The organism is Chitinophaga sp. CC14, assembly GCF_048957795.1.
GTDB lineage: Bacteria > Bacteroidota > Bacteroidia > Chitinophagales > Chitinophagaceae > Chitinophaga > Chitinophaga ginsengisegetis.
On record NZ_JARBFY010000001.1, the window covers coordinates 57,672 to 115,342 of the forward strand.

Below are 57,671 nucleotides of genomic sequence, written 5' to 3' on the forward strand. Positions count from 1 at the left end.
CTGATTCTCTTCTCTATTGTAAAAACAAAGATTGTACATTATTCTTCGCTGTGTTATTTCCCGCTGTCTTTTCTTGCAGCCTGGCAGGTGTACCTCCTCTCTGAAGGGAAGCAGCGGCTACGGGGCTGGAATATTGCCCTCATACTTTTTATAGGTATTGTGCTGGGACTGGCGATTGCGGTATTACCACTGGTAGGTGTTTATAAAGACATGCTGATTCCTTACATCGGTGATAAATTTGCCGTTGCCAACCTGCAGGCAGATGTACCCTGGTCGATAGCGGAAGCCGGGTATGGTGCAGGCTATATAATACTGGTAATTGTGAGCAGTGTATTACTGATACGCCGCAAAATCAGCAAAGGGTTGTTGTGTTTGTTTATCAGCTCCATCCTGGTGATACAGGTAACAGTAGTACACTTTGTACCCAAGATAGAAGCTTATTCACAGCGTGCTGCAATAGATTACTTCATTTCCCTGCAGGGTAAAGACGTATATGTGAAGGCGTTAGCCTACCATAGTTATGCACAGCATTATTATTCCAGGGAGTTGCCGCATTCCAATAAAAACTATTACAATGAAGACTGGCTGCTGAATGGCCGGATAGATAAACCCGCCTATTTCATTTGCCGTATTACGGACAGTGAACCTTACCGGCATCATCCTAACCTGGAGGTGATTGGTGAGAAGAACGGGTTTGTGTTCCTGAAACGGAAGTAGTCGTAAATTATATTTTATAAAGAAGAAAGCCCTTCCTAACCGGAAGGGCTTTCTTCTTTATAAAATATATCCGTTAAGTTATACGGCTGCCTTATATCTTTTCTCTACTTCATCCCAGTTTACAGCGTTCCAGAAAGCATCGATATATTCCGGGCGTTTGTTCTGATGTTTCAGATAGTAGGCATGTTCCCATACGTCGAGTGCCAGGATGGGTGTGCCTTTATCTTTCACGATATTATGCATCAGCGGATTGTCCTGGTTAGGGGTATTGATGATGGCCAGTTTTTTCTCCGGGGTAACGATGAGCCATGCCCAACCGGAACCGAAAACAGTTTTTGCAGCATCATTGAATTTTGTCTGGAATGTTTCCCAGCTGCCGAAAGCACTGGTGATGGCTGATTTCAGCTTATCAGAAGGTGTTTTCTTTGTGGGAGATAATAACGTCCAGAAGAGGGAGTGATTATAATGTCCGCCGCCATTATTGCGAACGGCTTTATCTTTATCCGTTACTTTGTTCAGGATTTCTTCCAGCGACAGTGTTGCAAAGGCTGTACCGGCGAGGTTATCGTTCAGATTTTTCACATAGGCAGCATGGTGCTTATCGTGGTGAATTTCCATAGTGAGCTTGTCGATATGAGGCTCCAGGGCATCATATGCATAAGGCAACGCAGGTAGAACAAAGGGTGCTTTAGGATCGGCAAAGGCCGGCTGTCCGGATACAGAAGAAGTGGCCAGGCTGCTCAATGGCCCGCTCAGGATGGCGGCGCCGGCAAGACTGGTAAGCTTGAGAAATTCTCTCTTATCCATGTTTTATTATTTAAATATATTATTGAGTAATAAAGATCGAGTCAGGCGGGGAAAGCCGCAAATATTAAACCAAATCTCTTTGGTGGGGAGAGATGAAAAGTAATATTAAAACTAAGGTAAAAGTATAAAAATGAGGATTTAATATCAAAATAAAGGGAAACTTTTACTTTGTTTTCATATTAAATTACTATTTTACCATACATTCATATCATGATTGCAATGATGAATTGTAGTTAATTGTATGATTGCCAGATATATTTATCCCGGGCCTGGCAGGCAAACAAAGAAACCTGTTCATTAACCCGCCAATACGCCAACGTAATAACCGATCATATATAATTAATATTTTAAGCGAATACTAAAGAGCAACAGGAATTGCTTTACACACGATAATATAGCGTAATCCAGTGCAAGCAATCCTGGCCCAACCTCGATAAAGCAGGAAACATGATACAAGAGTACCTCAGGAAACAACAGGTTGAAAACAATGACTATAAGCCTGTTTTTTATGATTTGAAGAAGGCACAAGACCTTCAGTCCTTCGAAACCCTTCTGAAAACCCGTCCGCACCTACGAATAAACGACCATATCGACTCTCAGTTAAAGGAGCTGATGAAAATCAGGAATCCTACTAAACGCTTGACTGCCGCGGAGTACGAGGAAAAAGTACAGGCACATCTTGCTGGAGTTTCCCCGGAAAAATATGGGGTATGGGTATATTATCCCTGGAGTGATCACGTAGTGCACCTGGTAAATGAAGCGGAGTTTATTGAGTTACGTACCAGCAGGAACCAGCATAAAATTACGGCGGAAGAAATTGCGGTATTATCCAAAAAGAAAATCGGCATTGTGGGCCTGTCGGTTGGTCAATCCATCGCATTAACCCTGGTGATGGAGCGAATCTGTGGCGAATTACGGCTGGCGGACTTCGACCGGCTGGAGCTGACCAACATGAACCGGATCCGTTGCGGGGTACATAATATCCAGTTGCCGAAAGTGGTAATAGCGGCCCGTGAAATTGCGGAGCTGGACCCTTTCATCAAAGTGAGCATTTACCAGGACGGCATGACTGAAGCCAACATGGACGACTTCTTTACCAACGGCGGTGTGCTGGACATTTTCGTGGAAGAGTGTGATGGTGTGGATATTAAGATATTAAGCAGAATAAAGGCAAAGGCACTGAAGATACCGGTTGTTATGGAAATGAACGACAGGGGTATGATAGATATTGAACGGTTTGATCTTGAACCGGACAGGCCCCTTATGCACGGCCTGATACCGGAGGTGGATATTGACACCTTAAAGGGTTTGACGGATGCGGAGAAACTCCCTATTTTCAGCCCCATGCTGGCGCTGGACAAGGCATCCTCCAGGATGAAATTTTCCCTGGGTGAGATTGGTAAAACTATTACCACCTGGCCCCAGCTGGCCTCTTCAGTTGTACTGGGAGGCGCACTGGTAGCCGACACATGCCGTCGCATTGCCCTGGATCAGTTAAAGAGTTCAGGCAGGTATTACATAGATTTCGAGCAGTTGATTGTTTAACATACTTATGCCTTGTATAAGCGCTATTCCGCAATGTCATGATTAATGTAAGGGTATTTAGGGCTCCGGATGATCCTGAGGCTTGCATGAGATTTTATACCGGTCACCTCAAGTTGCTGGAAATCTATTTCGGTATTGCCCAGGTAACATCCGGCAGTGCTGACTGGATGCAACATGAAAATACAATAGTGATCATAGTGGAGGACGATACTCGTACCAAAACATATGGTGGGGCACGCGTGCAGATTGCTGACGGCGTGTTGCCACTGCCCATTGAAACGGCGATAGGCAAATACGATCCAAAAATATATTCATACGTAAAAAAAGGCAGTGCTGAGATCTGTGGAATGTGGAATTCCAAAGAAGTGGCCGGAATGGGAATCGGCAGCCAGGTACTGGCAAGAGTGGGTGTTGTATTGGGTGCACAGCTACCAATAGACACCTATCATGTATTGTGCGCTCCTATCACTACCCGGGTAGGAAAACGCGTAGGTTTTGTAATAGATGAATCACTGGGAAACAATGGTACGTTCTTTTACCCGAAAGACGACTTCCTGGCTACCGCTATGGTGATCAACGATTGCTACGACCTGCCACATGCCGATCCAAAGGAGAAATTACTGATTTCAGACCTGCGTGAAAATCCAATGCAGTCTAAAATAGAAGTGGGTCCAAAGGGTTCCTACGAGGTAAACTATAGCCTCCGGATCCCTACACACGCACATTTTACCCCATAAACAATTAATCGGGGCCGGTATTTCTGAAAAAACATATAAATTCAAGCCTGATACTTAATCTATTTCGTGATGCTGTCCAAGATTGTTGGTTTATGGTCAATCTTTACCCTGTTAGTCCTGTTTCATGTAACGGCACAACCTGTTGTGTTCAAAAACAGTAAATCGCTGCTGCAGATAGGTGGATATCTTGAGCTGTATACCGACAAGGCAGACACCCTCACTATCGCCTCCGCTCCCATGCAGGCATTTAAAGTTTCCGGGCAGGAGGTACCCAATCTGCAGATCACACCCTATACGCAATGGGCCAGGTTTTCCATCAACAACCAGTCGAAAGCCGAGAAGTTATTGCTGGAAGTAGAATACCCTATTATTGACGATATCACGCTATACGAACTGTTGCCGGACGGCACTATCAGGCAAACACGCCTGGGGGAGTTTACCGCTTACAAAAACCGGGGATATGATCATCAGAACTATCATTTCCCAATACGGCTGCTGCCCAATGAAACGCGGCAGTTCTATCTGAAAGTAAAGGCAGGAGAACAGTTGCAGCTACCTATTTACCTGGGCACCCCGGAAAGTATCTTTGAAAAGAACAACAAACGCGAGCTGATTTTTGGTATATACGTGGGCGTTATCCTGGCGATGGCCTTTTATAATCTCTTCATTTATATATCCACCCGCGACAACAGTTACCTCATTTACGTGAGTTATATTATTTGCGTGGGTCTTACACAGGTAACGCTGCAGGGGTATTCCTTCCGTTTCCTGTATCCCAACAGTCCGTGGCTGGCCATGCATGCCACGGTACTGGTGCCGGTATTCAATGGTCTTACGGCGCTGGTGTTTATTCAGCAGTTCCTGTCTACCAAAGTTAATTACCCGCTGGGGCATAAGCTGATGAATGCAGTGATTGTACTGTACCTGCTTTGCTTTATACCTACTTTCCTGGACATGTATAATTACGCGCAGATACTGGTGCAGCTGGATGCTTTCCTGGCAGCGGTAATGGCCTTTGTTGTTGCCTACCGTATCAGCCTGAAGGGTGTAAATGCGGCGCGTTTCTTCCTGATAGCCTGGTCGATATTCCTGATCAGTATTTTCGTTTTCGTATTGCGCAATTTCAATGTCCTGCCATATAACAACTTCACCTATTATGCGCTGCAGATCGGTTCCGGTGTGGAAGTACTGTTGCTGTCGTTTGCACTGGCGCATAAGATCAATGTGTTTAAGGCGGAGAAAGAAGCATCACAGCAAATGGCACTGGCTATTTCTCAGGAAAATGAAAGACTGGTAAGGGAACAAAACATCATACTGGAAAGTAAAGTAAAAGACAGAACTGAAGACCTGCAGGCTACCAACCTGGAACTGAACAATGCGTTAACAAACCTGAAAGATGCCCAAACCCGGCTGGTGGAAAAGGAGAAGATGGCATCGCTTGGTCAGCTTACGGCTGGTATTGCCCATGAAATCAATAACCCGATCAACTTTGTTACTTCCAATATCAAACCGCTGAAACTGGATATTGCTGATCTGAGAGAGCTGTTAAACCGCTATGATGAATTACCTGTGAGTACCGATATCTCAAAATCGCTGGCTGATATTGCCCTGTTCAAGAAAGAAATTGATATTGATTATATCCACGAAGAAATTTCTTCGCTTATCAAAGGCATAGAAGATGGTGCAGCGCGCACCGCGGAAATTGTGAAGGGGTTACGCACTTTCAGCCGACTGGATGAAAGCGAGGTAAAATCCATCGACATCCATGAAGGACTGGATTCTACACTGGTATTGCTTCGCAATGCCATACCCCCTTATGTGAACATTATAAAGGATTATGCGGGCTTGCCGAAGATAGAATGTTACGCCGGTAAAATAAACCAGGTGTTCATGAACATTTTCAGCAATGCGCTGAACGCTATCAAAAGCAAGAAGGAACATCACAATGAATTCATCTCCATCACTACCAGGCAGGAGAACAGTTTCATTGTTATTACCATCAAAGATACCGGTATTGGTATGTCGGAAGCCGTGCGGGAAAGGATTTTTGATCCTTTTTTCACCACCAAAGATGTAGGGGAAGGTACCGGGCTGGGATTATCTATCGTATTCAGTATCATTGAGAAGCATAAAGGGAAGATAGTTGTGAATTCGGCGCCCGGTGAAGGAGCGGAATTTATTATATATTTACCTCTCAGTATCGCAAATCATTTATCGTAATTAACCATAAGGGTCTTTTAATGAAAGAAAACCGCATAAGAATATTATACATAGATGATGAGATTCATAATCTGAATGCGTTTAAAGCAAGCTTTCGCAGAAGTTATGAAATTTACACGGCTACTTCAGCACAGGAAGGCAAACTGCTCCTGAAGGAGATCATGGTGCATATTATCATCGCAGATCAGAAAATGCCAGTATCTACAGGTGTGGAATTCTTCAATGAAATTAAAGATACCCTGCCTGACCCGATGCGTATTTTGCTGACCGGTTATACCGATGTGGAAGATATTATCGATGCCATTAACAAAGGGCACATCTACTCCTATATCAAGAAGCCCTGGGATGAGCATGAGCTGCATAAAACCATTAATAACGCCTACGAAATATACCGTACACGGAAGCAGCTCCGGGAAAAGATAGAAGAGCTGGAGAAAACGAACGATGAGCTGAACCGGTTTATTTATTCCACCTCGCATGACCTCCGTTCCCCGCTAATGTCTGTGCTGGGTATTATCAATCTGTCCAGGCTGGATAATTCTGTGGTGGATCCCAACGGTTATATAAACATGGTAGAAACCTGTGTGTTAAAGCTGGATGATTTTATCCAGAAGATCATTGAGTATTACCGTAATTCCCGGTTGGAGATAGAATATGAGAGAATTGATTTCAACACGCTGCTGAACGACTGCATCACTGCGTTTAAACCGCAGAATACCCAGATCCGTTTTCAAACCAACGTGGATCAGGCAGTTGATTTCAGGGGAGATACTTTCCGGATCAGTGTTATTTTAAACAATCTTATTTCAAATGCTGTTAAATACCAGAAGCCGGAGGAAACAAATCCAATGGTCAACCTGGCGGTTAAAGTGGAACCTCACAAAGCAACCATCTGTATACGTGATAACGGGATCGGAATTTTAAGTGAACATCTGAACAATATTTTCAAGATGTTCTTCCGGTCCAAAAATAATAATAAACCGGGCAGTGGTATTGGCTTGTATATTGTTAAGGAAGCGCTGAGTAAGATAGGCGGTACCATCAATGTAGAGTCCAAGTATGGAGAGGGCACCCAATTTGAAATTACCATCCCTAACAGAAATGAATTCGATACCTGACCTGCGAGTCATATTGATTGATGACAATGAGATTGATTTGTTGCTGCATGAGAAGTTGATCGGATTTCAACAAATCAGCAGAACAGTGATTTCCTTTGTAAATGCCAATAAGGCACTGGAATTCCTATCTTCCAATATTGCCCTTCCCAAAATTCCGCCTACGGTGATCCTGCTGGATATCCAGATGCCGGAGATGGATGGCTTTGAATTTCTGCAGGCATTTGATTCCTACCCCAGTAAGATTAAGTCCCAATGTCATATTGTAATGGTGTCTTCCTCCCTGGATTATGGGGACATTACCCGTACCAACGCGAATCCTATGGTAATTAAACTGCTCCGGAAACCCTTATTGTTAAAGGATTTAAAGGAAACGGTGGAAGGAATTTTCAAAGATTTTCTATAAAATGTTGGTGTTTACAGGAAAAAATATATTTTTGCATCCCGAAGAAAGCAATAAACGGGGGATTAGCTCATCTGGTAGAGCGCAAGCATGGCATGTTTGAGGTGAACGGTTCGAGCCCGTTATCCTCCACCCTTAAAGCCTGACACAATGTGTCGGGCTTTTTTTATGTGTGTACCCGGCGATCAGGCAAATGCGTCGCTCAAACTGGTGGCCACCGGCCTGGTTTGTTTCAGAGGTAATACGATGATGAAGGTAGCGCCCTCTCCTTCCCTGCTCCTGGCGGTGATAAGTCCGCCGTGTTTATCAATTACCTTTTTAGCGATAGCCAGCCCGATGCCGGTCCCTTCATAAAGATCGGAAGTGTGGAGACGCTGGAAGATGGTAAATATTTTAGAGAGATATTTTTCATTGAACCCGATTCCGTTGTCGCGGATAACGATGCGGCAGTATTGACCTCCTTCAAAGGCCGCACTGTCGGGGTTTAGATCCGTTACGATATCTGCGGTGATATCTATCTGAGGGGGTATATCTTTCCGCGAAAACTTTAATGCGTTGCTGATGATGTTTTGAAACACCTGGCGTATTTGCCCCGGAACCGCTTCAATCTGAGGCATTTTTTCCACAGTGATGATCGCGTCCCGTTCAACAATCATCAGCTCCAGGTCCACCAGGATCTCCTGGATAATTTTATTGAAGTCGGTAACTTCGTTTATGCTTACCCCGGATAAACGGGAATAGTTCAGCAGGTCGTTGATGAGCCTTGCCATGCGTTCTGACGACCCTACAATCCTTTCCATATAGGAAAGGGCGTTAGGGTCTGTATGCAGAAACTTGTCTCTTAAAATAGCACCGAAAAGCTGAATCTTCCGCAAGGGTTCTTTCAGATCATGAGAAGCAACGGACGCAAACTGTTGCAGGTCGTGGTTACTGGCTTCCAGCGATTTATTAATCTCTCTCAGTTCTTCTGTTCTTTCCCTTACTTTCTGCTCCAGCATTTCATTTACCTGCTGCTGGTGTGCAATCAGTGCTTCCTGCGCGAGCTTTCTTACTTCTACTTCTTCTTTGAGCGACTGATGCATTAGCTTCAGTTCCTGTGATTGCTGATAAAGACGGGAGAATGTTTTTACTTTCATCAGGAGGATGTCAGGATCTACCGGCTTGGTGATATAGTCGATCCCGCCGGAGTCATATCCTTTTACAATAAAGCGTTTGTCTTTATTTACGGCCGACAGGAATATAATCGGAATGTCTTTCGCCTTACTGTGTCCGGAGAGTGCTTCCGCTACTTCAAAGCCATCCATGCTGGGCATCTGCACATCCAGGATGATAAGGGTATAGCTGTGTTTAAGTATTTTTTTCAGCGCTTCCTCACCAGACAGCGCGGTGTCCACTTCGAACTGGTATAGTTCAAGGGTTTTCCTGATAGACAGTATATTTTCCGGCTTATCATCTACAATTAAGATCATATAACATACTCGTTATAACAAGAGGGCGACGGGTGGAAAACGGCCCAATGTATTCTTTTAAACATTGACAGCTCAATAATCATACCTCTGCCATTCGGTTTATGAAGGCAGCCATTTCGGATGGCTGCAGGATAATATCAACGGGAGCGTGCAGGATGGCTTGTCTTGGCATATAATCCGAATCCGCAGTGGCCGGGTCCTGCACGGCGGTGGTGCCGCCGGCATCGTGTACATCTATCAATCCTTCGGTACCATCGGTATTGGCGCCCGAAAGCAGTAAGGCGGTCATCCTGCCGCCATAGGCCAGCGCTGCGGATGTAAAGGTAACATCAATACTCGGCCGGCTGAAATTCACCTTCTCCGAATCATCCAGGGAAAAGGTATGATCTGTTTCTATCAGTAAATGGTAGTCGGCCGGCGCAATGTAAATAGTAGCCGGTAACAATGGTTCTTTTTCTGAAGCCTCTTTAACCGGCAAAGTGGATTTAGCCGACAGCAGGTCCGTTAGTACAGATTCATAATGGCTTTGGCGGTGCAAAACAATTAAAATGGCTGCAGGAAGCGAGGCAACAAGTCCCGGCAATAAAGTCAGGATAGGATGCAATCCCCCGGCGGAACCGCCTATTACAATTAAGTATGGTGCTGTGGTCATATGCCTCTTGTTTTGTTATTACAGCTGCACCTTTCGCCAGATCTTTTCCCGGTTTTCGAGTTGTTTGAATTTGCCGGTTACGCTGGTGAAGTTAAGTGTTTCCTTACTTCCCAGCGCCAGGAAGCCCAGCTGTTCCAAACTGTCACTGAATAGTGTTAATACCCTGTCCTGTAATTTTTTACTAAAGTAGATCAATACATTGCGGCAGATGATTAACTGGAATTCATTAAATGAGCCATCTGTTACCAGGTTATGTGGTGAAAAAATGATCTTCTCCCCGAGGTCTTCCCGGAACTTGGCATATTCATAATTGGCGGTATAATAGGATGAGAAATCTTCGCGGCCGCCGGCCTCCATATAGTTGCGGGAGTATTGCTGCATTTGCGAAAGCCGGAACATTCCTTTGCGGCCCTTTTCCAGTACACCCGCATTGATATCGGTAGCATAGATGACCGCTTTGTGCAGCAGTTTCGCTTCTTTGAGCAGGATGGCAAATGAATATACTTCCTCACCGGTGGAACAGCCGGCATGCCATACCCGGATAAACGGATAGGTGGCCAGCACCGGCAATACCTGGGTACGCAATGCCTGGTAGAAAGAAGGGTCCCTGAACATCTCTGTTACATTTACCGTTATTTCTTCCACAAAACGTAATGCGTATGCCGGATCCGAAATAATACGGTAGCGGTATTCGGCAAAACTGGGAAAGCGGTCTGCCTGGTACAGATGATTTACCCGCCGGTTAATAGAAGCGGGGGCATACTCTGTAAAATCATACCCATATCTCTCCAGTATATCATTCAGCAACAGGGATACTTCCTGTTCGCTTATCAGGTTCCTGCTCACGTTTATTCAGATAAATATTGTTGTAGCTGCAACAGTAACTCATCTACATCAATCGGTTTGGAAATATAGTTGTCGGCGCCTGCTTCCAGGCATTTTTCACGATCGCCTACCATTGCCTTTGCTGTTACTGCAATCAGCGGCAGCCGGGTGTTCCACGGCATGGCACGGATGGCAGAAATAGTTTCATAGCCATCCATATCGGGCATCATGATATCCATCAGCACAGCTCCTATTGCATGCTCTGCTGATAACACCTGCAATGCTTCCGCACCGGTGCTCGCTGATACGCATGGAATATTCCTGGATCGCAACACTGCCTTTAACGCAAAGATGTTGCGTGCATCATCATCTACAATTAATACCTGTTTGTGTTCCATAAAAACTATTTCATGGCTTTATCGTATAACCATACCCGTAGTAATGACAACAACTGATCTACATCCACTGGTTTGGAAATGTAATCCGAAGCGCCCGCCTGCAAACATTTCTCCCGGTCGCCCATCATGGCTTTTGCAGTAACTGCAATCACCGGCAATCCTTTCAGCCCCGGTTGTTTCCGGATAGCGGCAATAGCATCGTATCCGTCCATTTCGGGCATCATCATATCCATCAGCACAATGTCTACCGGATGTTCTTTCAGCTGCTGCAGCGCCTCTTTACCATCAATGGCAGACAGCACCTTCATCTGGTGTTTCTCCAGTGCTTTTGTTAAAGAGAAGATATTGCGCACATCATCATCTGCCACCAACACGGTTTTATCTTTCAATACTTCATTCAATACGCCCATCTTTCCATTTCCACCCTGTGCTGCCGGCGCATTTTCAGATACCAGGTGCAGGAACAGGGATACTTCGTCCAGCATACGCTGATAGGAATGCGCCGTTTTTATCACGATAGAATCAGCATACTGACGGATTCGTTGTTCTTCTGCCTTTGATAAACTTTTACCAGTGAAAATGATAATCGGGAGATTTTCCAGTCCCTTTATTTCCTTCACCATTTCCAGCGCTTCATAAGCCTGCTGATCAGGAATTCCCATATCGAGGATCACACAATCCACATCGTGCTGTTGCAGCAGGGACACCCCCTCTTCCACGTTATTGCTGATTTCGGAACTTACCTGGTAGTTACTGAGGAAATAAGCCAGCGCTTTGGCGTGTTTGGCATTTTCTTCCAGGATCAGTACTTTTTTGGTGGAACGCTGCAATACAAATTCCATTTTTTCAAAGATCAGCTGCATGCTTTCCGGATCTACCGGCTTGCTGATAAAGTCGACGGCGCCTTTCAGGAGGCTTTCTTTTTTTGCTTCCATGGAAGACATGATATGCACGGGTATCGGTCTGGTGGCCGGATCACTTTTCAGTTCTTCCATTACCTGCCAGCCATCTTTTATAGGCAGCTGGATATCCAGCAGGATACCGACCGGCTTGTAGATACGCGCCAGCTCTGCAGCTTCATCACCACGCACGGATACAATCCCTTTGTATCCCCGTGTATGCGTAAAGTCGAGCAATGCCTTTGCAAAATGCGTATCATCTTCCACGATGAGTATTACAGAATCGCCGGTTTCAATAAGGCCGCGGTCATCGTAAACATCTTCCGGAACGGTAAGTGAAAGGAATCTTTTCTTTTGCCCGCCGTTGGTTTCTTCCTCTACCGGTGACGGCAGTACGAAAGATTTATTTACGGATGTTTCTGTTTTGCGGACCACCGGGATGGTAATGATGAATTCACTGCCCTCATTATTGTTGCTGTTCACAGTAATTTGTCCGCCGAGCAGTTTCGCCAGTTCCCGGCTGATAGACAGTCCCAGGCCGGTACCGCCGTATTTCCGCCGGGTAGATCCATCTGCCTGCTGAAACGCTTCAAAGATCACCTGTTGTTTTTCCGCCGGGATACCGATGCCGGTATCTTTTACTGCAAAGCGGATCGTTTGCGGCGCTTCTCCTTCCAGTACTTCCATCCGGACAAATCCCCTCGCAGTAAATTTCAGTGCGTTGGATAACAGGTTTTTGAGGATCTGTTCCAGTCGCAGCTGGTCTGTTTCAATGCTGGCGGGCACAGCAGCGTCCTGATGGATTTGCAGCTGCAGCCCTTTTTCTTTGGCAATCGGTTCAAACAATGCCTGCATATTGGAACAGATATCAGCAATGGACACCTGGTTAAATTCCAGTTCCATTTTGCCGGATTCTATTTTTGAGAGGTCGAGTATTTCATCTATCAGCGTCAGCAGCCCTTTGCCGGAGCTATTGATCACCTGTGCATATTCGACCTGATCGCCATTGAGATTGGCATCGTGATTTTCAGAAAGGAGTCTTGATAACAATAAAATCGAATTCAGCGGTGTACGCAGTTCATGCGACATATTGGCCAGGAACTCTGATTTGTAACGGGTGCTGAGGGCCAGCTCTTCTGCTTTTTTATGTATATCCAGGTTCCGTTCCACGATGATCTGATTTTTTTCTTCAAGGAGACGGCTTCTTTCTTCCAGTTCTACATTCGACTGCATCAGTTCTTCCTGTTGCACTTTCAGTTCTTCTTCTGATACCTGGAGTTTTTGTGTCTGGGCTTCCAGTTCTACGTTCAGGCTTTCCAGTTCACTGTGTTGTGTTTGCAGCTCTTCTGCCTGGGCCTGGGTTTCTTCCAGCAGTTCCTGCAGGCGGGCACGGCTCCGGGTGCTTTGCAGGGCGATGGCGATATTAACGGCGGCCTGTTTCGCAAAGTCGATCACATTATCTTTAAAAGGGAACAGGGAGCCTATTTCTATCACTCCTTCCGTGATCCCTGCATGAATGAGCGGAATGATGAGCACATGGCCGGGTTGTGCGGAAGCCGCAGCACCGGCAATATGCAGGAAATCATCTGGTGCTTCCCGGATGTATAGTGGCTCCTTTTGTAGTACGCTTTGGCCGAGCAGGGTTTTGCCTACTTCAATTACGGGTGGCGCCGGATGGGCCGGCGACAGTGCAAATTCAGCGGATAAGCGCAGTTCACCGGAATACCGGATATACAATACGCCTGTTTGTGCGCCGGTGTATTGTACCATATCTGTTAATGCGTCTTTACTGAGCGAATCCATATCCTTTTCACCGAGCAGCGTTTCGCTGATGCGGTTAAGCCCTGTCTGGATCCATATTTTCTGGTCGGCATGATAACGGAATGTTTTCAGATCTGCGGCCATCTGCACTATTGCGTGGCCAAGTACATCGCCTTCGCTGCGGGGCTTCACATCAATATTAAAATTGCCCTTACCGATACTATCGGCTGCAGTGGCCAGTTCCTGGCTGGTTTCGTCGATAACGGCGAAAGAACGTGCCAGGCTGCCAATAGCATCTTTGGCGTGTACTTCCGGCGCTGATCCGGGTACCCCTTTTGCGATCTTCACTGCCGCAGCCCGCAGCAGTTCCAGGCTATCGGTGATGCCCTTAATAGTATAAGAAATAAATACTACCACCAATACGATGATACCTACCAATATCAGCAGGTAGCGGGTTTTCAGATCATTTTCTTTTTTGGAGATAATTTTTGCATCCCGGCCTACTTTATCCATCACTGAGCGCTGCAGTTGTTTCAGCTGATCTACTGCTAAAGAAGAGTTATCCCACCAGGAGTCTGCATTGAACAGGGTATCAATTTTACGGGAGGTGATAGTGCTTTTAATGAAATCATTTGTGATGGTCATTTCATTGGAGGATTCCATTTTAAGATAATCCTTTGAAACGGCGGGAGAGGCTTTGTCTACCAGCTCTGCGCGCAGGGCAGCATACATGTCGGCATTGTTTTCTATGCGGGCAAAATCTTCCGGCCACACTTCTTTTTTCAGCATGAAATAATAAATATCCATGCGGATCATTCCCTGGTAGGCTGCCATCTGTGCCAGCAGGTATTGTGCATTCATATCCTGCTGAACAGCTTTTAATACCGGGATATCCGGGGTATTGGTATTGGCCAGGTCGTTCAGACGGAAAATAAGGTTGGAATAATAGTCGAGCACTTCCCGTTGCGGCATGCTTTTGTTATCGATGTCCTTTCTTTTTTTGGGAAGTGTATTTAGCAGTGAGTATTGGAAGAAGCGGCTGTCATTGGCCAGCAGTCTGCCTTTTACCGCATCGATGGCGAGATCCGTTTTAGCGCGTTGTGTGAGCAGGTCGTTCAGGCTTCCAGTCAGCATCACATAGTTTACGCTGTTCCTGCGCTCCATATGGATTTCATCGGCTACTCTCATGATAGTGGTGGCAGTGGTAATTTTCTGCACCAGGTTATCGATGGTACTGATATCTTCACTCTGTTTATTGAATACAGCTATACCAAAATATACAAGGCATGCCAATGGTATTACAGCAACTAACATCAGCTTCCTGGGAAGAGGGAGCTGCATAAAGTATTTCTTCATTTGCCTGAGCTTGTTTAATTTTTACGGGGATACTGTCCTGCAATCTATGCTTACAAAGAGTTTGAGCAAATTTTACTTCAAACAGTATCCCTAAAACGAATTATGTGATAATAAAATAACAACAAAATCTTAGATTTGTCTCTATTCCAAAACGATATGCCCGATAGTTGTAAATATACCTCAGTACTTTTAATTGACGATGATATAGATGACAGAATGATATTTGGTGAAGTATTAAAAGAGCTGGCACCGGATATTATTTACCATGAAGCTATAAACGGGGAAGATGCACTATTTAAGCTAAACAACAACCTGGTGCCCGACCTCATCTTCCTTGACCTGAATATGCCGAGAATAGACGGGAAACAGTTTCTTGCAGAAATACGGCAGCAGGATCATTTAAAACATATACCTGTAGTCATCTATACCACTTCTTCACATGAATCTGATAAGAAAGAAACCCGGGAACTGGGAGCCTCTTATTTTCTGACAAAGCCCAACAGTCTTCACGAGCTTACACATATACTGGTAGATCTTTTACAACAAAAGTTGTTTTAATAAAGAAGCCTCACAAAGAATTGTGAGGCAGTTTTTCTACCATTGTTACTATTTTTAAACCCTATATATGCGTGAGCATATGCTTTGTATCTCAAAGATGGGTTTTAAATGATGTTCAAGTGTTAACCGGATCTTAACGACTTCCGCATTAAAATTGCTTCACTATTTCTTCCAGCCATCCGGCCGAATGAAAGTTCACTTTCACCGCAGGTTGAATACCTTTATTATCAATACCCTGCCCTGCGGCCACCCTGCGGGAGCGGGTAACGGGATAGTCTATTGAAAAATCGGGGGCTGTAAACCGCACCCTGGCTACATTGGAGTAATCCAGCGCTCCTGCTGTGGGCGTGCCCATGAGTTTTACTTTCTGGCTTTGTGCGGCTTCCAGTAAAAACTGTTCTGTAGTATTGCTGCATTTACCGTTGATGAGTATCGCTACTTTGGCCGGAGCCGGCAGCGGGGAAGGCAGGATCATGTTTTCATCCGGTCCCATACTCACCAGCCGGCCCTGTAAGCCACTACCCTGTTCGATCGCAGCCCGGATCTGTTCTACGTATTCTTCCGGTAGTTTTCCGGTTTGTTCGTCCAGGACATGTCTCCATGCGGCAATATTATCGGGTGTGGCATAAAAGTCGGCCCCGGTGATCCTCACGGGTTGGGTATACAGTAAAGGCCGCAGGCGTTCAATCAGTTTATCGGCGCCCAGGCCGCTGTTACGTACATCAATTACCAGGTTGGGGTTTCTGCGCAGGTATTCATCGTTTGCATTCAGTACGGAATCTGCCAGTGGATAGAATGCCGCATCAAAGCTGCTTATGCGCAGGTAGCCGGTACTGTCGTTTACCTGCCGGAAAAAGAAGGGCGCGGGCATATCGGCGAAGGCGTGTATTTCTGCCGGTGTGTTGCCGGCTTTCTGTAACGATGCGGCAGCAGGCTTCTGCCACCCCAATGCGGAAAGGCCGTCACGCTGCTTTCCGATGGTGAGTGTATCAAAATTCACCTCCTGCGTTACATAGCTGATCATATCAAATTTATCCGGTCCGGTAGCGGCCAGTTCAAACAACACGTCGCCGGGTTTCCAATCCGGCGATGCCGATTCCATAATCACGGCAGCATAAGTACGCAGCCCCCGCAGGTTCTTTACCAGGGCTACTTTGTAAAGGGAGTCGGCCTGGTAGATTCCGGCTACGCCACTTACCGGCTGTTTTTGCAGCAGGTCCAGCTGCTGGGGAGTGAGGGCAATTTTTTCTTTTAAGGGCGTGTAGCCAATGTGCAGGGCGAGGTGCTGGTCTTTAAAGAAGCGCAGGTAGCGGTTTACCAGCAGCAGGCAATGAGTGGCGCCTTTGATGGTAGCGGCCTGTAACCGGATTTTTGTGAGCATGGCAGTATAAGCCTGCTGCGTAACCGGGGTTACTTTGTCGATAAACCCTACATAATTCTTTTTCAGATACACCTGTACGCTGTCAAATTTCTTCCTGCAATCGCACTCCTGCGCGTTTACAACTGTATTACACAGGAGTAATAACAATACTGCTATTGCTTTCATGGCAAAGGATTTGAATGTTTCTGGCTGATAATAAATGGTCTTTAAATATATATATTCGGGAGGAAACTACCAGAAAATATTTATCATCGTCCACCAATATTAATAAATTACATGTCCTAATAAAGCGCATATGCATTTTGACGAACTGGAAAGGCTGTATAATGAACAGGCATATACTGAAGCAATTACCCAACTGGAAACATACCTGCAGGATAACCCCGGCGAAGCCCGGGGCTGGCAACTACTGGGCTTATCCCAGCTGGAAAACGCCAAAGCCACTGACAACAGGGACCTGGCCACCGCTATGTACAACGAGGCCTACGAGGCATTCAGCCAGGTACTGATCATTGATCCCACGCATGTGCAGGCCCGCGTACACCGCGCCTATATGGGCGCCAATATCATGGCCGACAAAGGAGATGAAACGATCGGCGATTGTGATATCCTCATTGCCGGTGGCGATGAAGAACTGACTACCAAAGCACTACTGTACCGCTTCCAGGTATGGGTGCTAAAAAATGAAACGGAGAAAGCACTGGCAGATATGCAACGCAACCTCGAGGTGTATGGATCACTCTATGCCGATGATCTGCCCCAGCTGAATGTTGCGCGGTTCCAGTGTTTTACCCGCATAGGCGATGTATACTATCATACGGAAAACAGACCCGCTGCACTGGAATACTATAAACAAGCCTTTGAATGTACGGTGTTTAACAACCGCCTGCTGTCTACCACCTGGTTTGCACTGGATATGGCGGATTATGACTTTGCCGCCAGCATGCTGCAGATCATGATCACCGCAGGAGAAAATACAAAAGATGATATGCTGCGTTTGCTGCGGCATATCCAGCAGCTGCTTGCCGACGGCGTGCGGAACGCTGCGCTGGCAAGGGAATTCTGCAAAGGCACTACCGAATTCTGGCAACAGTTTTTTGGAGATGATGATGATGAAGGTACCCTGGAACAGATCTCCACCGGCAAACATTTTATTGCGGAATATCCCGATGAAGCTTATTTCTATCATTATACCGCTACGGCGTTCTTCAACATCGGCAGTTACCAGGAGGCATTGCCGTGGTACGAAAAGTCGCTGGCCATTAAGCCTTATCCATTCAGCGTAGTGAGGTGGTATTTCACGAGCTATAAAGTAAACGGACAATTCCCCGAAAGCTGGCCGGATGTGGAGCATAACATTCCATACGACTGGTACGCAGCGGGTGTTATCTTCAGTGAAATTATTCAACTGGAAAAAGACAACGGCGTAAAACAGGCGTCCACGGCCCTGAAGCGCTTCCTGTATAAAAAAGCATTTGATATTTACCATGCCTATTGGTATGAGAATTCGGGCAACTCTTATGCAGGCCATCCGCATCATTTCGCCATGTGCTGCAACAACTACGGTATTGCTTTGTATGAAGGCGGTATCTTTGTGGAAGCTGCACATGTACACACCATCGGCTACAATATGTCGCCCTTCTGGGAGCAGCTGGAATCCAGGGCAGATGCGTATCACAGCATGGGTAAGCTGGCCGAGGCTATCGCCGACCGGCATACCATCCTGGAAAATTTCACGGAAGTATTGCCGCTGATGTACTATGTGTCTATCCATGAACGCATGATCGACGACCTGTGTACATTAGAGAAACATGCCGAAGCATTGGATCTCTATGAAAAAATACTGGGAGAATATAATACCTGGATTGCAAAGGATATGCAGGAACTGGAAGACTACGACCGGGAAACCATTACGTATAACATTGACCGTATTAAAACCGGCCGGGCTTTTATCCGTACCAATAGCGCTGATGATTTGTCTGAACGTATACTGGCGCTGGAAACACACCTGGTGGAAAAGCCTGACGACAGTGATGCCTATTTCAACCTGATGTACCTGTATTTCGATAATGCACAGTACGAACATTGCATAGGCGCTATCAACAACCGTATTTCCATTGGCGGCATCACCAAACTACCGGTGATTTCACAAATGAAAATCTATTACTTCCGGGGAAAGGCGGCGCTAAAGCTGGGCCGTTATAAAGCGGCCATTACAGATCTGCTGCATACGCTGCAGATTATGTCCAACGGCGACGCGGCAGACAATGCACCCAACTACCGGTTTGGCGTATACGCTTTTCTTGCAGAGGCGTATCTCGGTGAAAAAGAATACGATGAATGCCTTGCATATGCCACACAGTGTTTAAACATTTACGCAAGCAATAACTGGGCGTGGGATACAGAGGCTTCTGCGGTGAGATATACGATGGCACTGGCTTACGAAGCAAAGGAAGATCCTGCCACCTGCAAAAAAATCATTGACCTGATTGTGGCGAATGATCCGGAATTCCGTCCTGCGGCAGAGAAGAAAAACGAATTGAGAGGAGGAGGATTATTTTCTTTTTTCAGGAAGAAGAAATAAATAATTCAGCTGTTTATTTTCTGCATGATATGGAGAAAGTAAACAGCTGAAAAAGATGATTGTCTTTTACATGGGCTTGTTAAAGCTCACCATCCAGAGAAAACCATATTTATCGGTTAACATACCAAAACGGTGTGCCCAGAAGGTTTCAGCCAGTGGCATGGTTACTTTTCCTCCGGCAGATAACGCATTGAATAATTTTTCTGATTCTTCGTTTGATTCCGTACCCAGTGCCAGTGTAATAGTATCCCCATTTTTAGGCGCCGGCCCCATCACGGCATCGGACGCCATAATTTCAAAAGAAGATGTTTTCAAAAAAGCATGCATCACAAGATCTTTCGATGCAGCAGGTACGTTTTCGCTTTCAGGCGCTTCGCCCACTGTCATGATAAACAGTTCTCCTCCGAAGATGCCTTTGTAGAAGTTCATGGCTTCGCGGCAGTTAGTTCCAAACGTGAGATAAGGTGTTAATGTGGTGGACATAACAATCTTTTTTTAGGGTAAGAAGATGGAATTCACGTGAGTAATAAAGTTAGGCAAAAACTAACTTATCAGCACCTTATTTCTTACCAGCAGGCAGGCTCCGATAATACCGGCGCTTTCACCGAGCCGCGACATTTTCAGTTTGGAATCATTACTTACCAGGCTGAGGGAATACTTTTTCATAGCGCTTTTTATGGGCAGGCGGATATGATCCTGTGTAGCGGCCAGTGCGCCGCCGAGTATCACCAGTTCGGGGTTGAAGATGTTCATGAGCAGGGCTACGCCGCGGCCCAGGTTCTCTCCTACTTTAGCAATCAGTTCAATGGCCAGCATATCGTCGTTGTTAGCGGCGTCTATAATATCATGCAGGTGGATATCTTCGGGTGATTGATGGGTGCGGCTGAGCATAGAGGAAGAACCTGCAGCCAGCTTTTGCCGGAACATGTTTACCAGCGCCCATCCGGAGGCTTCCGTTTCCAGGCATCCTTTTTTTCCGCAATGGCAGATGATTTCGTTGTCGAACATCGGGATGTGCCCCACTTCCCCGCTGTAGCCGGATTTACCGTAGTACAGTTCCCCGTTGATGAGTACGCCCATACCTATGCCATAGTCGAGGTTGAGGAACAGCACGTTGCGTTCACCGTTCACCAGGTCGGAGCAAAATTCTCCGTAGGCCATTGCCCGTGAATCATTCTCCAGGAAAACGCGGATACCCACCTTGGCAGCGATGACTTTGCTGAGTGGTTCGTCGTCGAAATAGAAGAGGCTGTAGTTGTAGCCGGTGGCGTAGTTGATGCGTCCCTGGATATTGATACCGATGCCCAGGATCTTTTCTTTTGGAACGGTGAGGCCATCGATAAAGTTGTTGATCAGGAGGCACAGTTGTTCCAGCGAGGCTTTGGTATTGTCCAGTTCGTAGGGCAGTCCTTCTACGGTGGTGACCAGGTTTTTGTGGAGATCCGACAGGCCCAGGTTGAGGTGGTCGTGTTTTACGTCCACCCCAATGAAGAAAGCCGAATCCGGTACCAGTCCGTACAGGTTGGGCTTACGGCCGCCTGTGGACTCTATTTTGCCATAGTCCATCACCAGGCCATCGGCAATGAGGTCGTTCACCAGGTTGGTTACTTTGGGTGTGCTGAGGTTCAGCTCTTTGCAGAGATCAGCGATAGTGGCATTGCCCGAATTGGCAAAGTAGGCCAGTGCGGCCTTTTTCAGGTTGATATTCTTATAGGCTACACCGGTAGCATTTGCGCTGTTTAATTCTTCAAAAAAGGTTTTAGCCATAGCCATCAGATAGACTTTTACAGTAATTGCTCACCAATTTAACAGCTTAATTCTGATTTTTTTAAAATTAGGGCCAGAAACACGCGGAATGTTCTCTATATAAATGATTTTGTTAATTCACAAAAAATAATACCTTTGCAATCCTTTTTGAGCTAAAAAGGGGCTCTTGTCATGTATAGCCGGATGGGGTTTCCGGGGCCGGGACGATACAGGAAGAGTAAGTTCTTTTTATTTATTGCGGATGTGATGAAATTGGTAGACATGCCAGACTTAGGATCTGGTGCCGCGAGGCATGGGGGTTCGAGTCCCTTCATCCGCACATATAATATTATGTGGCAATGCGTCAATATGGCAACGTGATAATGCTATGCTCTCCCTCACTTTCATTGTCACTCCTGTCTTATTCAGACACAGTTTCACCTGATTTTATTCAAAAATAGTTTCCTGCCATTCCTACTTGCCGTTGTGACTTCATGGCAGAAAAATAAACAAGGAATCATTATTGCTTCTTAAAGAACACTTTATACAATTCAATTATGGCAACCGTTACGAGAGAAAACATTGGTTTATTGAACGATAAGATCACTGTGAAAGTGAGCCAGGAAGACTACCTTCCTAATTTTGACAAAGCAGTAAAGCAATTCAGCAAAAATGCGAACATACCAGGCTTCCGTAAAGGAATGGTACCTGCAGGTATGGTTAAGAAGATGCACGGTCAGGCTATCTTTGGCGACGAAATTCTGAAAACTGTTGAAAGAGAATTAATGGGTTATGTGCAGGCAGAGAAACTGGAAATCTTCGGCCAGCCACTGTCCCTGGAAAAACAGGCGAAAGACCTGGATTTCAACAAACCCGCTGATTATGCCTTCGAATTTGAAGTGGGTCTGAAACCCAGCTTCAGCGTTACTCCCCTGGAAGACAACAAAACCACCCTTACAAAATATAAAGTAACCGTTACCGATGAAATGGTGAACGATGAAGTACAGCGTTTACAGCTGAAAGGTGGAAAAACAACAGAACCTGAAACAATTACTTCAGAAGATAACGTGATTAACGTTAAATTCGAAGAGTCTGACAAGAAAGGTAATGTAGTGGAAGGCGGTATCGTAAAAGAAAACGCCTTACTGGTAAAATACTTTGCACCGGCTATCCAGGCTGAGCTGCAGGGTAAAAAGAATGAAGACAGCATTGTATTCCAACTGGCTACTTCCTTTGACGAGCAGCGTTTGGGCTGGATCCTGAAAGATCTGGGCTTTGAAGCTGGCGACAAAGAAGCGGCAAAGAAATATTTCAAACTGACCATCACCAAAGTTGGTTTGATTGAGAAGAGAGAACTGAATGAAGATTTCTTCAAAGAAGTTTATCCGGGAGAAGAAATCACTACTGAAGAAGCTTTCCGCGCTAAACTGAAAGAAGAGATCGGCAAATACTGGGATTCTGAAAGCCGTAACCACCTTCACAACGACCTGTTTGAAGTACTGGTACACGAAACGCCGATTGAATTGCCAAAGGATTTCCTCAAACGCTGGCTGCAGGTAGGCGGTGAAAAGCCAAAAACTGCGGAAGAAGCGGAAAAAGAATTCCCTGGTTTTGACCATCAATTACGTTGGACACTCATCAGCGATAAACTGGTTAAAGAAAATAAACTGGAAGTTTCTTTCGAAGATCTGAAGGAAAATGCCAAACAAAAAGTATTAGGCTACTATGGCGGCGCCGCTGCTGATGGAGCAGAATGGTTAGACAGCTACCTGGATCGCCTGTTACAGGATGAGAAATTTGTAGACCAGACTTACCGTGAAATGATCACTGCCAAGTTATTTGACTGGGCTGAGGCTAAGGTGAACGTGAAAGAAGAGGAAATCAAAGCAGAAGATTTTGTTAATTTACCTCATAAACATCACCATCATGAACATTAATAATGAATTCAGAAAATATGCCATCCAGCATCGGGGAATCAGCAGCCTGGTAGTAGACAGTTACACCAAAAGCCACCAGATCAACAGTCTGACTCCTTATATCCTTGAAGAACGCCAGATGAATATGACCCAGATGGACGTTTTCTCCAGGTTGATGGCTGATCGTATTATTTTCCTGGGAGATCCCGTGAACGACTACGTGGCAAACGTAATTACCGCGCAGCTGTTGTTCCTCGAGTCTTCCGACCGTAACCGTGATATACAGATGTACATCAATAGCCCCGGAGGAAGCGTTTACGCCGGCCTGGGTATTTATGATACTATGCAGATCATTTCTCCCGATGTAGCTACTATCTGTACCGGTATGGCCGCCTCTTTCGGCGCTGTATTGCTGGTAGCAGGTACAAAAGGAAAACGTACCGCGCTGAAACATGCACGTGTAATGATTCACCAGCCTCATGGCGGTGCAGAAGGCCAGACTTCAGACATCGAAATCACTGCGCGTGAGTTCGTGAAACTGAAAAAGGAACTCAACGAAATCATTGCCGGCCACTGCGGACAGCCGGTTAAAAAAGTGGAAAAAGATTCTGACCGTGACTACTGGATGACTGCGGATGAAGCAAAAGAATACGGCATCATTGATGACGTACTCCAGAAAAATCCAAAGAAAAACCTGGAAACACCTCAGTAAAAGCTTAAAGCTCAAGGCATAAATAAGCTATTGTAGCGAAGATTACAGCGATACATATTAAAAAACGCTACTATCTTCACTACAATAGCTTTTATTTTGTGAGATGATAAGCTTTACCGTATTAAGACTTACGCTTTCGGCTATTTAATGTAAATTTGTAACCCTGCAATACCAATGCAGGCAATGATAGTTTCGTAGAAAAATAATCTATTCCGAAATGAAAGAATCTAAAATCCGATGCTCCTTTTGCAGCCGCTCCAAAGAAGAAGTGCAGATACTGATTGCAGGCGCTGAAGGACACATCTGTGAAAACTGTGTAGCCAACGCGCAGGAGATAATTGACCAGGAGTTATTCACCCCCGGCAAGAAAACAGCTGCAGCCGTAGCTCCCAACTTCGCGCCCAAAGTGTCTAAACCAATTGACATGAAGAAATTCCTGGACGAATACGTAATCGGTCAGGATGATGCGAAAAAAATACTGGCAGTAGCTGTATACAACCACTATAAAAGACTCAACCAGCAAATTGGTGATGACGAGGTAGAGATTGAAAAATCCAACATCATCATGGTGGGTGAAACCGGTACGGGTAAAACCCTGCTGGCCAAATCCATTGCCAAACAATTAAACGTTCCCTTCGCTATTGTGGATGCTACCGTATTTACAGAAGCAGGCTATGTGGGTGAAGACGTGGAAAGTATCCTCAGCCGCCTGTTACAGGTTTGTAACTACGATGTGGAAGCTGCCGAACGCGGCATTGTTTATATCGACGAAATCGATAAAATTGCCCGTAAAAATGATAACCCTTCCATCACCCGTGATGTAAGCGGCGAAGGTGTTCAACAAGGTCTGCTGAAATTACTGGAAGGCACCGAAGTACTGGTACCTCCACAGGGTGGCCGTAAACACCCTGAACAGAAACTGATCAAGCTGAACACACAAAATATCCTCTTCATCTGCGGCGGCGCATTTGATGGCGTGGAAAGAATCATCAGCAGAAGAGTACAAACCCACTCTATCGGTTTTACCGTTAACAAGGAAAAAGAAGAAGAAAACAGGAAACAGATCCTGCGTTATATCAACTCACAGGACCTGAAATCCTTTGGTCTGATTCCTGAGTTACTGGGCCGTTTACCGGTGGTTACCTATCTCAACTCGCTCGACAGAGATACCCTGAAACTGATCCTTACCGAGCCTAAAAACGCGCTGGTAAAGCAATACAAGAAACTTTTCAAGGTAGAAAATATCGATTTACAGATAGAAGAAGAAGCAATAGACTATATCGTAGACAAAGCAATGGAATACAAACTGGGTGCGCGTGGATTACGCTCCATCTGTGAGGTAGTGCTGAGTGACGCGATGTACGAACTGCCGTCTGCCAACGAAACACACTTTCATCTTACCAGGGAATATGCACAGGCAAAACTGGAGCAGTCTACCCTCATTAAACTGAAAGTGGCATAACTGTTCCGGTGATCCGTTAACAGCAACACTATCTCTAACCATAAAACGCTATTTATGCAGGAACTCATTCAGCAATTACAGGAAAAAGCCGGACTTACAGCCGAACAGGCCGCACAGTCCATCGATGTGATCAAAGAATATGTGAAGGGCAAATTACCTCCTTTTATTGCCGGTACCGTTGATAACTGGTTTGCAGGCATGTCAGACAAAGCCGAAGGAAAAAAGGCAGGTCTGATGGATCAGGCAGGTGATTTCCTGGATAATGTGAAAGATAAAGCGGAAGATTGGGCAGAAGAAGCAAAGGATAAAGTGTCCGACTTCTTCAACAAGGATAAAAAGTAGTTTTAAATACAGTGAAGAAGGGCTTTCCGGAGATATACTTTCCGGAAAGCCCTTCTTCTTTTTTAGAGGCTTCTGAGATAAAGATACAACGCGGTTAACTCTTCATCCGTGTACTGTGCAGTCATGTTCCACGGCATATCTTTTACCTGCAACTGCTTTCCTTCCGGTGTTTTACCGGTACGCAGCGTAGTAATAAAATCGTGCTGGCTCCATTTTCCCACATGCCCGGTAGAGGTGATGTTGGCTACCGGTACAGCGCCCGGCACCGGGTTATCCCCGCCGGTCAATGCAGGCTTGTGGCAACCGGTACAGGATACCGCCAGGTATTGGCCGTATTCTTTTGTAGCCGCCTTTGCTACCTGGTTGGGCTGCTCTTTGTGATGATCAATTTTCTCTGCGGGAAACAGGGGTATTTTGCCCATTACAGACAGGATTTTTCCCATTGGTCCCATCTCTATGGGAATGGAAGGCGCATCTATTTTTGGCTGTGCCCTGCAAAACGCAATTATAGCCGCAATATCGTGATCATCCATCCGGGTGAACTCCTCTGAAGGCATGAGTAATAACGGCTTATTTGCGGTATTTAAACCGTGCCGCAATGCCTTTAGCCAGTCGGTGTTGTCATAGTTTTCCGGTAACCCTCCTGTTCCATACGTAATATTGTTGCCGGCAATGCGGCCAATGGCCGGGTCATCCACCACCACTTTCCCGCGCAGGTCTGCTCCGTGGCATTCGCCGCAACCCTTTATTTCATAAAGGTGCCGGCCCTCTGCAATAGTGGCTGAATCGTTGGGGATGGGAATGTTTCTTACGGTAACTGTATATTTTTTGCTGGCATGCTGACGGAAGAGAAAATTAAAAACGCCGTACACCGTCAATACGATCACTACCAGGCCAAGCACAATACGTGCGGCCCATTTTAGAACTTTGGAGAACATAACAATAAGGAATAATTTCAGCTGTAAAAGTAATAGGGATAAATATTACAGGTATCAGTAGAACTACTGAATTAAAGAAGAATCATAACGTGGATTACAGGCTTCACATTTTTACTAAGCATCTTTATACGGGATAAACCAGTTCAGACCCGGTATAGAAAAGCACCCGTATTACAGGGTGCTTTTCATTGCGTAAATGTGTTTCAAATCTTTCTTGATTTTGTGTGTTAAGGTTGATAAACGGTAAAGAGTGATGAATTAACCCAAATTTAACGTTCCTTTTGCAATATTCAATAACACTAAAGGGGTAATATTAAACTATTTTGAAAAAATGATGAGCGGCTTATAAATGCTCTTTTCATAAATTATAAAAATCCTGCTATCTCAATAGAATCAGTATCAATTGCAAAATCGTTATTCTATCTGAGTGCTTCCCGGGCAATTACGATCTTTTGAATCTCGGAAGTTCCCTCCCCGATGGTGCATAATTTTGCATCACGATAAAATTTTTCTACCGGAAAGTCCTTTGTATAGCCATAACCCCCAAAAATCTGTACGGCGTCGTTGGCTACCCTTACCGCTACTTCCGACGCATAATATTTAGCCATAGCGGCCTGCTGGGTCATTTTCACCTTACGGTTTTTCATGTCTGCCGCCTGCATGGTAAGTAATTCCGCGGCGGCTATTTCTGTGGCCATATCTGCCAGCTTGAAGGACACGCCCTGGAAGTTGGAGATGGGCTGATCAAACTGGTGCCGTTCCTTTGAGTACTTCAATGCGGCGTCCATAGCGCCTTTAGCGATACCGAGCGATAGTGCGGCAATGGAAATCCGGCCGCCGTCCAATACTTTCATGGATTGGATAAAGCCGTCGCCTTCCGCGCCAAGCATATTTTCGGCAGGAATGCGGCAATTATCGAATATCATTTCTGCGGTTTCAGAGGCCCGCATACCCAGTTTATTTTCTTTCTTGCCGCCGCTGAAGCCCGGAGTGCCCTTTTCCACGAGGAAGGCGCTCATACCATGACTGTCGCGCACATCCCCGGTGCGGGCTATTACTACCGCCACATCGCAACTTTTACCGTGGGTGATCCAGCATTTGGTGCCGTTCAGTACCCAGTCGTTGCCGTCTTTCTTAGCCACGCATTTCATATTCATGGCGTCGGAACCGGTGTTGGGTTCCGTTAATCCCCAGGCACCGATCCATTCGCCGGTAGCCAGTTTGGGCAGGTAACGCTGCTTTTGCGCTTCATTGGCGAACTGCATCGTATGACCGGTACACAATGAGTTATGGGCCGCCACGCTTAACCCGATTGCCCCGCAAATGCGTGAAATTTCACTCACCACGGTTACATACTCCAGGTATCCCAACCCGCTCCCACCGTACTCCTGGGGCACCAGTACGCCCATCAATCCCAGCTCTCCGAGCTGTTTGAATATATGTACCGGAAACTCCTGCTGCTCGTCCCATTCCATCACGTGAGGCTGAATATGTGTTTTCCCGAAATCCCGGATCATTTGTGCAATCTGTTGTTGCATTTCCGTAGGCGCAAAGTTCATAAACGTGTGGCTTTAATATTTGATCTCAATGTAATGTTCAATTTTACGATAAATAATCTCATCCACCAACGGCAGGCTGCGGAGGTCGGATACTGCCCTGAAACCCGCGTGGCTACTGCGATACTGCACAATGAGACGGGCCAGTTTATAGCGTATGTATGGGTGAGCTGCCAAAGATTTTTCATCTGTGAGGTTGAGGTCTAGTTTTTTTAGAGAACTGCTACCGATCTGTAAGAACGGTTGAATTTTTTGAAATGTGGAGTCAGGTAAGCCATAACATTCTGCCACCTGTTCCACCGCATAAAAACCTCCCAGCCGGTCGCGGAAGGCAATAATCCGTCGCGCGAAGCCTGCTCCGATACCAGGGAGCGACTGCCAGGCGACGCTGTCTGCCGTGTTAATATCGATCGGTGCAGCCGGTGGTTTCTTACGATAACGCGTAAACGAAGCATCGTCGCGGGCGCTGTCCTGGTAATAGGTGTATCCTTTGTTTTTACGTCCCTCATACAGCACATTACTGTCCCCACGATAGTACGCTCCCCTCCCCCAACCACCGCTATAGTCTTTATCTCCAGGTCCATTGCGCGGTTCATATCTCCCGGAAAACCTGTTCCCGCCTTTATCCGCAATACGCACATAAGGTATTAGCTGTGCGCATAACGCGGGAGGCAAACCATATATCTTCCCCAGATCAGCCGGCACCCGGAAATGCCCACCCCGGGCCAGGTATTTACCAATGGTGGCAGCGGTGCGTTCGCTTACCCCCAACTGCTGCCAGCCGCTTGCGGGCAAAGTGTTGGGATCAAAATAAAACAAGACGGCCTTCCCCGGATCTGCGCCGGTAGGCACATAACGCCCACCCGTCAAAGCCGGTTCTTTTTCAGCGGCTACCAGTCCGGCTTCAAAGGCGGTTACCGCCGCTTTCAGGTCATCACTACCGGTAACGGGCCTACGTTGAAAATAAAAGAGCAGGTCGGGCAAATAGCTGGTTAGTATCATGAGTAACGCCAGCATTAATATACCATGCCGTTCTTTCCGGGAAAACCGCAGATATTCGCGGGCAAATGATTTCCACATGGGTCAACAACAATTTTTGCCCCAAGCTAAGTTGATCTGTGCGGTGTTTTGTTAACAGAAATAAAACGCTCCTTAAATTTCGAGAGAGAGGCCGTCGTAGGCCAGGTGGGTACCAGGCGGCAGTTCCGCGGATACCGCCTCATGCAATCCGAGCTGGTGGCTGATATGTGTGAGGTATACTTCCGGCACATCCAGTTCCTTTCCCAGCGCAATGGCTTCTTCCAGGGTAAAATGAGAGATATGCTTTTCGCGGCGTAGTGCGTTCAGTACCAGGATCTTTGAACCACGGATCTTCTCTTTTTCTTCCGGCGCAATATAGTTGGCGTCGGTGATATAGGTAAAGTCGTGGATGCGGAAGCCCAGTACGGGCATCTGATGATGCATAACATGTACCGGCGTAATGGTTAGTCCGTTTACATCAAAAGGATCATCAGCAATAGTTTTCAGATTTATTTCCGGGATGCCGGGGTATTTGAAATCAGAAAAGGCGTAGGCAAACTCGCGTTTGATCACGCTTTGCGAAAACTCGGTGGCATATATATTAATAGCGCTTTTCTGGAAATAGTTAAAGGCGCGGATATCGTCCATGCCGGCAATATGATCTTTATGGGAGTGGGTGATGAGTACGGCTTCCAGGTGCCCAACCTTTTCACGCAGCATCTGGTAACGGAAATCCGGCGTGGTATCCACAACGATATTACCGGCGGGCGCCGAGATCATAATACTGCTGCGTAAGCGTTTATCTTTTTTATCGGCCGAGGAGCAAACTTCGCAACCACAAGCTATAACCGGAACTCCCTGCGACGTGCCTGTACCTAAGAATGTAACTTTCATCCCAACATCATTTGTCTGTTTTTGCCTATTCTGCTGCGTGTTCTTCCGGGGCCCCGCCTTCTTCTTCCCCCGCTTCCGGGATCGGTTTGCTGGCCTGTATCTGTTTATACAGTTTGTGCGACTCTGCCGTCAGCGCTTCCTCGTCCAGCGGCAGGGTCGTTAAAATATCGATCAGCGTATTGATACGCCCTTCGAGGTTCAGGAATTTATTGATCACTACCACCTTCTTATGTTCCAGGATGCAGTAACCGGACAGGAAACTACCTTTTTCGAAGCGCAGCACATATTTGGCCTCATCGAAGATTTTTTCCAGCTTAGTCAGGTTATTAGGTGTGATTTTGATATTCATGTCGCAAAAATAGCAAAAAGCTGTTGTTACTTTGTTACCATCCTGGCAAAAGGTACAATCATTTCTTCCAGGGAAATACCGCCGTGCTGGAAGGTATTCCGGTAATAGTTTACAAAATAGTTATAGTTGTTGGGATAACACAGATACCCGTCTCCTTTTGCAAAGATGTAGGAAGAGTTAACGTTTGGCTTTGGCAGCCCGGCGTCACGGGGATCGCGGAAGGCCAGTACCTCTTTCGGATCATAGTTCAGATTGCGGCCGTGTTTATAGCGCAGATTGGTGGTGGTTTGTTTGTCGCCGATCACTTTCACCGGTGTTTTCACCCTTACACTGCCATGATCCGTGGCGATGATCAGGTTTATTTTTTTATCGCTGATGCGTTTCAATGCCTGATGCAGCGGGCTGTGTTCAAACCAGCTGGCGGTGATAGAGCGGTAAGAGGCTTCATCGCCGGCCAGTTCCTTCAGTACTTCCATTTCCGTGCGGGCATGACTGAGCATATCCACGAAGTTATATACAATTACGCTCAGCGGATAGTCCAGCATATTGTGGATATTATTGAGCATGGTTTGGGCATCGGCATGATTGGTCACCTTGGTGTATGAAAACCGGGGATCCATCTTCATCTGCTTCAGCTGGGCAGCAAAAAAATGTTCTTCATACAGGTTTTTCCCGCCTTCTTCATCATCATTCTTCCATTCCTGGGGAAACCGGTGTTCGATATCTATGGGCAGCATGCCGGCAAAAATGGCATTGCGGCTGTATTGTGTGCTGGTAGGTAATATGCTGTAAAACGACTCTTCCTCCACGAGCCGGAACGATTCCTGGAAAATAGGCTGGATCGCCTTCCACTGGTCGTACCGCAGGTTGTCGATAAGCAGGAATACGTTGGGTACGTTGGGGTCCAGGTTAGGCACTACCTTATCGCGGAACAGGGTATGCGACATAACCGGGGCCTCTTTTGTTTTTGGGTGGAGCCAGTCGCTGTAATTACGGCTGATGAACTTGGAAAACTCGTTGTTGGCCTCGGTTTTCTGGGCATTGAACACTTCCAGCATTTCCGGGCTGTTGGTTTTGGTCATTTCCATTTCCCAGTACACCAGTTTCTTGTAGATGTCCATCCACTCGTTAAAGTCGGGGTTGGAACTCAGGGCCATAAACAGGCTGCGGAACTCCTGCTGGTAAGCGGTAGTGGTTTTTTCGGCCACCAGTCTTTTGTTATCAATTATTTTTTTGAGAGATAATAATACCTGGTTTGGATTTACCGGTTTGATGAGATAGTCGGTGATCTGGGACCCGATAGCGTCGTCCATGACGTTTTCCGCTTCGTTTTTGGTGATCATGACCACGGGGATCTGCTGATCAATTTCCTTGATCTTACCGAGGGTTTCCAGGCCGGTGATGCCGGGCATGGATTCGTCCAGTAACACTACATCTACCACCTGTTCTTTCAAAAATTCGAGTGCGTCGTATCCGTTGGTAAGAGCCGAAACTTTGTAGCCTTTGCTTTCCAGGAAGATAATCTGCGATTTCAGGGACTCTATTTCATCATCTACCCATAGTATATTTATCTGACTCATAATATGATTTAAGGTGCCGGTAAAAAAAGGAAATTACCCCTAATTTTTTGCAAATATCATTCCCCGTCTATCATTTGCCGGTAATTATATGTTAAAAAGGGCTGAACACGGTAAAATGATAGCAGGAAAAAGTGAACAGGCTGATAAAGTTATTTACCTTCGCATCCATAAGATTAATTACCTGTAACCTACCAATTGTTTTGAACTGTCATAGGGGTATCGTGGATGCAGCGCGTCATTATAAGTAAAAAAATTACATATAATTAATTTCGGGTGTAGTTTTGCATACAGGCACCAGGGATTCAGACGCGGACGCCCCCGTCTGAAATCGTATAATTAAATGCAATGACCGAACGCAAGCGAAAAATTGTTAATGATCCGGTGTATGGCTTTATTACCATAGATCACCCGTTGATTCTTAACCTCATTTCACATCCATATTACCAGCGGCTTCGCCGCATACACCAGATGGCGCTGGCGCACCTGGTGTATCCTGGTGCTATGCATACGCGGTTTCATCATAGCATGGGCGCTTATCACCTTATCAGTATGGCCCTGCAGGAGCTTCGCAGCAAGGGGGCAGACATTACCCCGGAAGAGGAAGTGGCTGCAAAAATGGCCATTTTACTGCATGACATAGGGCATGGACCCTATTCCCATGCTTTAGAGAACGGTATTATTGAGGGGGTATCTCACGAAGAGATTTCCCAGTGGCTGATGGAAGCATTGAACAGGGAGATGAACGGGGCCCTGTCGCTTACGCTGGATATTTTTAACGGGCGTTATCATAAGAAATTCCTGCATCAGCTGGTGTCGAGCCAGCTGGATGTGGACAGAATGGACTACCTGAACCGCGACAGTTTCTTCACGGGAGTGGCGGAAGGTACTATCGGGTACGACCGCATCATCAAGATGCTGATTGTACATAAGGGGGAGCTGATGGTGGAAGAAAAGGGAATTTATTCTATAGAGAAGTTTATCATAGCCCGGCGGCTGATGTACTGGCAGGTATACCTGCATAAAACGGTGCTCAGCGCCGAAAACATGCTGGTAAAGATCCTGACCAGGGCGAAATCGCTGGCACAGGAGGGAAAGGAGCTGTTCTGCTCCCCTGCCCTGGCATATTTCCTGTATAATACCGTTACGAAGAACAATTTTGAATGCGGTCCCGAATGCCTGGATTTATTTTGCCAACTGGATGACTATGATATAATGGGGGCTATTAAAGTTTGGACTACACACGAGGACAAGGTTTTGTCGCTTTTGTGCAAATGGCTGATAGACAGGAACTTATTTAAAGTTGTGTTAAGCAATCAGCCGTTCGACGGAAGTGCAGCACTATTATTGAAGGAGCAGGTGAAGCAAAAATGGGGGATTGAAGGCGCTGACCTGGATTACTTTGTTTTTTCCGGCGCAGCCTCGCTGAGGGCGTATAACGTTAACGACGAGAAGATTAATATCCTATTCAAGGATGGAACTGTAAAAGACATTTCCTCCATCGACAATGCACTGATTAGCCATACACTGGCGATACCGGTAAAAAAATTCTACATTTGTCATCCAAAAATTCAGGCTAACAACGTTTTATAAGGAATAAAATGTTAAATAAATAAGTTCATACTATCCGGTGTAGCCTGGAAAACATTACAATTTTAAACTATGCAGTTTAGCGCATTACAATTAGCTACCATGTTAGATGGTAAGCTGGAGGGAAATCCGGACGTAAAGGTGAGCAACATCGCCAAGATTGAGGAAGCTGGCGAGGGCATGCTCAGTTTCATTGCCAATCCTAAATATGAAGAATTCATATATACCACCAATGCCTCCATTCTGATTGTGAATGAGAGCCTGGTGATTGAGCGTCCGATCAAATCGACCCTGATCCGGGTAAAGGATGCCTATAGCAGCTTTGCGTTGTTATTGGAGCAATACAGGTACCTGACCGGCAATAAGTCTGGTATTCAGCAACCTTCCTACATTCCTGCATCTGTAAAGATGGGGGAAAACGTGTTTGTGGGTGCTTTTGCGTACCTGGGTGAGAACGTGGTGCTGGGCAACAACGTAAAAATATATCCCGGCGTATACCTGGGTGATAATGTGATCGTTAATAACGATTCTATCCTGTACCCGGGCGTGAAAGTATACGATAACTGTATTGTAGGCAGCCGCGTAATGCTGCATGCCGGTTGTGTGATCGGTGGCGATGGCTTTGGCTTTGCCCCTCAGCCGGACGGCTCCTATAAAAAGGTACCCCAGATTGGCAACGTAGTAATCCATGACGACGTGGAAATTGGCGCCAATACTACTATCGACCGGGCTACTATGGGTAGTACGGTGATCCGTAAAGGTGTGAAACTAGATAACCTGATCCAGGTGGCACATAACGTAGACATCGGCATTAACACGGTGATTGCGGCGCAAACCGGCGTTTCCGGCAGTACTAAAATCGGCCAGAACTGCGTGATCGGTGGCCAGGTTGGGATGGTAGGTCATATCCACATCGCCGACAACACCAAAATCAATGCACAGAGCGGCTTATCCAAGTCTATTACAGTGCCCAATACCTCTCTGACAGGCTCTCCGGCGTACGATTATAAAAGTTCGCTGAAAAGTCAGGCAATTTTTAGAAATTTGCCGGACCTTGAAAAGCGCGTAAAGGAGCTGGAAGAGATGGTTAAACAACTGCTGCAAGAACGAGCGGGTGTATAAATGATTACTGGTTAAATAGTTACATATTAGTTAGCTTATTATGGAAAATCAACAGTTGCAATACCAGCATACCCTGAAAGGTGAGATCACCTTGTCGGGTATTGGTTTGCATACAGGCGCCTATGTTAATATGACCCTTAAACCGGCAACGCCGGGTCATGGGATTAAATTTCAACGTGTAGACCTGCCGGGACAACCCATCGTGAAAGCAGATGTGGATTATGTAGTAGAAACAACCCGCAGCACTACGCTCGAGCACAACGGCGCCAGAGTGAGTACCGTAGAACACATTATGGCTGCTTTGGCAGGAACCGGTGTGGACAACGTGCTGGTGGAACTGGATGGTGGAGAAATTCCTATCATGGACGGAAGCGCCTACGCTTTTATTGAAGCAATAGAAAAAACCGGCCTGCAGAACCAGGATGCCAAAAAAGTATACTATACTATTGATACCAACATCAGTTATTATGATGAGAAGAAAAAGGTAGAAATGGTGGCGATGCCGGCACTGGACTACCGTATTACCTGTCTTATCGACTTCAACTCACCGGTATTGGGTACCCAGCACGCCAAAATGAAGGGTATCGAAGAGTTCAAAACAGAAATTGCGCCCTGCCGTACCTTCTGCTTCCTGCATGAACTGGAATACCAGTTGTCGCTTAACCTGATCAAAGGTGGCGATATCAACAACGCGATTGTGGTGGTAGACAAGCCGGTAACGGAAGATGAGCTGACCCGTTTAGCCAAGGTATTTAACCGGGAAACCATTTCTGTACAGAAAGAAGGTATCCTGAACAATATAGAATTACGTTTCCCGAACGAACCGGCACGTCACAAACTGCTGGATGTGGTAGGTGATCTGGCCCTGATCGGTTACCCGATCAATGCGCATATCATTGCCAACCGTCCCGGACACGCATCGAACGTGGAGTTTGCCCGCGCGATCAAAGCATATATCAAGAAGAACAAACATAACAAAGACGTACCTGTTTACGATCCCAATCAGCCACCTGTATTTGATACGCCGCGTATTGAAAGAACATTGCCGCATCGTTACCCGATGCTGCTGGTAGATAAGATCATTGAACTGGGAGAAGAGAAAGTAGTAGGTATCAAGAACGTTACCTTCAACGAACATTTCTTCCAGGGCCATTTCCCTTCAAACCCTGTAATGCCGGGCGTTCTGCAACTGGAAGCGCTGGCACAGGTAGGCGGTATCCTTGCATTGAACCGTGTACCTGATCCTGAAAACTATGATACCTATTTCCTGAAGATAGATAATTGTAAATTCAAACAGAAAGTAGTTCCGGGCGACACCATGATCCTGAAAATGGAGTTGCTGAGTCCTATCAGAAGAGGGCTTGTGGAAATGCGGGGGACAGTATTCATCGGCAACAAAGTAGCTACTGAAGCCGACATGATAGCACAAATTATAAAAACAAGAGAAGGCAAATAATAGCAATGATCCACCCGCTTACATACATACATCCGGACGCCAAAGTTGCGCCTAATGTAAAAATTGATCCATTCACCGTTATACACAAAAACGTAGAAATCGGTGATGGTACCTGGATAGGTTCCAACGTAACTATTATGGAAGGAGCCCGCATCGGCAAAAACTGCCGTATTTTTCCGGGCGCTGTTATTTCTGCCATCCCCCAGGATTTGAAATTTGCGGGCGAAGAAACTACCGTTGAAATCGGCGACAACACTACTATCCGTGAATATGTGACGATTAACCGCGGTACCAAAGACAAATGGAAAACCAAAATCGGGAATAACTGCCTGATCATGGCATACAGCCACATTGCGCACGATTGCGAAGTAGGCAACTACTGCGTGTTTTCAAATAATACTACCCTCGCCGGTCATATTACCGTGGGCGACCACGTAGTACTGGCTGGAATGGTAGCCATTCAACAGTTCTGTAAAGTAGGCGATCACGCATTTGTAACCGGTGGTTCCATGGTACGTAAAGATGTGCCTCCTTTCGTGAAAGCAGCACGCGAACCACTTTCCTATGTGGGCGTAAATTCCGTAGGACTGAAGAGAAGAGGCTTTTCCCTGGAAAAGATCAACTCTATCCTGGACATTTACCGTGTCATCTTTGTAAAAGGTTATAAATTATCAAAAGCCGTGAACATCATCGAGGCAGAATTTCCTGCTACCGATGAGAGAGATGAAATCCTGTCGTTCATCCGTGAATCAGGACGTGGTATCATGAGAGGCTATACTTCCAGAACCAATGACGATATCTCTTAACCAGACAGGTAAGCGTTTTAACTACGACTGGATCTTCCGTCGGGTAACCCTCACCTTTAGTGAAGGACAACGTTATGCCATACTGGGTCCCAATGGTTCAGGGAAATCCACATTATTACAGGTAATCAGCGGCGCCATTCAACACAATGAAGGCGCCGTTACCTATAGCACACCGGAAAAACCCATCGCCCCTGATGCGTTTTTCCAGTATTGTGCCATCGCTGCTCCTTATCTTGAACTCATCGAAGAGTTTACTCTCACAGAAATCATCCAGTTCCATCAACAGTTCAAAAGCTTCCTGCCGGGGATTACACCCGCCATTGCCATGCAGCTGGTAGGACTGGAAAAAGCCGCCAACAAACAACTCCGCAACTTTTCTTCCGGGATGAAACAGCGTATCAAGCTGGCCCTCGCCATCCTGTCTGATGTTCCCGTTCTCCTGCTGGACGAACCCTGCACCAACCTCGATGCAGCCGGTATCGCCGTGTACCAGCAGCTCATCAATGACTATGGCGGTAACCGCCTTATTATTGTAAGCTCCAACGATGAACAGGAATACTTCATGTGCCGCGAGCATATCCATATCATGGATTATAAATAAGATAAAATCAACGGGAATATTATCTTCGTGAAAAGCTAAAAGCTATATGAAGACTGCCAGTAAGAAAGTGATTAATGGCTGGGCAATGTACGATTGGGCCAATTCCGTGTACAACCTAGTTATCACCACTACTTTTTTCCCTATCTATTTTTTAGCGGTTACAGGCGAACACGTTTCCTTTCTCGGGATGAACTTTGTAAACTCCGCATTGTACAATTATTCCATGGCAGCCGCTTACCTGCTGGTAGCCTTTGCCTCTCCTATCCTGTCGTCTATTGCGGATACCAGGGGTAATAAAAAGAATTTCCTGCGCTTCTTTACCATAGTGGGTTCGCTCTCCTGCTGCGCACTTTACTTCTTCGACGGGGACCATCTCCTGCTGGGCGTAGCCTGCTTTATCCTTTCTACTATCGGGTATTGCGGCGGACTGGTATTTTACAACTCCTACCTGCCTGAAATTGCAGCGCCGGAAGACCGGGACCGGATCAGTGCCCGGGGTTTCAGCATGGGTTATGTAGGCAGCGTGATTTTACAACTGCTGGGCTTTGGCCTGGTGGTACTAGGACCAAAAATGGGCATGGGTAAAAGCCAACCGGTGCAGCTTACCTTCCTGCTGGTAGGTATCTGGTGGTTTGGCTTTGCACAGATCACGTTTGCCCGCCTGCCAAAAAGCATCGCTACAGCTACCAAACATACCGGCAGCGCATTCACAGAAGGATTTACAGAATTGCGGAAAGTATATGCCCAGGTAAAACAACTGCCTGTACTGAAAAGATTCCTGCGGGGATTTTTCTTTTACAGCATGGGTGTACAAACCGTGATGATGGCGGCTACCATCTTTGGTGGTAAAGTATTAAAGCTCCCTGATGAAATGCTGATCGTTACCGTGGTGATTATCCAGATTGTGGCTATTGCCGGCGCCTGGAGCATGGCCCGGCTTTCTACCCGGTTTGGTAATCTACGTGTATTGATTGCCGTTGTAATATTCTGGATAGGCATTTGTATTGCCGGGTACAAAATGCAAACAGCTATGCATTTTTATTTACTGGCCACTGCGGTGGGACTGGTAATGGGTGGTATCCAATCCCTCAGCCGTTCTACTTATGCCAAGCTGATGCCCGAAACAGAAGATACCACCTCCTTCTTCAGTTATTATGATGTTACCGAAAAACTGTCCATCGTAATTGGTATGTTTTCGTTTGCCTATATAGATGACCTTACCGAAGACATGCGGAATTCCGTGCTGGCGCTGGTGGTGTTTTTTGTGATCGGGCTGATATGGATCATTTCTGCCCTGCGCAAACAAAAGCAGCTGGCTGTAGAGAATTAGGTATCTTTCAAAGCAGAACTACCCGATAAAATTCAAGGATAATGAAATTATACACCATTGAAACAGGATTCTTTAAACTGGACGGCGGCGCTATGTTTGGCGTAGTGCCCAAAACCATCTGGAATAAACTGAATCCTGCAGATGAAAACAATTTATGCAGCTGGGCCATGCGTTGCCTGCTGATTGAAGACGGTAACCGCCTTATCCTGGTAGACAATGGCATTGGCGATAAACAGGATGCGAAATTCTTTAGCCATTATTACCTGCATGGAGATGCCACCCTGGATAAATCACTGGCGGCACATGGCTTCCACCGGAACGATATCACCGATATGTTCCTCACGCATCTTCACTTTGATCACTGTGGCGGCAGCATTATCCGCCAGGGCGACCAGCTGGCGCCGGCTTTTAAAAATGCTACCTACTGGAGCAATGAAGATCACTGGAAATGGGCTACACAACCCAACGACCGGGAGAAGGCATCTTTCCTGAAAGAAAATATCCTGCCTATCCAGGAAAGCGGTCAGCTGAAATTTATTAATCACCTGGAAGGCGTAAACTTTACGGATAATATTTCCATCCGGTTTGCCAACGGGCACACCGATGCCATGATGCTGCCACAGATCAGCTATAAGGGTAAAACCATTATATACATGGCCGACCTCCTGCCATCCACCGGTCATATTCCACTGCCCTACGTAATGGCGTACGATATGTTTCCGCTGAAAACATTGCAGGAAAAGAAAAGCTTTTTACAGGAAGCAGTGGATAAAGAATATATTCTTTATTTCGAGCACGACCCGGTAAATGAATGTTGTGTACTGCAACAAACTGAAAAAGGCATCCGGGCGGGTGAAACTTTTTCACTCAGCAGTATTTAAATTACTGTCAGTCTGTCACTATTATTGCTGCTGCATTATATTTGATAGATACAGTGCATGGCTATACACATAACAACAGATAATAAATTGAAAAAACTGATCGTTGTGGGCGACCGCGTGCTGATAAAGCCAGCTACTCCCCACGAGCGCACCAGCAGTGGATTATACCTGCCTCCCGGGGTTCAGGAAAAGGAAAAGGTTCAACGTGGCTATGTTATTAAAACGGGTCCGGGGTATGCTATCCCTGTACCGGTCGACAGTGACGATGCCTGGAAGCCGGAAGAAGAGAAAGTAAAATATATTCCGTTACAGGTGAAAGAAGGCGACCTGGCTATTTTCCTGCTCAGTGGTTCCACTGAAGTAGTGTACGAAGAAGAAACGTATTATATCGTACCACAGGCCGCTATCCTGATGCTGGAAAGAGAAGAAGATCTGTAGATCATCTTCTGTTATCTTATAAATAAAAAAATCTGCTAACGAATAGCAGATTTTTTTTTGTCTATCATGTATGAAAAAGCAATCTATTCCTTGTATTCCAGTATATCGCCCGGCTGGCATTCCAGTACCCTGCAGATCTCTTCCAGTGTGGAAAACCGGATGGCTTTTGCTTTGCCACTTTTTAGTATACTGAGATTTGCCATCGTAATACCCACCTGCACACTCAGCTCCGTCAGCGACATCTTCCTTTTTGCCAGCATCACGTCCAGATTGACGATTATCCCCATTGCATATTGTTATTTAGATCATTAAATGGTCAACGCCTGTTCTTCCTTCAGGCTTACCGCCCTTTCAAAAACGATGGCCAGCGCCAGGATCACCATAAAGGCCATCAGCAGTTCCCAGGTGGCGCCCAGTACGCTCAGCAACCGGAAATACAGCCGGTTGTTATACACCTTTATGCTATCGCCCGCTATCCAGGCAAAAACAATTTTAGTGAGCAGCAATCCCGATAAAACAAACAGGATTCCTTTTACCGCACTGAGATTTTTCCGGGAGATAATATCTTCACTCCCCGCGCCAATCAACAGCCGGAAAAGATACCAGGTCATTACCAGGTACAGTAAACCCAGTATGGTATTTTGAAGAACAGCCGCTTTTAAACCCGGCGTATCAGGGCTGAAACGCGATTGAAAAAAAGCAACACCATTAAAGATCGTGATGTAAACACTGATCAATACAGAAATGAGCAGCACGATTTTCAACGGGAGAAGATACTTACTGATTTTCATGTTACGCCCTGTTTAATACACCAAAGGTATTTTGATTTTATCGAAAAGCAAAATAAATTTATCGTTTATCAATAATTAATGATCGATAAACGGTACGTAAGCGCCGGTAATAATTTGAAGCTCAACCGCTTGTTGCTTTTTATTATCTTCATAAAAAAAATTACGTCATGGCCAATCAGGATGCATTTCTGGAATATATCAAAAGCGGCTATACTTTTAAAGGCGAGCATTTCAAGCTGGGTTGTGCCATGCTGAACGGTGAAGTAGTAACCGGGGCGGATGTTCTTCTGCCGCTTAAAACGCTTAACCGGCATGGTTTGATCGCCGGCGCCACGGGTACCGGTAAAACCAAAACCCTGCAGGTGATCGCCGAAGGACTCAGCGATGCCAGCGTACCGGTATTGTTAATGGACATTAAAGGGGATCTCAGCGGCATTGCTGCTGCGGGCAGCGACAATCCAAAGATTGCGGAACGTTACCAGAAAATAGGCGGCAGCTGGAGCCCTGCAGCCTATCCATCGGAACTGTTATCCCTCAGCCAGGAAAAGGGCGTACGCCTGCGGGCTACCGTCAGCGAGTTTGGCCCCATCCTCCTGTCGAAGATCCTGGAACTGAACGATACACAGGCCGGCCTCGTAGCCATGCTCTTCAAGTATTGCGACGATAACAAACTGCCGTTACTGGATCTGAAGGACTTTAAAAAAGTATTGCAATTTGCCGGTGATGAAGGCAAAGCAGAGCTGGAAAAAGATTATGGAAAGATCTCCACCACCTCTACCGGCACAATACTGCGTAAAGTAATTGAACTGGAACAACAGGGCGCTGAACTGTTTTTTGGAGAGAAATCTTTTGAAGTAGATGACCTGATGCGGATCAGCGACGATGGCCGTGGTATCATATCCATATTGCGTGTAAACGATATACAGGATCGGCCGAAACTGTTTTCCACCTTCATGCTCAGCCTGCTGGCAGAATTATACGCTACGCTTCCGGAAGAAGGCGACCTGGATAAACCAAAGCTGGTGATGTTCATTGATGAGGCGCATCTTATTTTTAATGAGGCCAGCGACGCTTTACTGAAACAGATAGACACCATCATAAAACTGATCCGTTCAAAAGGTGTAGGCATTTTCTTCTGTACTCAAAACCCGATGGATGTACCTCCTTCTGTGCTGGGACAGCTGGGTCTTAAAGTACAGCATGCCCTGCGTGCCTTTACCGCCAACGACCGTAAAACAATCAAGCAAACTGCGGAGAATTACCCGTTATCAGATTTCTATAAAACAGATGAGTTGCTTACCCAGATAGGTATTGGAGAAGCGCTCGTTACCTGCTTAAATGAAAAAGGTGTTCCTACCCCGCTTGCCGCTACCATGCTGGTATCGCCACGGTCACGGATGGATGTATTAACACCGGCGGAAATTGACGGACTCGTAAATAATTCCAAGCTGGTAAAGAAATACGGGGAGGAAATTGACAGCGAGAGCGCCTATGAAATCCTCACCGCCAAGCTGCAGGAAGCCGCCGATAAAACCGCCGCCACCGAGGCAGCGCCTAAATCTTCCGGGAAACAAAAACAGGAAAAGGGCGTTCTTGAGCAGGTGATGGATAGCTCTGTAGCCCGGCAGGTAGGCCGTACCGCCGCCAACATCATCACCCGCAGCTTACTGGGTGCGCTGGGCCTGGGTGGAAAAAGCAGTAAAAGTAAAAGCTGGTTTTAATTATGCAACGATAGCCATACGCTGTCAGTTTACATCAATATATCAAAAGTATGAGTAGAATTATTAAAACGGGCGTATGCTCGTACGGCATGTCTGGACAGATATTTCATGCCCCGTTCCTGCACGTAAACCCGGGATTTGAATTTACAGCGGTAGTGGAAAGAAGTAAAAACCTGGCGCAGCAACGCTACCCTAACGTTAAAGTATACACGAGCGTGGAGGATATGCTGGCAGACAAAGACCTGGAACTGATCGTAGTAAACACCCCCAACTACACACACTTCGATTTTGTAAAAGCCGCACTGGAAGCAGGAAAGAATGTTATTGTGGAAAAGCCTTTCACTGTACATGCAAAAGAAGGTGAAACACTTGCAGCCTTAGCGGCTGAGAAAGGTTTACTGCTCAGCGTTTACCACAACCGCCGTTACGACAGCGACTATAAAGTAGTAAAAGAAGTGCTTCAATCCGGTCAGCTGGGTGATGTACTGGAAGCAGAAATACATTACGACCGTTTCAAGGAAGAGCTGAGTTATAAAAAACATAAAGAACTGGGAGGCCCTGGTACCGGCGCCTTATACGACCTGGGTTCCCACCTGATTGACCAGGCCATTACCCTGTTTGGCATGCCAAAACGTGTATGGGCCGACATCCGTGTAATCCGCCGCGATTCTGTTGTAGATGATTATTTTGAACTGGTGCTGTACTATGATAACCTGCGGGCGCGTGTAAAATGCAACTACCTGGTGCGTGAAGCCCTGCCGGCTTACCAGCTGCATGGCCGCATTGGCTCCTTCATCAAAACCAAATCCGATATACAGGAAGCTCAACTGCAAAGAGGGCTTTTCCCCAACAGCCCCGACTGGGGCGCAGAACAGCCACATGAATGGGGTTTACTGCACACGGAGACTGATGGTAAAGTAGTAAAGAAATATGTTCCGGGTACTAACGGTAATTACATGGACTACTACCAGGGCATTTATGAAGCACTGGTGAATAAAGCCGCTAACCCGGTACCGGCGCAGGATGCCATTAAAGTGATCAAAGTGATTGAAGCTGCTTTTGAAAGCAGTAAAGAAGGCAAAGTGATTGATCTCTAACGCGAAGGTTGTCTTTCCCAGGATTAACCTGATTATACTGATTTAGGGATTTGATCATTTTTGATTTTAAAAGATTAGAGGAGATAAAAGTGGATATTCGCTTTTATCTCCTCTAATCTTTTAAAAAAATAAAATCAGTTTAATCAGGTTAATCCTGGGAAAGACAACCTTCGCTCTTACCGCGTGCAGGAAAGCCGCCCGGCCTCATCTCGCACTACAATGCCCTCTTCATTCAGGAACTGCAGCACTTCCATCAGGTCACTTCTTTTTACATCGGGCAGTTTGTTTTGCAGCATATTGAACAGCAGCGGTTCTTCTTTCAGCATGGTAATAACGTGATCGGATATACGCTTAAATCCCGCCGCATCCATTGGCTGTGATTTCTTTTTTAAACAGATATCGCATACGCCGCATGGTGTGGAATCCTTCTCCCCGAAATAGGCCACCAGTTGCTGTGTACGGCACATGTCACGGTTACGCACATACGCAAACATGGCAGCGAGCCTGTCGGCATAAACCTTTTTACGCACTTCCACCCTCGCCATATTGATGCGTAGGTTTTGCGCGGACACCCGCTCCTGCAGGAAGCATAGCTGGGGTTCGTCGCGGCGTGGCTGATAGTGCAGGATGCCGTATTGATGCAGCTGGTGCAGCTGTGCAGCAATGTCGTCATCTTCCATCAGCATGATGCGGCCTATCTGCCGTTCATAAATTGGTACCGCATTATCGAAGATGCCTTCGTAGGTACGCAGTAATGTTTTGATAATTTCTTCCAATGCCGGGTACGCGTTTTCAAACTCGTACAGGGATTCTTTGTTGGTCACAAATTCTGCCCGGGAAGGGAGGAATACGCTTTCGCTGAGCTGCAGCACGCCTTCCTGTTCCAGCAGGCGCACAGCGCTATAAGCAATAGTGAGGTTCAGGTGAAAGGTGCGGGCAAAATCGTTGATATCAAAATCGAAATACATGCCTTCTGCGCTGCCCACCGGCACCTGGAGATAGTTAACGATGCCCTGGTATACTTCACGGATCTGCTCCAGTGTGGGAAACTGCAACGCAATTCGTTCGTGCATGTCCGTTAGTTCCTCTTCATTATAGAGCAACACGGCATATGCTTTTTGTTCGTCCCTGCCGGCGCGGCCAGCCTCCTGGTAGTAAGCTTCCAGGCCGTCGGGCATATCGTAGTGCACCACTATGCGTACATCCGGTTTATCGATTCCCATGCCAAAGGCATTGGTACAAACCATGATGCGTGTTTCATTATTGATCCAGGCTTCCTGCCGGGCGGCCCTTTCTGCCTGTGGTAAACCGGCATGGTAATAACTGGCAGGGATACCCTGTAATTCCAGCAGGGAAGCAATTTCTTTGGTGCGTTTACGGTTACGGCAATAAACGATGCCGCAGCCGGGTACGCGGTCCAGTATATGTTTTACCTTATCAATTTTAGTGGATTCTTCCAGCACACTGTAAGAGAGGTTGGAGCGGGCAAAGCTTTTGGTAAAAACTCTGGCGTCCTTCATCAGCAGCTTTTCACAGATATCTGTTTGTACCCGTGGCGTGGCCGAAGCCGTGAGCGCCAGTACCGGCGCCTCGGGGAAGAAGCTGCGGATATCTGCGATCTGCAGGTATGCCGGGCGGAAATCGTATCCCCACTGGGAAATACAATGCGCTTCATCAATAGCCAGCAGGTTTACCGGGAGGCCATCACAATAGGTTTGAAAAAGTTTGCTTTGTAATCTTTCGGGAGATACATATAAAAACTTGCATCCACCGCGGCGGGCGGCTTCCAGAACTCTTTCCACTTCCTGGTAAGGCATACCGGAATAGATAGCATAAGCGGTGATCCCTCTTTTTTTGAGATTGGCCACCTGGTCTTTCATCAATGCAATGAGCGGGGTGATCACCAGGCATAGCCCTGGCTTCATCATGGCCGGCACCTGGAAACAAATGGACTTCCCACCACCTGTGGGCAGCAGGGCCAGTGTATCCTGTCCTTCCAGTACAGCATTCACGATATCTTCCTGTAACGGGCGAAACTGTTCGTATCCCCAGTATTGCTGTAATATGGCTACGGGCGTACTCAAATAAAAATTTAATGGTTAATGCGAAGATACGCGATTAGAGCGGATGTTGTCTTACTCAGGATTACGCTGATTTAACTGATTATATTTTCTTAAATGATTTTGGGAGATATAAGCGGGTATATTCACCTATATCTCCCAAAATCATTTAAAATCCCAAAAGTCAAATCCCTAAATCAATAAAATCAGCGTAATCCTGAGTAAGACAAAATACGCTTAGATCACATTTTTATACCGCAACCGGATGGAGTTCACGGCCAGCACCACATCGGAGAGGCCCATCACACCGGCGCCCACAATAGGGTTCAGGAACCCGAGGGCGGCTACCGGTATCGCCACTACGTTATAAATAAATGCCCAGAAAAGATTTTGTTTGATGGTGAGATAGGTATGTTTTCCCAGTCCCAGCGCCAGTGGCAGCGAGCCGAGGTTGTTATTGAGCAATACAACGTTGGCGCTTTGCATGGCCACCTGGGTAGCGTCGCTGAGGGAGATACCAATGGTAGCTTTAGCCAGTGCAGGCGCATCATTGATACCATCGCCCACCATAGCGGTAGGTGCGGTTTTCATGAGGGCGTCTATCTTCTGCAGTTTTTGTTCGGGCGATTGTTCCGCATATACTTCAGTAATACCCAGTTTGGCGGCCAGTTCCCGGCACTTGCGGGTGGTGTCGCCACTCAGTAAAATGGATTTGATACCGGATTGCTGCAGTTGTATAATCACCTGGGCGGCTTCGGGCCGTATTTCATCTGTAAAATCGATCCAGCCTGCCAGCAGCCCGTTCTTCAGGAGATACAGGTTATGGCTGTCATCTTCCGTAACACCATCTGCCATACGGAAAGAGCCTAACTGCCACTGGTTGCCGGCTTTATCGCTGGCACGCATACCAAGACCTTTATGTTCGCGTACCTGCTGCAGCGGCACTTCTCCGGCAGATTTCCAGAGCGAGGCAATAGAGCGGGCAATAGGATGGGAAGAATATTTTTCAAGACTGTAAACCACCTGTTTAAAATCTTCTTCCGGCATATCAAAAAAGCGGTATTCGCCCAGTTGTAACTTCCCGGTAGTGAGGGTGCCTGTCTTATCAAAAACTACCTGCCGGATATTCTTAAACATTTCCAGGGTATGGCCTCCTTTGATAAGGATCCCGTTGCGCGCGGCGCGGCCAAGTCCTACCATTACAGCGGCCGGTGTGGCCAGTCCCATTGCACAGGGGCAGGAAATAACCAATACGGCTACACTGCGCATCATGGCGGTGGCCAATGTAGTATGGCCGATGAAATACCATCCGAGGAAGGTAACCAGGGCTATGCCGAGTACCAGCGGCACAAATATGGCGCTGATACGGTCGGCCAGTTTCTGCATGGGTGGCTTATCGGACTGCGCCTGTTTTACCAGTTCTATGATGTAAGACAGCACAGTGTCTTTACCGGTAGCCGTAATGTATACTTTGATGCTGCCGTCTTCCAGTATGGTACCACCGATTACTTTGTCCTTTTCTTTTTTGCTGACAGGGGCGCTTTCGCCGGTGATCATGGATTCGTTGGCATGGCCGCTGCCCCAGTAGATGGTACCGTCCATTGGTATTTTATCGCCGGTGTTTACCAGTACACAGTCGCCCGTACGCAGGGTGCGGTTATCCACTTCGTGAATATGTTCGTGACCGTGATCCGTGTTAATGAGCCTGGCAGTGGTGATTTGTAAATGGGCCAGTTCTGCGATAGCGGAAGTAGTTTGTTTCACGGACCTTTCCTCCAGCATATTTCCCAGGAATACCAGGGTGATAATGGCTGCCGTGGTTTCGTAGAACATATAATCCGGGTTGCCGTATACTACGGTCCCTACGAAGCTGTATACAAAGGCTGCGGTGGCGCCCAGCGATACCAGCACGTCCATATTGGCCATGCGGTTGATGATGGAGCGTACCGCGCTGCGGCCGAAATGCCACATTCCCACAAGGTATACCGGCAGGGTAAGCCAGAACTGCACCCAGGGATGGTGTAACCAGGCCCAGCTGACCCACATATGCAACAGCAGGGGCAGCGTAAATATGAGACAAAAAATAAATTTGAATGTAAGGGTGGTATATATTTTCTTCTCTGCGGGTTTATCTTCCGGCATTACCACGCGGTATCCCATCTGGGTAATACCATTGAGTATTTCCGTTGAGTTGGCGCCTTCCGGTGCGGTGAAACTCACTTCTTCTGTGGCAAAGCTGACGTTAACGTCCTGCATTCCTTTTTTCTCCAGGTATTTGGAAACGCCGAGTGCACAACTGGTGCAATGCATTCCTTCCACCTTGCAATTAATAGCTGTCATCTGACATCTTTCCTCCTTATACAAAGTTAGCAGCGGATGAAATAGACAGGTAAAATATTAATGCAACGAAGCGGCAGAAGTGTCATAAAGGTATCCCGAAACAGGCCGGACAAGGGCTTTACCCGATTTTTGACGCATTGCTGCAACTTTTGCAAAATCTGGTGACAATCGCTTTTGCTTTCCGCTTTCTCCTTATTTTTGGGGATGCAATGGACATTTACGCTGGATCAACTGCCGGAAACTGCCCGGCAGTTCTGGGATCATTTCGCCGGTAAACAGGTTTTCACCCTTGAAGGCCCGATGGGGGCAGGAAAAACCACCCTGGTAAAGGCTTTATGCGCTGCCCAAGGAGTACAGGACGCTACTGCCAGTCCCACGTTTTCAATCATTAATGAATATGCCTACACCGACGCGCAGGGGGCGCCCCGTCGCATTTTCCACCTGGACCTGTACCGGCTCCGGGATGAAGACGACGCCATCAGCGCCGGCGTGGAAGACACCCTTTACCAGGACGCCATTTGTTTTGTGGAGTGGCCGGAAATAGTAGCGCATATGCTGCCGCCGGGTACCATTCACCTCCAGCTGGAGGTACAGCCGGATCAAAAAAGGGTCCTGCGCGAAACTGCTTCATCTCTCAAATGATGTATCTTTGAATACTTCGATTTAAAAAAACTGAACACGCATATGGAGCAGAGGCAAAAACCTGTAGTAAGTGCTGGGTTTACCTATTCACCGCTGGAAGAAACGTTGGATATTCCGCAGAAAAATTCCCGTTTGTTTATAGGTATCCCGAAAGAAACATCTTTCCAGGAAAACCGGATTGCCCTTACGCCCGATGCAGTCAGCATTCTAGCGGCACACGGACATCACATAGTAGTAGAACATAAAGCCGGCGACGGGTCGCATTATTATGACACCGACTATTCAGAAGCCGGGGCAGAAATTGTATACGACAAAAAGGAGGTCTTTAAAGCAGAGATCATTGTAAAATCCGCACCGCTGAACGATGAAGAAATAGAGCTGCTGCACCCGCACCAGATCGTTATTTCTCCCATCCACCTGGCTGCCCTGAAGGCGCCACAGGTAGAAAAAATGATGGATAAGCGTATCACGCTGTTGTCTTTTGAAAACCTGAAAGATGATGCGGGCACCTACCCTATTGTAAGAGCCATGAGCGAAATTGCGGGAGGCGCCTGTATGCTGATTGCCGGACAATACCTGAGCAACGACAACAAAGGAAAAGGAATCCTGCTGGGAGGAATTACCGGCATTCCGCCAACGAAAGTAGTGATCATAGGCGCTGGTATTGTGGGTGAGTTTGCAGCGCGTACTGCACTTGCATTGGGATCTTCCGTAAAAGTATTTGATAATAACATTTACAAGCTGAAAAGGCTGCAAAACAATATCGGGGTACGTGTATTCACCTCCGTTATCCAGCCCAAAGTGCTGGCAGAGCAGCTCCGCAATGCCGATGTAGCCGTAGGCGCATTATCGTCGCAAAGCGGGCGGACACCGATTGTTGTCAGCGAATCAATGGTAAGCAACATGAAAGCCGGCTCCGTTATTGTAGATGTGAGCATCGACCGGGGTGGCTGTTTTGAAACCTCGGAAATCACTACACACGAAAACCCGGTGTTTAAAAAGTACGATGTAGTACATTATTGCGTACCCAATATCCCGTCCGGATTTGCCCGTACCGCCTCTGAAGCCATCAGTAATGTGCTGATGCCTTTACTCGTGGAAGCAGCCGACGATGGCGGATTTGAAAACCTGGTGTGGATTAAACGGGGCGTACGTAATGGCATCTATCTTTATAAAGGTGCATTAACCAACTACCACCTGAGCGAGAAATTCAAGCTGAAATATACCGACCTGGAATTGTTACTGGCGGTGAAAGGATAACTCCTGGTAAAACATAAAAAAAGAAAGCGCCCTTCCGGACCGGAAGGGCGCTTTCTTTTTTTATGCTGAAGCTACACCTCGAGCTGGTAGCCCATTAATATAGCTGCTATGATGATAATACCTACCACAATACGATAGTATCCCCACATTTTAAATCCATACTTCTTCACTGCGCCGATAAAGAATTTAATAGCGCCCAAAGCTACCACGAAGGCCACGATATTACCAATCAGCAGCAGTTTCAGGTTTTCGGGATGCGCGGTCAGCAGCTCCTTCCCTTTCAGCAGTTTGTAGCCGGTGGCAGCTGCCATTGTTGGTACTGCCAGGAAAAAGGAGAATTCGGCCGACACACTACGGGACAGCTTTTGCTGCATACCACCAATAATGGAAGCAGCACTGCGGCTGGTACCCGGAATAAGCGCCAGGCACTGGTAAAAGCCTATACGTAAAGCAGTAAAAATATCTATTTTTTCTTCTGTGAGAATGGTGGGTTCTTTAAACCAGTTGTCTACAAACAAAAGGACGATACCACCTACCAGCAGCGTGATACCTACTGTTAGCGGGCTTTCCAGCATAGCGTCGATCTTTTTGCTGAAAAGGAAACCGAGGATCAGCGCCGGAACCACGGCTACGGCCAGTTTCAGGTAAAAGTTAAGCCGGTTTTTATCAAATACCAGGAATTTTCTCCAATAAAATACCACTACTGCCAGGATCGCTCCCAGCTGGATCACTACTTCGAATAACTTGGTAAATTCATCTTTACCAATACCCAGCAGCGCGCTCACAATGATCATATGCCCGGTGGAGGAAACGGGCAGGAATTCCGTTAGTCCTTCTACGATGGCAATAATGATAGCCTGAAAAACATTCATCGAATTTAATATGGTTAAAAGTTAAAAAAAAAGCGATGAGGGATCATCGCTGTTAAAATACTTTTATAGAAGCAATTATGCCTTCGGTTTCGGACGGTGCATAATAGCATACACTTCTATCACCAGGCCCAGTACAATAACGATGGGCGCCAGGGTGATTCTGCGGAAGCTATATACCTGTTCGGGTTTGAAGCTGTTGGGATCACTGGAATCTCCTCCCATCATAAAGAGGAAGCCCAGGATAATCACCACAATACCAGCCAGCATAAATTTGTAGTTTTCTTTTGGAAAAATAGGGCGGCTGTCGGCCAATGTGTTTTCTGCCTCCTTATTTAAAGCTGTTTTAGCCATAGTGTTTGGTATTATATCTTCGTTAAAGATTTAAAGTTAATACAGATCGTCCAGTTTCAGGCGCAGGTATTTCATCACGGAGCGGTGTGTGCTCACCAGGGAAATACTGATCCCGATAAGGATCATGCCTATAAAGAGGAATGCGATCATCAGGTTATCACGTAATCCTGCCAGTTCCGGCAATAATTTATCGGATACCGACATGATACCGATCAGCCCTGCGATAGCGATTACTGCGGCGATGGCGCCATTGGCAATACTGCGCAGGTCAAAGGGTTTGGCAATAAACCAGCGGGTAGCTCCCACCATTTGCATGGTTTTGATGAGGAACCGGTTGCTGAACATGGCTAAACGAATGGTATTGTCGATCAGGAATATCACCACCAGGCATAATAACCCGCTGATGATCAGGATAATTAATCCGATCCTGTTTACGTTTTCGTTCAGTTTGCTCACCAGCATACGCTGATAGGATATTTCCCTTACGATGCTTTGCTGCGACAGGTTATTTTCAATGACCTTCAAACTATCATTGTTTACATAATTGGCATTTGCCTTTATGTTGATGCTGCTGTACAGCGGGTTGTATTGCAACAGGGAGATAAAGTCCTCCCCGAAATCCTTTTTGAACCGCTGTGCCGCCATGTCTTTCGACACATATTCAATTGACTTAATATATGGCCTGTGGGCCATAGAATCGCGCAGGGCCGTGGCCTGTGCTTCTTTCACGTTATCCCGGAGGATGACCTGTATCTCTATGCTTTCCTTAAAATACACACTCAGCTTGTTAGCATGTATTACCACCAGACCCAATGTGCCCAGTAAAAACAATACCAGTGCCACACCAATGATGGAGTACAGGTAGGATGGTTTCGACTTCTTTGCTGATGATTTCCCGGATTGCGCCATTAATCTGCAGTTTATCGGCGAAAATAATAAAAATTAATAGTTATGTGTTTAATTTTGCCAACCCGGTCAGGTAATACACCCTTTCCGGACAATAGAACGGCAATATATAGAGATGTTGGGGAATGACATTGGAGTATTAATGAATTTAACATTATTTTGCTGAACAGGCATTAGAACAACTTTTTAAATTATAACTGATAACGCCTTAATGACCGGACGTATTGTTTATATCCGGACAATTAAGGTTCATCTACAACAGATATGGAATACAATTTCAGGGCAATCGAAAAAAAATGGCAGCAACAATGGGAGCAATCGCATGCTTACCGTGTGAGCAATAACAGTCCCAAGCCCAAATGTTATGTACTGGACATGTTCCCCTATCCTTCCGGAGCCGGCTTACACGTAGGCCATCCGCTGGGATACATTGCAACAGACATCTATTCGCGCTATAAAAGACTAAAAGGCTTTAACGTGCTCCATGCAATGGGATATGATGCGTTTGGTTTGCCAACAGAACAATATGCCCTTGAAACAGGTCAGCATCCCGCTGTAACCACCGAACAAAATATCAAAGCCTTCCGTGAACAACTGGATAATATTGGTTTTTGCTACGACTGGGACCGCCAGGTAACCACCAGCGACCCTTCCTATTATAAATGGACCCAATGGATCTTCCTGCAGATCTTTGAAAGCTGGTATAACCGCAGCACAAAGAAAGCAGCACCCATCGCGTCCCTGGTAGCTATTTTTGAGAAAGATGGTAATGCCGGTCATATCTGCCCCGGCGACCGGAGCATACAATTTACTGCCGCCAACTGGAAAAGCTATAGTGAGCAGGAACAGCGCAACATACTGATGCAGTACCGCCTGGCCTACCTGGCGCACGCCGAAGTTAACTGGTGCGCAGCACTGGGCACTGTACTCGCCAACGATGAAGTAGTGAATGGCGTGAGTGAACGCGGCGGCTATCCGGTAGTGAAGAAAAAGATGAGCCAGTGGTTTCTGCGTATCACCGAATACGCCAACCGCCTCCTGGAAGGACTGGAAACAGTATCCTTCAGCGATGCCATGAAAGAAATGCAGCGCAACTGGATCGGTAAAAGCCAGGGAGCCGAAATTAAGTTCGCCCTGAAAAACTCCACCGAACACGTGGAAGTATACACTACCCGCCCCGATACCATTTTCGGCGTGGACTTCATGGTAGTGGCGCCTGAACATGAACTGGTATCCCGGATCACCACTCCGGAACAACAAGCCGAAATTGATAAATACCTCGAATACGTGCAAAGCCGCTCCGAAAGGGAACGCATGGCCGATGTAAAACAAATCACCGGCTGCTTTACCGGCGCATACGCCATCAACCCGTTTGATGGCCGCGAAATCCCCGTGTGGATTGCGGAATACGTGCTGGCCGGCTACGGTACCGGCGCTATTATGGCGGTGCCCTGCGGCGATCAGCGCGACTTTGGCTTTGCCAAACATTTCAATATCCCCATCACCAACATCATCGGCGATGCCTTCAACGGGCAGGAAGCCAATCCTACCAAAGAAGCCAAACTGCAAAACAGCGGCTTCCTCGATGGCATGGACATGAAACCCGCTATGGATGTGGTGATCACCAAACTGGAAGAACTGGGAATCGGCAAACGCCAGATCAACTATAAAATGCGCGACGCCGGCTTTAGCCGTCAACGTTACTGGGGCGAACCTTTCCCCATCATCTATAAAAACGGTATTCCTTACGCAATGGATGAAAAAGACCTGCCGCTGGAATTACCGCATGTGGAAAACTATAAACCCGGCGAAGAAGGCGAAGGCCCCCTGGCCAACATTACCGATTGGGTAAACGTGGCCCCCGGCGTGAAACGCGAAACTAACACCATGCCCGGATACGCCGGCAGCAGCTGGTATTTCCTGCGCTACATGGACCCGCATAATGATAAAACCTTTGCCGACCGCAAAGCTACCGACTACTGGAACCAGGTAGATGTATATGTAGGCGGTACCGAACACGCCGTAGGACACCTGCTCTACTCCCGTATGTGGACCAAAGTGCTGTACGACCTTGGGCATATCGGTTTTGATGAACCGTTTAAGTCGCTGATCAACCAGGGGATGATTCAGGGTTCCTCCCGTTTCGTATATCGTATTCATGGAACCAATGAATTTGTTTCCGCAGGCTTAAAGGATAACTATCAAACCGACAGGCTTCACGTAGATGTAAGTTTCGTTGATGGAGTAACGTTAGATACAGAAGCCTTCAAAAAATGGAAACCTGATTATCATGGTGCCACTTTCATTCTTGAAGACGGTCAATATATCTGCGGAACAGAAGTGGAAAAAATGAGTAAAAGCAAGTACAACACCGTTAACCCAAACCAACTGGTGGAAAAATACGGCGCTGATACTTTCCGCATGTACGAAATGTTCCTGGGCCCGGTGGAACAATCCAAACCCTGGGATACCAAAGGTATTGAAGGCGTACACCGCTTCCTGAAAAAACTATGGCGCCTCTTTGCCGATGAGCAGAAAGGCATCCTGGTGAATGAACAACCAGCCACACCGGAGGAACTGAAAATACTGCATAAAACTATCCAGAAAATAGATCACGATACTTCCAGCTTCTCCTACAATACAGCGGTGAGCCAGTTTATGATCTGTGTAAATGAACTCGCTACCCTGCGTTGTCACAAACGCAGCATCCTGGAGCCATTGCTGATCCTGCTCACCCCCTATGCGCCCCACCTGTGTGAAGAACTGTGGCAATACATCGGCAATAATGAAAGCATACTGAATGCACTTTACCCGGTGTATGACGAACAATACACAAAGGAAAGCGCCTTCAATTACCCGATAGCGATTAACGGTAAAACCCGCTCTGAAATGGGCTTCTCACTGGATGCGGCTATTCCTGATATTGAAAAAGAAGTGCTGGCCAGTGAAGTAGTGCAGAAATGGCTGGAAGGTAAAGCGCCTAAAAAGGTGATTATCGTAAAAGGAAAGATGATTAATGTGGTGATATAGCGGAGGTTGTCTTTCCCAGGATTCTCCTGATTTTACTGATTAACTTTTTGTGATTTTGGGAAATTAGGGGATAACAGGGATTGCTTAAAGATTTACTGAGGAATGCTTCATCTATACTTAGCATATGCTTAGGACATGCTTAATACATGGAGATTCCCCGGAGGTGACGTGGAGGGGACGTGGACTTGATCATGTAACCCTTTACCACAGGGCTTTACAGACGAAAAAGTACAGGGTGCTTATGCAGGTGCTGCCATATAAGTAAAATGGCATATATATCAAATATACTGGTGTAAGTAATTGAGCGGCATTTAATAAATCATTGCAGTTAAATGCCGCTCACCTTATTAAATTATTTAAGGAATGACGTTGGTGAAGCCTTTAAATTTCACTGAATTTTCCAAAAATTCTATAAAACGCAAAAAATAAACCAATTTTCCGTAGAAAATACCGGATATTTAATAAAATCCGGCCAGCGCATAACGGGCCTTTTTTATGCTATGCCAGTATAGGAAATTAATGCTACTATAAAGGATGCAATGGTTCCAATAATCAATACTCCTCCGGCAATCAATAACGACTTGCCCAACTGCCGATCTCCTGTAAACAGCAATATTAATCCCATAATGATATATCCCCCTATCAGGTATTTAAAAATGCCCAGGTGCTCCATAGTGGCTTGCGGCTCTATAGCAAACAATAATGCAGTACATACTACGGGAATTAATATTAAAAGCAGTACTTGTTTTAAGGTTTTATTCATCGTTTAATTTATTAGGAAGCAGCTACACCAATGCAACATGTTTTAAAATTCTTCTCATAAACATCGCTTACCGTATACTCAAACCGCTCAAAATAATCCCGCAGGTAGACAACCCCACCAGCAAAATAATCCCTGACGATAACAACAACACTTTCCCCATATGATTCTTATTAACAATGACCAGGATGAGGCCAATCACAAAATAGGCCGCTACCAGGAACATCGCTATCAATCCGGCAGCAATGATACCTTCATCGCCGGCTATGCACATCACCAGGAAAATGCCCAGTGGTATCAGGGTAAATAAGAGTACATCTTTGAAAAATTTATTCATATACAATCATTTAAACGATAGGAATAAAGGTCCGTTCTTCCTGGAGTTGTTTTAAATAGGCTTCTTTGTCATCGCGGTAAAACAGGTTCATGGTTTCAAACGGGATGATGCGGCCATCTTTATGTACAATATGCACGCACGATTTTTTAATGGCGCGCACATCAAAATCGTAGGCATCCAGGAAACGCATGATCACAATGCGGAACAGGTTCGTATAGTCGAGACCGGGAGCCTGTACCTGTGGCAGGCAGCAAAGCAGCGACTGCATATCATTTACGGCAGCATCGGTAGAGATGCCGGTACTGAATATTTTCAGGATGTGCTGGTGCAGCCTTTCGTCCTGTTCATACACGATGGTATTTTTTGAATTATTCAATAATACAGCAGGATCTACGTAGCGGGTGAGCGGAAATACCTGTCCGTCTATTTTGAGTGCATAAGCCATTGCTAACGCATCAGGGTTGCAGGGAACGGGAATAATGTCGTGATCGTTCCAGATGGGTGATTGCTCCAGGATACGCTGCCGTACTTCTGTAAGCGTAATACGATCCGTGGCGGGGTCGAAGCCATCGGTGCGGCCTGCCACCTGCACCGGTTGAAATGTAACACCACGAACGCAGGGTTGCTTCAGGGCATAGTCGATAATGGCGCCCATTTCATCTTCATTCACGCCGCGTTGCAGGGTAACCACCAACGTGGTGCTGAGATTTACTTCATTGAGATTTTCCAGCGCCTGTTTTCTTACATCCGTCAGATCCTTTCCACGCATACGTTCCAGCGCTTCCGGCTTAAAGCTGTCGAACTGAAGATACACTTCAAAATCCGGCATATAGGTGGCCAGTCGTGCGGTGAATTCTTTATCTTTTGCGATACGCACACCGTTGGTGTTGATCATAAGATGGCGGATCGGTTTTGTTTTGGCGATATCCAGTATTTCAAAGAACTGTGGATGGATAGTAGGCTCTCCCCCGCTGAGTTGCACCACATCTGGTTGTCCTTCGTTTTCCACGATGATATCCAGCATCTGTTCTATTTCTTCCAGGGTGCGGTGCCGGCCGTAGTGTGGCGACGACATCGCGTAGCAGGTAGGACAGGTAAGGTTACAGCGGTCTGTTACTTCAATCACGCTCAGGCAGGAATGCTGTTCATGATCTTTACAGAGGCCACAATCATAAGGGCAGCCGTAATGTGTGCTGGTATTGGTTTTCAGCGGTGCTTCGGAAGGTTTGTTATAGTTGCGGGTATTTTTGTAGTAATCGATGTCGGTAGCGATTAACACCTTTTCTTTTCCATGATGCGGACAATGCTTGATCATGAAAACCTTTTCGTCTTCAAATATCA

General features: G+C 46.5%; 50 protein-coding genes and 2 tRNA genes (2 of these 52 cut by a window edge). 27 read left to right on the forward strand and 25 right to left on the reverse strand.

The window, feature by feature from the left end; genetic code table 11:
- On the forward strand, positions 1-717 hold the 3' end of the coding sequence (locus PV783_RS00275) for an ArnT family glycosyltransferase (RefSeq protein WP_420986833.1). Its footprint begins 906 nt before the window's first position; only the last 717 of its 1,623 coding nucleotides appear in the window; its start codon lies off the left edge, out of view; it ends in the stop codon at positions 715-717.
- Positions 718-795: 78 nt separating this feature from the next.
- Here PV783_RS00275 and PV783_RS00280 read toward each other — a convergent pair whose 3' ends face one another.
- A complete protein-coding gene (locus PV783_RS00280; protein ID WP_079473592.1) occupies positions 796-1,524 on the reverse strand; it encodes a superoxide dismutase in 729 nt (242 codons plus the stop codon).
- A 447-nt stretch (positions 1,525-1,971) separates the two neighbouring features.
- Between PV783_RS00280 and PV783_RS00285 the strand changes: the two genes are divergently transcribed.
- The 6 genes from PV783_RS00285 (at position 1,972) to PV783_RS00310 (ending at position 7,676) form a co-directional block, all read left to right on the forward strand.
- Entirely contained in the window at positions 1,972-3,069 is a 1,098-nt protein-coding gene (locus PV783_RS00285) for an Rv1355c family protein (RefSeq protein ID WP_079473591.1), read from the forward strand.
- 86 nt (positions 3,070-3,155) lie between these two features.
- Positions 3,156-3,806 carry a hypothetical protein gene (locus PV783_RS00290; RefSeq protein ID WP_227024684.1) on the forward strand — a complete coding sequence of 217 codons (651 nt, stop codon included), beginning with the start codon at positions 3,156-3,158 and terminating at the stop codon, positions 3,804-3,806.
- Between the two features lie 69 nt (positions 3,807-3,875).
- Positions 3,876-6,026 carry a sensor histidine kinase gene (locus PV783_RS00295; RefSeq protein ID WP_420986834.1) on the forward strand — a complete coding sequence of 717 codons (2,151 nt, stop codon included), beginning with the start codon at positions 3,876-3,878 and terminating at the stop codon, positions 6,024-6,026.
- Positions 6,027-6,046: 20 nt separating this feature from the next.
- On the forward strand, positions 6,047-7,144 hold the full coding sequence (locus tag PV783_RS00300) for a sensor histidine kinase (RefSeq protein ID WP_420986835.1): 1,098 nt from the start codon (positions 6,047-6,049) through the stop codon (positions 7,142-7,144).
- The gene (locus PV783_RS00305; RefSeq protein ID WP_159454505.1) at positions 7,128-7,547 is read left to right on the forward strand and encodes a response regulator; all 420 of its coding nucleotides are present in this window, start codon (positions 7,128-7,130) and stop codon (positions 7,545-7,547) included. The genes PV783_RS00300 and PV783_RS00305 overlap by 17 nt, the downstream gene beginning before the upstream one ends.
- A 56-nt stretch (positions 7,548-7,603) precedes the next feature.
- Positions 7,604-7,676: transfer RNA gene (locus tag PV783_RS00310), tRNA-Ala, on the forward strand.
- A 53-nt stretch (positions 7,677-7,729) separates the two neighbouring features.
- On the opposite strand, the gene PV783_RS00315 is transcribed toward PV783_RS00310, so the two are convergent.
- From PV783_RS00315 to PV783_RS00335, 5 genes are all read right to left on the reverse strand, one after another.
- On the reverse strand, positions 7,730-9,013 hold the full coding sequence (locus tag PV783_RS00315; protein ID WP_420986836.1) for a response regulator: 1,284 nt from the start codon (positions 9,011-9,013) through the stop codon (positions 7,730-7,732).
- 79 nt (positions 9,014-9,092) lie between these two features.
- Positions 9,093-9,665 (reverse strand): chemotaxis protein CheB, encoded by a 573-nt coding sequence (locus PV783_RS00320; protein WP_420986837.1) that lies wholly within the window; start codon positions 9,663-9,665, stop codon positions 9,093-9,095.
- Between the two features lie 18 nt (positions 9,666-9,683).
- The gene (locus tag PV783_RS00325) at positions 9,684-10,511 is read right to left on the reverse strand and encodes a CheR family methyltransferase (protein ID WP_420986838.1); all 828 of its coding nucleotides are present in this window, start codon (positions 10,509-10,511) and stop codon (positions 9,684-9,686) included.
- Between the two features lie 2 nt (positions 10,512-10,513).
- Positions 10,514-10,888, reverse strand: coding sequence for a response regulator (locus PV783_RS00330; protein ID WP_420986839.1), 375 nt, complete (start codon positions 10,886-10,888; stop codon positions 10,514-10,516).
- Between the two features lie 5 nt (positions 10,889-10,893).
- The gene (locus PV783_RS00335; RefSeq protein ID WP_420986840.1) at positions 10,894-14,904 is read right to left on the reverse strand and encodes a response regulator; all 4,011 of its coding nucleotides are present in this window, start codon (positions 14,902-14,904) and stop codon (positions 10,894-10,896) included.
- Positions 14,905-15,039: 135 nt separating this feature from the next.
- Between PV783_RS00335 and PV783_RS00340 the strand changes: the two genes are divergently transcribed.
- The gene (locus tag PV783_RS00340) at positions 15,040-15,462 is read left to right on the forward strand and encodes a response regulator (protein ID WP_420986841.1); all 423 of its coding nucleotides are present in this window, start codon (positions 15,040-15,042) and stop codon (positions 15,460-15,462) included.
- A gap of 148 nt (positions 15,463-15,610) precedes the next feature.
- Here the strand turns inward: PV783_RS00340 and PV783_RS00345 are convergent, their stop codons facing one another.
- Positions 15,611-17,008, reverse strand: a complete 1,398-nt coding sequence (locus tag PV783_RS00345; protein WP_420986842.1) for a S41 family peptidase — start codon at positions 17,006-17,008, stop codon at positions 15,611-15,613.
- Between the two features lie 130 nt (positions 17,009-17,138).
- Between PV783_RS00345 and PV783_RS00350 the strand changes: the two genes are divergently transcribed.
- Positions 17,139-19,427, forward strand: coding sequence for a hypothetical protein (locus PV783_RS00350; RefSeq protein ID WP_420986843.1), 2,289 nt, complete (start codon positions 17,139-17,141; stop codon positions 19,425-19,427).
- A gap of 66 nt (positions 19,428-19,493) precedes the next feature.
- Here PV783_RS00350 and PV783_RS00355 read toward each other — a convergent pair whose 3' ends face one another.
- Together PV783_RS00355 and PV783_RS00360 are read right to left on the reverse strand one after the other, a co-directional pair.
- Positions 19,494-19,910, reverse strand: a complete 417-nt coding sequence (locus PV783_RS00355; protein WP_079473579.1) for a VOC family protein — start codon at positions 19,908-19,910, stop codon at positions 19,494-19,496.
- Between the two features lie 60 nt (positions 19,911-19,970).
- Positions 19,971-21,194: an ROK family transcriptional regulator gene (locus PV783_RS00360; protein WP_079473647.1), complete on the reverse strand. Its 1,224-nt coding sequence runs from the start codon at positions 21,192-21,194 to the stop codon at positions 19,971-19,973.
- A gap of 237 nt (positions 21,195-21,431) precedes the next feature.
- On the opposite strand from PV783_RS00360, the gene PV783_RS00365 reads away from it, so the two are divergent.
- The 5 genes from PV783_RS00365 (at position 21,432) to PV783_RS00385 (ending at position 25,605) form a co-directional block, all read left to right on the forward strand.
- Positions 21,432-21,513, forward strand: a tRNA-Leu gene (locus PV783_RS00365).
- 217 nt (positions 21,514-21,730) lie between these two features.
- Entirely contained in the window at positions 21,731-23,110 is a 1,380-nt protein-coding gene (gene tig / locus PV783_RS00370) for a trigger factor (protein ID WP_420986844.1), read from the forward strand.
- A complete protein-coding gene (clpP, locus tag PV783_RS00375; protein ID WP_079473577.1) occupies positions 23,100-23,801 on the forward strand; it encodes an ATP-dependent Clp endopeptidase proteolytic subunit ClpP in 702 nt (233 codons plus the stop codon). Before tig ends, clpP begins: the two co-directional genes overlap by 11 nt.
- 217 nt (positions 23,802-24,018) lie before the next feature.
- Positions 24,019-25,263, forward strand: a complete 1,245-nt coding sequence (clpX, locus tag PV783_RS00380) for an ATP-dependent Clp protease ATP-binding subunit ClpX (RefSeq protein WP_420986845.1) — start codon at positions 24,019-24,021, stop codon at positions 25,261-25,263.
- Positions 25,264-25,317: 54 nt separating this feature from the next.
- Complete coding sequence (locus PV783_RS00385; RefSeq protein ID WP_079473575.1) at positions 25,318-25,605, forward strand: hypothetical protein; 288 nt, start codon at positions 25,318-25,320, stop codon at positions 25,603-25,605.
- 62 nt (positions 25,606-25,667) lie between these two features.
- Here PV783_RS00385 and PV783_RS00390 read toward each other — a convergent pair whose 3' ends face one another.
- The 6 genes from PV783_RS00390 to PV783_RS00415 all read right to left on the reverse strand — a co-directional run bounded on the left by PV783_RS00390 (position 25,668) and on the right by PV783_RS00415 (position 31,942).
- Positions 25,668-26,543, reverse strand: a complete 876-nt coding sequence (locus PV783_RS00390; protein WP_420986846.1) for a c-type cytochrome — start codon at positions 26,541-26,543, stop codon at positions 25,668-25,670.
- Between the two features lie 419 nt (positions 26,544-26,962).
- A complete protein-coding gene (locus tag PV783_RS00395) occupies positions 26,963-28,102 on the reverse strand; it encodes an acyl-CoA dehydrogenase family protein (RefSeq protein ID WP_079473573.1) in 1,140 nt (379 codons plus the stop codon).
- 12 nt (positions 28,103-28,114) lie between these two features.
- Positions 28,115-29,179, reverse strand: coding sequence for a ComEA family DNA-binding protein (locus tag PV783_RS00400; protein WP_420986847.1), 1,065 nt, complete (start codon positions 29,177-29,179; stop codon positions 28,115-28,117).
- Between the two features lie 72 nt (positions 29,180-29,251).
- Positions 29,252-30,013, reverse strand: a complete 762-nt coding sequence (locus tag PV783_RS00405; RefSeq protein ID WP_079473571.1) for an MBL fold metallo-hydrolase — start codon at positions 30,011-30,013, stop codon at positions 29,252-29,254.
- Between the two features lie 25 nt (positions 30,014-30,038).
- Positions 30,039-30,362, reverse strand: coding sequence for a hypothetical protein (locus PV783_RS00410; RefSeq protein WP_079473570.1), 324 nt, complete (start codon positions 30,360-30,362; stop codon positions 30,039-30,041).
- Between the two features lie 26 nt (positions 30,363-30,388).
- Positions 30,389-31,942 (reverse strand): response regulator, encoded by a 1,554-nt coding sequence (locus tag PV783_RS00415; protein ID WP_079473569.1) that lies wholly within the window; start codon positions 31,940-31,942, stop codon positions 30,389-30,391.
- 345 nt (positions 31,943-32,287) lie between these two features.
- On the opposite strand from PV783_RS00415, the gene PV783_RS00420 reads away from it, so the two are divergent.
- The 8 genes from PV783_RS00420 to PV783_RS00455 all read left to right on the forward strand — a co-directional run bounded on the left by PV783_RS00420 (position 32,288) and on the right by PV783_RS00455 (position 40,163).
- Complete coding sequence (locus PV783_RS00420; RefSeq protein ID WP_420986848.1) at positions 32,288-33,532, forward strand: HD domain-containing protein; 1,245 nt, start codon at positions 32,288-32,290, stop codon at positions 33,530-33,532.
- A gap of 69 nt (positions 33,533-33,601) precedes the next feature.
- Positions 33,602-34,651 (forward strand): UDP-3-O-(3-hydroxymyristoyl)glucosamine N-acyltransferase, encoded by a 1,050-nt coding sequence (gene lpxD / locus PV783_RS00425; protein ID WP_079473567.1) that lies wholly within the window; start codon positions 33,602-33,604, stop codon positions 34,649-34,651.
- 40 nt (positions 34,652-34,691) lie between these two features.
- Positions 34,692-36,107: a bifunctional UDP-3-O-[3-hydroxymyristoyl] N-acetylglucosamine deacetylase/3-hydroxyacyl-ACP dehydratase gene (locus tag PV783_RS00430; RefSeq protein ID WP_079473566.1), complete on the forward strand. Its 1,416-nt coding sequence runs from the start codon at positions 34,692-34,694 to the stop codon at positions 36,105-36,107.
- A gap of 5 nt (positions 36,108-36,112) precedes the next feature.
- The gene (gene lpxA, locus PV783_RS00435) at positions 36,113-36,913 is read left to right on the forward strand and encodes an acyl-ACP--UDP-N-acetylglucosamine O-acyltransferase (protein WP_079473565.1); all 801 of its coding nucleotides are present in this window, start codon (positions 36,113-36,115) and stop codon (positions 36,911-36,913) included.
- On the forward strand, positions 36,897-37,514 hold the full coding sequence (locus PV783_RS00440; RefSeq protein ID WP_079473564.1) for an ABC transporter ATP-binding protein: 618 nt from the start codon (positions 36,897-36,899) through the stop codon (positions 37,512-37,514). The genes lpxA and PV783_RS00440 overlap by 17 nt, the downstream gene beginning before the upstream one ends.
- Before the next feature lie 46 nt (positions 37,515-37,560).
- On the forward strand, positions 37,561-38,844 hold the full coding sequence (locus PV783_RS00445) for an MFS transporter (RefSeq protein ID WP_111579943.1): 1,284 nt from the start codon (positions 37,561-37,563) through the stop codon (positions 38,842-38,844).
- A gap of 41 nt (positions 38,845-38,885) precedes the next feature.
- Positions 38,886-39,725 carry an MBL fold metallo-hydrolase gene (locus PV783_RS00450; protein WP_079473562.1) on the forward strand — a complete coding sequence of 280 codons (840 nt, stop codon included), beginning with the start codon at positions 38,886-38,888 and terminating at the stop codon, positions 39,723-39,725.
- Positions 39,726-39,782: 57 nt separating this feature from the next.
- On the forward strand, positions 39,783-40,163 hold the full coding sequence (locus PV783_RS00455) for a co-chaperone GroES (RefSeq protein WP_235016102.1): 381 nt from the start codon (positions 39,783-39,785) through the stop codon (positions 40,161-40,163).
- Between the two features lie 83 nt (positions 40,164-40,246).
- Here the strand turns inward: PV783_RS00455 and PV783_RS00460 are convergent, their stop codons facing one another.
- Positions 40,247-40,450 carry a helix-turn-helix domain-containing protein gene (locus tag PV783_RS00460; RefSeq protein WP_079473561.1) on the reverse strand — a complete coding sequence of 68 codons (204 nt, stop codon included), beginning with the start codon at positions 40,448-40,450 and terminating at the stop codon, positions 40,247-40,249.
- 21 nt (positions 40,451-40,471) lie between these two features.
- Entirely contained in the window at positions 40,472-40,954 is a 483-nt protein-coding gene (locus tag PV783_RS00465; protein ID WP_079473560.1) for a DUF2975 domain-containing protein, read from the reverse strand.
- A 167-nt stretch (positions 40,955-41,121) separates the two neighbouring features.
- Here PV783_RS00465 and PV783_RS00470 point away from each other — a divergent pair, with 167 nt between their 5' ends.
- On the forward strand, positions 41,122-42,675 hold the full coding sequence (locus PV783_RS00470) for a helicase HerA-like domain-containing protein (protein WP_079473559.1): 1,554 nt from the start codon (positions 41,122-41,124) through the stop codon (positions 42,673-42,675).
- A 50-nt stretch (positions 42,676-42,725) separates the two neighbouring features.
- Entirely contained in the window at positions 42,726-43,772 is a 1,047-nt protein-coding gene (locus PV783_RS00475; protein WP_420986849.1) for a Gfo/Idh/MocA family oxidoreductase, read from the forward strand.
- A gap of 176 nt (positions 43,773-43,948) precedes the next feature.
- Here PV783_RS00475 and PV783_RS00480 read toward each other — a convergent pair whose 3' ends face one another.
- Positions 43,949-45,856, reverse strand: a complete 1,908-nt coding sequence (locus PV783_RS00480; protein ID WP_079473557.1) for a RecQ family ATP-dependent DNA helicase — start codon at positions 45,854-45,856, stop codon at positions 43,949-43,951.
- A 213-nt stretch (positions 45,857-46,069) separates the two neighbouring features.
- Positions 46,070-48,172 carry a heavy metal translocating P-type ATPase gene (locus tag PV783_RS00485; RefSeq protein ID WP_420986850.1) on the reverse strand — a complete coding sequence of 701 codons (2,103 nt, stop codon included), beginning with the start codon at positions 48,170-48,172 and terminating at the stop codon, positions 46,070-46,072.
- Between the two features lie 204 nt (positions 48,173-48,376).
- Here PV783_RS00485 and tsaE point away from each other — a divergent pair, with 204 nt between their 5' ends.
- Positions 48,377-48,814 (forward strand): tRNA (adenosine(37)-N6)-threonylcarbamoyltransferase complex ATPase subunit type 1 TsaE, encoded by a 438-nt coding sequence (gene tsaE, locus PV783_RS00490; protein ID WP_420986851.1) that lies wholly within the window; start codon positions 48,377-48,379, stop codon positions 48,812-48,814.
- Positions 48,815-48,856: 42 nt separating this feature from the next.
- Complete coding sequence (locus PV783_RS00495; RefSeq protein ID WP_079473555.1) at positions 48,857-50,074, forward strand: alanine dehydrogenase; 1,218 nt, start codon at positions 48,857-48,859, stop codon at positions 50,072-50,074.
- Positions 50,075-50,145: 71 nt separating this feature from the next.
- Here PV783_RS00495 and PV783_RS00500 read toward each other — a convergent pair whose 3' ends face one another.
- The 3 genes from PV783_RS00500 to PV783_RS00510 form a co-directional block, all read right to left on the reverse strand.
- Positions 50,146-50,946 (reverse strand): undecaprenyl-diphosphate phosphatase, encoded by an 801-nt coding sequence (locus PV783_RS00500; RefSeq protein WP_079473554.1) that lies wholly within the window; start codon positions 50,944-50,946, stop codon positions 50,146-50,148.
- A gap of 75 nt (positions 50,947-51,021) precedes the next feature.
- Positions 51,022-51,297, reverse strand: coding sequence for a DUF3098 domain-containing protein (locus tag PV783_RS00505; RefSeq protein ID WP_079473553.1), 276 nt, complete (start codon positions 51,295-51,297; stop codon positions 51,022-51,024).
- 36 nt (positions 51,298-51,333) lie between these two features.
- Complete coding sequence (locus PV783_RS00510; RefSeq protein WP_079473552.1) at positions 51,334-52,206, reverse strand: cell division protein FtsX; 873 nt, start codon at positions 52,204-52,206, stop codon at positions 51,334-51,336.
- Between the two features lie 261 nt (positions 52,207-52,467).
- Here PV783_RS00510 and leuS point away from each other — a divergent pair, with 261 nt between their 5' ends.
- A complete protein-coding gene (gene leuS, locus PV783_RS00515) occupies positions 52,468-55,233 on the forward strand; it encodes a leucine--tRNA ligase (protein WP_363433082.1) in 2,766 nt (921 codons plus the stop codon).
- Positions 55,234-55,726: 493 nt separating this feature from the next.
- Here the strand turns inward: leuS and PV783_RS00520 are convergent, their stop codons facing one another.
- The 3 genes from PV783_RS00520 to PV783_RS00530 form a co-directional block, all read right to left on the reverse strand.
- Entirely contained in the window at positions 55,727-55,996 is a 270-nt protein-coding gene (locus tag PV783_RS00520) for a hypothetical protein (RefSeq protein ID WP_420986852.1), read from the reverse strand.
- Between the two features lie 67 nt (positions 55,997-56,063).
- A complete protein-coding gene (locus PV783_RS00525; protein ID WP_420986853.1) occupies positions 56,064-56,330 on the reverse strand; it encodes a hypothetical protein in 267 nt (88 codons plus the stop codon).
- Between the two features lie 10 nt (positions 56,331-56,340).
- Positions 56,341-57,671 carry the 3' portion of a radical SAM protein gene (locus PV783_RS00530; protein WP_079473548.1) on the reverse strand. Its footprint extends 79 nt past the window's final position, so the window shows 1,331 of its 1,410 coding nt (coding positions 80-1,410); the start codon falls outside the window, past its right edge — the gene reads right to left on this strand; the stop codon is at positions 56,341-56,343.

Bases quoted from the DNA above. Each gene is read 5' to 3' on its own strand.
- PV783_RS00280 (WP_079473592.1), bottom strand. From the start codon at position 1,524: ATGGATAAGAGAGAATTTCTCAAGCTTACCAGTCTTGCCGGCGCCGCC.
- PV783_RS00285 (WP_079473591.1), top strand. From the start codon at position 1,972: ATGATACAAGAGTACCTCAGGAAACAACAGGTTGAAAACAATGACTAT.
- PV783_RS00290 (WP_227024684.1), top strand. From the start codon at position 3,156: ATGAGATTTTATACCGGTCACCTCAAGTTGCTGGAAATCTATTTCGGT.
- PV783_RS00295 (WP_420986834.1), top strand. From the start codon at position 3,876: ATGCTGTCCAAGATTGTTGGTTTATGGTCAATCTTTACCCTGTTAGTC.
- PV783_RS00300 (WP_420986835.1), top strand. From the start codon at position 6,047: ATGAAAGAAAACCGCATAAGAATATTATACATAGATGATGAGATTCAT.
- PV783_RS00305 (WP_159454505.1), top strand. From the start codon at position 7,128: ATGAATTCGATACCTGACCTGCGAGTCATATTGATTGATGACAATGAG.
- PV783_RS00315 (WP_420986836.1), bottom strand. From the start codon at position 9,013: ATGATCTTAATTGTAGATGATAAGCCGGAAAATATACTGTCTATCAGG.
- PV783_RS00320 (WP_420986837.1), bottom strand. From the start codon at position 9,665: ATGACCACAGCACCATACTTAATTGTAATAGGCGGTTCCGCCGGGGGA.
- PV783_RS00330 (WP_420986839.1), bottom strand. From the start codon at position 10,888: ATGGAACACAAACAGGTATTAATTGTAGATGATGATGCACGCAACATC.
- PV783_RS00335 (WP_420986840.1), bottom strand. From the start codon at position 14,904: ATGAAGAAATACTTTATGCAGCTCCCTCTTCCCAGGAAGCTGATGTTA.
- PV783_RS00345 (WP_420986842.1), bottom strand. From the start codon at position 17,008: ATGAAAGCAATAGCAGTATTGTTATTACTCCTGTGTAATACAGTTGTA.
- PV783_RS00350 (WP_420986843.1), top strand. From the start codon at position 17,139: ATGCATTTTGACGAACTGGAAAGGCTGTATAATGAACAGGCATATACT.
- PV783_RS00355 (WP_079473579.1), bottom strand. From the start codon at position 19,910: ATGTCCACCACATTAACACCTTATCTCACGTTTGGAACTAACTGCCGC.
- PV783_RS00360 (WP_079473647.1), bottom strand. From the start codon at position 21,194: ATGGCTAAAACCTTTTTTGAAGAATTAAACAGCGCAAATGCTACCGGT.
- tig (WP_420986844.1), top strand. From the start codon at position 21,731: ATGGCAACCGTTACGAGAGAAAACATTGGTTTATTGAACGATAAGATC.
- clpP (WP_079473577.1), top strand. From the start codon at position 23,100: ATGAACATTAATAATGAATTCAGAAAATATGCCATCCAGCATCGGGGA.
- clpX (WP_420986845.1), top strand. From the start codon at position 24,019: ATGAAAGAATCTAAAATCCGATGCTCCTTTTGCAGCCGCTCCAAAGAA.
- PV783_RS00385 (WP_079473575.1), top strand. From the start codon at position 25,318: ATGCAGGAACTCATTCAGCAATTACAGGAAAAAGCCGGACTTACAGCC.
- PV783_RS00390 (WP_420986846.1), bottom strand. From the start codon at position 26,543: ATGTTCTCCAAAGTTCTAAAATGGGCCGCACGTATTGTGCTTGGCCTG.
- PV783_RS00395 (WP_079473573.1), bottom strand. From the start codon at position 28,102: ATGAACTTTGCGCCTACGGAAATGCAACAACAGATTGCACAAATGATC.
- PV783_RS00400 (WP_420986847.1), bottom strand. From the start codon at position 29,179: ATGTGGAAATCATTTGCCCGCGAATATCTGCGGTTTTCCCGGAAAGAA.
- PV783_RS00405 (WP_079473571.1), bottom strand. From the start codon at position 30,013: ATGAAAGTTACATTCTTAGGTACAGGCACGTCGCAGGGAGTTCCGGTT.
- PV783_RS00410 (WP_079473570.1), bottom strand. From the start codon at position 30,362: ATGAATATCAAAATCACACCTAATAACCTGACTAAGCTGGAAAAAATC.
- PV783_RS00415 (WP_079473569.1), bottom strand. From the start codon at position 31,942: ATGAGTCAGATAAATATACTATGGGTAGATGATGAAATAGAGTCCCTG.
- PV783_RS00420 (WP_420986848.1), top strand. From the start codon at position 32,288: ATGACCGAACGCAAGCGAAAAATTGTTAATGATCCGGTGTATGGCTTT.
- lpxD (WP_079473567.1), top strand. From the start codon at position 33,602: ATGCAGTTTAGCGCATTACAATTAGCTACCATGTTAGATGGTAAGCTG.
- PV783_RS00430 (WP_079473566.1), top strand. From the start codon at position 34,692: ATGGAAAATCAACAGTTGCAATACCAGCATACCCTGAAAGGTGAGATC.
- lpxA (WP_079473565.1), top strand. From the start codon at position 36,113: ATGATCCACCCGCTTACATACATACATCCGGACGCCAAAGTTGCGCCT.
- PV783_RS00440 (WP_079473564.1), top strand. From the start codon at position 36,897: ATGACGATATCTCTTAACCAGACAGGTAAGCGTTTTAACTACGACTGG.
- PV783_RS00445 (WP_111579943.1), top strand. From the start codon at position 37,561: ATGAAGACTGCCAGTAAGAAAGTGATTAATGGCTGGGCAATGTACGAT.
- PV783_RS00450 (WP_079473562.1), top strand. From the start codon at position 38,886: ATGAAATTATACACCATTGAAACAGGATTCTTTAAACTGGACGGCGGC.
- PV783_RS00455 (WP_235016102.1), top strand. From the start codon at position 39,783: ATGGCTATACACATAACAACAGATAATAAATTGAAAAAACTGATCGTT.
- PV783_RS00460 (WP_079473561.1), bottom strand. From the start codon at position 40,450: ATGGGGATAATCGTCAATCTGGACGTGATGCTGGCAAAAAGGAAGATG.
- PV783_RS00465 (WP_079473560.1), bottom strand. From the start codon at position 40,954: ATGAAAATCAGTAAGTATCTTCTCCCGTTGAAAATCGTGCTGCTCATT.
- PV783_RS00470 (WP_079473559.1), top strand. From the start codon at position 41,122: ATGGCCAATCAGGATGCATTTCTGGAATATATCAAAAGCGGCTATACT.
- PV783_RS00475 (WP_420986849.1), top strand. From the start codon at position 42,726: ATGAGTAGAATTATTAAAACGGGCGTATGCTCGTACGGCATGTCTGGA.
- PV783_RS00485 (WP_420986850.1), bottom strand. From the start codon at position 48,172: ATGACAGCTATTAATTGCAAGGTGGAAGGAATGCATTGCACCAGTTGT.
- tsaE (WP_420986851.1), top strand. From the start codon at position 48,377: ATGCAATGGACATTTACGCTGGATCAACTGCCGGAAACTGCCCGGCAG.
- PV783_RS00495 (WP_079473555.1), top strand. From the start codon at position 48,857: ATGGAGCAGAGGCAAAAACCTGTAGTAAGTGCTGGGTTTACCTATTCA.
- PV783_RS00500 (WP_079473554.1), bottom strand. From the start codon at position 50,946: ATGAATGTTTTTCAGGCTATCATTATTGCCATCGTAGAAGGACTAACG.
- PV783_RS00505 (WP_079473553.1), bottom strand. From the start codon at position 51,297: ATGGCTAAAACAGCTTTAAATAAGGAGGCAGAAAACACATTGGCCGAC.
- PV783_RS00510 (WP_079473552.1), bottom strand. From the start codon at position 52,206: ATGGCGCAATCCGGGAAATCATCAGCAAAGAAGTCGAAACCATCCTAC.
- leuS (WP_363433082.1), top strand. From the start codon at position 52,468: ATGGAATACAATTTCAGGGCAATCGAAAAAAAATGGCAGCAACAATGG.
- PV783_RS00520 (WP_420986852.1), bottom strand. From the start codon at position 55,996: ATGAATAAAACCTTAAAACAAGTACTGCTTTTAATATTAATTCCCGTA.
- PV783_RS00525 (WP_420986853.1), bottom strand. From the start codon at position 56,330: ATGAATAAATTTTTCAAAGATGTACTCTTATTTACCCTGATACCACTG.